Below are 57,671 nucleotides of genomic sequence, written 5' to 3' on the forward strand. Positions count from 1 at the left end.
TTGTGCATATGGAAGATTTTCCACTTCTTTCTCCTTATTTTGGTAGAGTGCTGATGATTTCTAACGCTTCGCATAACCGGCAGCATAAAGTTGCATAGCGAAGCGGTGCAGCGTTATGCTGCCCGAGTCTATGCTATTGTTAGGTTTCAAGTTGTGCGGCGTATGCATTCCAGTCAATAGCCGGAACAGTGCCTAATGATTGAAGCTGTTGAAGAACCCGAAACAGGAAATAAATTAACGCGTTTTGAGATGGACCAAAAGTAAAAGAGTCATCATCATTAAAAGTATCGAACGATGCACCACTTACAGCCAAACCACAATTAATTCGTTGCAACGGCTCTAATCCTTTAAACGCTAAAGTGAAAGCAACGCCAAAGTCGTCTGCCCAACTAATATTAGTGGCTATAATCCCTGCAATAATTTCAAAATGTGGTTTTGCTGGATAAACGCCACCTGCATGAACGATTGGCACGCTCGTTCTATGAAGGGCTCTTACCGATTTCGCTTTTTCTCCTGCATATTCCAAATAGGCTTTGTCAATGTGAGGTTTAACTTCAAAAACAGCGTAGACAGATTCAGCAGGTATAAATCTATGATTCTGTTGATCAAGAAGTGTTGGTGTGTACTGATTATCGAAGACAACAACATCAATTTGGTCGCTAGTTTTTCCTTTGGAGTCAATAACAATTCCTGTATCCACAGCATAACGATCAGGCAAGTATTTCCTAATCATTTCAATAAAGTGTTTTTCGTTTACATCGCCCATGGTTCCGTTGTGCGTAATAGACGCACTTGACATTTCAAGCTGTGTTTTTAGCATGGCTTGTTGCATAGAGAAGGACTGTTGCAAAAATTCCTTGCCATTAATTTTTGATGCATTTTTCGCTTTGCTGCTCATGCTACAACGTACTTCCAGAATTTTTGACTGGCGCTATTTTTTGCGACAGTCGCAATTCTTTTTTTCTCAACTGCACTGATCTGATCAGATATGCAATTATTCGTATTTGACGGGTCGAAATAACTGTTGGACTCTATATTTGATGCGATGAAACTAAGTGCAGCAACGAAATTTGTATCGATTGCGCCAACTGTCTTGTTATAAAGAGCATCCATGATTATCAATTCCAAATAGAAAGATGGAAAATCTAGGTTGTTTGCGTTTCGCCATATTTTTGCGAGCTTTATTTCGTTTAATCTACTTGAATTAGAAACCTGATAAATATGGGTGCTTATATTCGTTTTTGTCCAAGAGTTCTTTTTGCTCACATATAAACTATGATCATTGCCATACTGATTTTGTCGCCTTCCTGGTACAAGATCAATTTTATTCAAGTTATGGTTAATTCCAATTGACACATTCTGACGCCTTGCCGTAAATCCTTTCCCACCCATATAAGAAAAAAGGGACTCATATATTTCATTGAGCGTATTTTTGGTTGTAGAAGTCAAGGAGATAAATAAGTCAACATCTGTACCGCTTGAAACAGCTGTTCCTTTTGCTGACGAACCAGATACTTTTACATCAATCAAATATCCATTCGCCCATTCCATAATATATGGAAGAAAAAGGGTGTGGTACTGAACGGCTTTATTTGGGTCAACAGCATATTTCTTAAGTACGCCATTTACATATTCTAAACCCGTCATACAAACTCCTTGGTGAAACCTAACGCCCGCGATCACCGGTGACAAAACCGGCGCGAAGCATAGGTTTTGGCATCCGGTGCATGGCCTAGTTATGCTATTTCCCCCGGTTTCTGCTGCCAGACTCGTTGATTTGCTGCTTTTTCTTCTCAATTTCCGGAATTTTGTGGTCCAGAACAAAGGTCACCTCAGGCGGCGGAGTATTTCTATCTGGTTCCGCAGAGGTTTCTTGTTGGCTTGGCTGATTTTGGTCATCTTTACCCGACATATTTGACTCCTAATTTTCAAAGAAACTCGTCGAAACGATGAGGATAGCAGAGATGCTGAGAGCCCACATTGCTACTCCAATATCTCGATAGCCCTTGATAAGAAGTTGAGACTTCTCTGCATTTCCTGATCTGGCATACTCCAAGGCTGTTGAACACGTCCGCATCAAGGAAAAATGTATGGTTGGGAGAGACTTAGGTTCGTACTCATTAATAAAGCTTTCGTGGAGCGGCAATCGGGGCATATCAATAAATCGCAGAGCCCGATACAAGAAACTCCACGCAGAGACCAGCGCCAAATAAGTGAAGGCAATAACACTACAAGCTGCCCACTGTAAGATCCCTTCGGGCGGGAAAAAGGCAGAAGAAAAAAAGCGCAGCATCAGCGAGTATGCAACAATGCCAATTGATAGAAAGCTAAGGTATTTTGTTGCTTTATCTTCGATATTCCGGAATCTCTGCAGCTCGTCTTCGAACGCAGCGCGCGCATATTGGTAAAGAAACTCGTGCTTCTCACTCTTCATTAATAGACCTAGTTCGAATGCTAAGTTTTTGAGCATAACGCTTGGCTTTGCGGCGCGCCGGAGCGCAGCGTAAGTGCGTCCGACAACAGCCACTTGTTAGGCTTTGCGGTCAACGAATGTTTTTGCTTCTTGAGCAGAGTCGAAAGACCTTCCTTCTACCCAGTAAGTTATGAAATTATGCTTAGTTACCACGTCATTGTAGGTAAAAGAATGTGGAGGATCGTTCCTCTTATCGCGAGCAACTTGCTTAGCAGCTTCCTCTGCAATCCCCTCAAAGATATCTATTTCATCTTTAATCGATTGGACGCGGTAACGGATATACAGAGATTCAGCTCTTTGCTCTGAACCATCACTGTTAGCTAACGCTTTCGCCCAGAGCCCGCCTCGCTTTTCACCATGAGACAGTTCTTGAATAACTTGCTCATACAACTGTTCTTCTTGCAGCCTGGCCGCAGCAGATTTCCGTCGAAACTTTTCAAACAAGTCAAACTCTCCTCTACGGCCTAACAGTGATTAAATAGAACGCTTCGTTATTGTGAAAACCTGACCTCTGTAAAACACCCATAACACCAAATAGAGAGCTTCATTTTTTCCTATAAAAAACATAACACTACAGCGATAAGACTGAAAGACGCCCTGTAACAGCGTGACCACTTCATTATTGCAATAACGAAGCATGCTCTACCCTTCTCACCTCAAGCCCCCACCTTTGGGCAGGATTTCAGGCAAGCTCACCACGAATCACAAAATAAAAATCAACGGCCAAAAATGTAGTTGCTACAGGATGCGCAAAGCTAAGAGACAACAGGGTCAATATAGAAGAAATCATCGGCCATCATCCTTAACAAGTGGATGCGTACATCGTACTAATACGTACACGCTAAACCCTTTTTGGCCCTATGACTTCCCCCAAATGATCAAAAAGCGCAAAAAAAAGCCCCCGGCTCTCACCGAAGGCTTTTCATCAGAACACCGTCTACTTCAACGCCAAATTACTTAACCTTAGGATCCAGCGCCCTAGTGTCATAAAGCTCATACATGCGTTCAAGGTTCATAGGCTTAATCTTGCTGGCATTACCCGCGCTGCCGAAGGCTTCATAACGCGCAATACAAATATCTGACATGGCCACCATGGTGGCTTTCAGGAATTTGCGTGGGTCGAATTCGGCTGGATTTTCGGCCAGGAAGCGGCGCACGGCGCCGGTGCTTGCCAGGCGCAGGTCGGTGTCTATATTGATTTTACGCACGCCGTGTTTGATGCCTTCCACGATTTCTTCGACGGGTACGCCGTAGGTTTCGGGGATTTGGCCGCCGTATTGGTTGATGATTTTCAACCATTCCTGGGGTACAGAGCTAGAGCCGTGCATTACCAGGTGGGTGTCTGGAATGCGTTTGTGAATGGCTTTGATTCGCCCAATATCCAGGGTGTCGCCGGTGGGCGGACGGGTGAACTTGTAAGCGCCGTGGCTGGTGCCGATGGCAATGGCCAGTGCGTCTACGTGGGTCTTTTGCACGAAGTCGGCGGCTTCTTCGGGGTCGGTCAGCATCTGGCTCATGTCCAGGGTGCCTTCGGCGCCTATTCCGTCTTCTTCGCCGGCTTGGCCGGTTTCCAGGGAGCCCAGGCAACCCAGTTCGCCTTCTACCGATACACCACAGGCGTGGGCCATTTCTACTACGCGACGGGTCACGTCTACGTTGTATTCATAATCGGTTGGGGTTTTGCCGTCTTCACCCAGGGAGCCGTCCATCATTACCGAGCTAAAGCCCAGTTGAATAGAGCGCTGGCACACGGCGGGGCTGGTGCCGTGGTCTTGGTGCATAACCACCGGGATGTGCGGGAACTCTTCAATGGCCGCCAGAATCATACGGCGCAGGAAGGGGGCACCGGCGTATTTGCGGGCGCCGGCCGAAGCCTGAACAATCACCGGTGAGTCGGTTTTGTCCGCCGCTTCCATAATGGCGCGCATTTGTTCGAGGTTGTTCACGTTAAAGGCTGGCACACCGTAACCATGCTCGGCGGCGTGGTCCAGCATTTGCCGCATCGAAATCAGGGCCATTAGGTTGTCTCCTTAAAAATTGTGCGAGTGGTTAAATACGTTTTACGCGCCACGCTCTTCCAGCATGGCGACTGCGGGCAGGGTTTTGCCTTCTACGAATTCAAGAAAAGCACCCCCACCGGTTGAGATATAAGAAATCTTCTCATTTACACCGTACTTGTCAATGGCCGCCACAGTATCACCACCGCCGGCGAGTGAAAATGCGGCGCTGTCGGCAATGGCGTGAGCCAGCACTTTGGTGCCGTTTTCAAACGGGTCGAATTCAAACACACCTACCGGGCCGTTCCATAAAATGGTTTTGGCGTTTTTCAACAGCTCGGCAAACTGGCCCGCGGTTTCGGGGCCTACGTCCAGAATCATGTCATCTTCGGTCACGTCTGAAATGTTGCGAATGGTGGCGGTTGCGGTTTCAGAGAACTCACTGGCAACCACTACGTCAACCGGCAACGGAATTGCAACGCGAAAGGCGATGTCTTTGGCGACGTCTGTCAAGTCGTGCTCGCACAGGGACTTGCCGACAGGATGACCGGCAGCGGCGAGGAAGGTATTGGCGATGCCGCCACCTACAATAATCTGGTCACAGATTTTTTCCAGGGCGTTGAGTACGTCCAGTTTGGTAGAGACTTTGGAACCGCCAACAATGGCAACCACGGGCCGGGCCGGATGATTCAGGGCTTTACCCAAGGCTTCCAGCTCACCCGCCAGCAGCGGGCCGGCACAGGCTTCGGGGGCAAACTTGCCGACGCCGTGGGTAGACGCCTGAGCGCGGTGTGCGGTACCGAAGGCGTCCATCACGTAAATGTCGCAAAGCGCAGCGTATTGTTTGGCCAGGGCTTCGTCGTCTTTCTTTTCGCCTTTGTTGAAGCGCACGTTCTCGAACAGCACTACGTCGCCGTCGGCCAGATGTAGGTCTTCGCCGTTCAGGTAGTCTTTGATCAGGCGTACGTTCTGGCCCAGGGCTTCACTCAGGTGCTCGGCCACGGGCTTAAGGGAAGCGGCTTGGTCATACACGCCTTCTTCCGGACGGCCCAGGTGCGACATCAGCATGACTTTGGCGCCGGCGCTTGCAGCCGCTTTAATGGTAGGCAACGCAGCGCGGATGCGGGCATCGCTGGTAATGCGGCCGTTTTTCAGCGGTACGTTCAGGTCTTCGCGAATCAGTACGCGCTTTCCTGCCAGATTCAGGTTGGTCATTTTTTTGATGGCCATGCTCTTTTTCCCTTGAACGGTTCGTCAGCGTCAAATGTAATCAGATTTTAAACCGGAAGATACGTCAGCTCACCGCCAGCCAGTGTCGGCTGACGTCCAGCATGCGGTTGGCAAAGCCCCATTCGTTATCAAACCAGCACAGCACTTTCACCATGGTTTCCCCGGTAACCCGGGTTTGGCCACCATCGACCACGCCGGAACGGGAGTCGTGATTAAAGTCGGAGCTTGCCAGCAATTCGTTGGTGTAACCCAGTATGCCCATCAACGGTAAGGTGGTCGCCGCCCGTTGCAGGATGCCGTTAACGTCGGCGACGGTCACTGGCGTGCGCACGTTCAGCACCATATCAATGGCAGACACGTTTAGCGTGGGTACGCGCATGGCAACGGAACTGAAGCGGCCTTGCATGTGGGGCAGCAGGCGTTCAATACCAAGGGCCAGCGCGGTGTCTACCGGCACTATGTTATGCAGCGCGCTGCGGGTGCGGCGCAAATCCTGATGGTGGTAAGCGTCAATCACTGGCTGGTCGTTCATTGCCGCGTGAATGGTGGTGGTGGTGCCTTGCTCTATGCCCAGCGCATCGTCCAGCACTTTGATCATCGGCACCAGGCAGTTGGTGGTGCAGGAACCGGCAGCCACAATGCGATCACTGTCTACCATTTCAAGATGATTGATGCCGTACACCACGGTGCGGTCAACATCGGCTTCGGCCGGCTGCGAAAACAGCAAACGCTTGGCGCCAGCGGCCAGGTGCTGTTCCGCCGTCGCGCGGTCAGAAAATGCACCGGAGCATTCCAATACCAGGTCGATGCCCATGTCTTTCCAGGGTAGTTCGGCCGGGTCGGTGCTGTTTAAAACGCGGATGACGTCGCCATTCACCCACAGGCTGTCACCTTCTACCGCCACCGTGCCTTGAAAGCGGCCGTGGGTGGAGTCATAGCGGGTTAAATGCGCGATGGTGTCGATGTCTGACAACTCGTTAATCGCGACCACCTGAAAGTGGTCGCGATAACCGTTTTCATACAGCGCCCGCAGCACGCACTGGCCGATGCGGCCGTAACCATTGATGGCGACGCGATAAAATGCGGGCTCGGTCATCAGGCTTCCAGTAGCTCGGCGGCCACGTCCAGGACGTTATCGACGGTAAAGCCGAATTCCTTGAACAGCTCGCCAGCGGGTGCCGATTCACCAAAGGTGGTCATGCCCACAATGCGACCGTCTAGGCCAACGTACTTGAACCAGTAATCGGCAATGGAGGCTTCCACCGCGATGCGGTTGGTGACGTCTAGCGGCAATACCTGCTGCTTGTAGTCGGCGCTTTGCGCATCAAAGATGTCGGTCGAGGGCATAGACACCACGCGAACGGCTTTGCCCTGCTCGCGCAGCTTGGCGGCTACTTCTTGCGCCAAGCCAACTTCGGAACCTGTTGCAATCAGAATAAGCTCTGGCGTGCCTTCGCTGTCTGACAACACATAGGCACCGCGGGCAACGTCAGCAAGTTGCTGCGCAGAACGGTTTTGGTGGGCCAGGTTCTGGCGGCTGAATACCAACGCAGTGGGGCCATCGGTACGCTCAAGCGCGGCTTTCCAGGCAACGGCAGATTCTACGGCGTCAGCCGGGCGCCAGGTGCTCATGTTGGGCGTAGTACGCAGGCTAGCCAGTTGTTCAACGGGCTGGTGCGTGGGGCCGTCTTCACCCAGGCCGATGGAGTCGTGGGTGAACACATAGATGGCGCGCTGCTTCATCAGTGCGGCCATGCGCAGGGCGTTGCGGCAGTATTCCATGAAGATCAGGAAGGTAGCGCCGTAGGGTACGAATCCGCCGTGCAGGGTCAGGCCGTTCATGATGGCGGCCATGCCGAACTCGCGCACGCCGTAATTAATGTAGTTACCGCTGGCATCTTCTTTGGTGACGGTGTTGCAGCCACTCCAGATAGTCAGGTTGGAACCGGCCAGGTCGGCAGAGCCGCCCAACAGTTCCGGCAGCATCGGGCCGTAGGCGTTCAAGCTGTTTTGGGACGCCTTACGGCTGGCGATGGTTTCGCCTTTGTCCTGAACGCTCTGGATGTAAGCCTGGGCTTTTGCAGAGAAGTCGGCGGGCAAATCACCGGCCATGCGGCGCTTGAACTCGCCGGCCAATTCCGGCTCGGCTTTCTGATACGCAGCGAAGGTGTCGTTCCAGGCGCTTTCGGCATTCTGACCTTTTTCTTTTCCGTTCCACTGGGCGTAAATGTCGTCCGGCACTTCAAAGGCGCCGTGTTTCCAGCCCAGTGCTTCGCGGGTCAGAGCGATTTCGTCGTCGCCCAGCGGTGCGCCGTGGGCCGATTCGCTGCCCTGCTTGTTGGGCGAGCCAAAACCAATCACGGTTTTGCAGCAAATCAGCGTGGGCTGCTCGGTGTTGGCGCGGGCCACCTCAATGGCCGCACTCAGGGCGTCGGCGTTGTGGCCGTCTACGTCGGCAATGACCTGCCAGCCGTAAGCTTCAAAGCGCTGCGGGGTATTGTCGGTAAACCAGCCGTCTACTTTGCCGTCAATGGAAATGCCGTTGTCGTCGTAGAAGCAGATCAGCTTGCCCAGCCCTAGTGTGCCAGCTAAAGACGACACTTCGTGGGAGATGCCTTCCATCAGGCAGCCATCGCCGACAAAGGTATAGGTGTAGTGGTCAACAATGTCGTGGCCCGGGCGGTTGAACTGCGCCGCCAGGGTTTTCTCAGCCAGGGCAAAACCCACGGCGTTTGCCAAACCCTGCCCCAAGGGCCCGGTGGTGGTTTCAACACCCGGGGTGTAGCCGTATTCCGGGTGGCCCGGGGTTTTGGAGTGCAGTTGGCGGAAGTTTTTGATGTCATCAATGGAAACGTCGTAACCGCTCAGGTGCAGTAAGGAGTACTGCAACATGGAACCGTGGCCGTTAGACAGTATAAAACGGTCGCGATTGGCCCACTGCGGGTTGGCAGGATTGTGGCTTAGGTAATCATTCCACAGCACCTCGGCGATATCAGCCATGCCCATGGGCGCACCCGGATGGCCAGATTTGGCTTTCTGAACCGCATCCATGCTCAGCGCGCGAATGGCGTTGGCGAGATCTTTACGAGAGGACATCAAAATTTCTCCAATGTTTTTCAAGGAAGTAGGGACAAATCCCGTTCTACTGGCCGCACTTCGGTACTGCTTCAACAGCACGGCCACAGAGCGCTTAAAAATAAGGCGCACATTTTCGCCGATTACAGTGGGTGGGGGCAAATCGACTTTGCATTATAAAGCTATATCAAAAAACTTTGATATAGCACTTGCCTGGCTTGAAAAAGCTCCTTACACTGCTGCCCTATGATAAACACCAGCACTGCTATTCCCGATACCGCTCCAGCGGACGCCCTGGCCACGATCTATAAAGCCAGCGGTGATCCTTTGCGCCTGGAAATTATGCGGGTATTACGGCGGGACACGTTTGGCGTGCTGGAGTTGAGCCAACTGTTTGATATGCGCCAGTCGGGCATGAGCCATCACCTGAAGGTGATGCACAAGGCCGGCCTGGTAGAGCCACAGCGCGAAGGCAATTCTATTTTTTACCGCCGACCGTTAAACCTGACCGTGAACACCCTGGCCGGACAAACCATTCGCCAGATTTTCTCTACCGTTGATCAGGTGCCGCTACACTTACATTTGCAGGAGAAAATCGACGTGATTCGTGGCCAGCGTGCCAATCAGTCGCAAATGTTTTTCTCCCGCCACGCGGGGCAATTCCGCGAGCAACAGGAGCTGATTGCACCGTTCGAGCTTTACGCCAAGCCCGCGGCAAGGCTGATACGCCAACGTGCGCCTAAAAAGAGCTGGTCAACCGTGCTGGAAATTGGCCCCGGGGATGGCAGCTTTTTGCCGGTGTTGTCGCCACTGTGCCATCACTTGGTGGCTCTGGATAACAGTTGCGACATGCTGGCTAAAGCCCAGCAGACCTGCACGGATGAAAACCTGAATAACGTGGATTTTATTGAAGGCGTGACAGACACCCTACTGGCACGCGGCGATGGTTTTGACCTGATAGTGGCCAACATGGTGCTGCACCACGTACCTAGCCCTGCGGATATTTTTCTGGACGCCGCAGCCCTTATGAACAACGGCGCCTGCCTGATTATCAGCGAGCTGTGCCGCCACGATCAGATCTGGGCGCGGGAAAATTGCGGCGACTTGTGGTTGGGCTTTGAGCCTGAAGAATTAACCGCTTGGGCAACTGCTGCGGGCCTGCAATCCCGCGAATGCATATTTATTGGCCTGCGCAACGGCTTTCAAGTGCAGGTTCGGGAGTTTTGGAAAACCACTGCAAAGCGGTAAACATGGGCCTTGCAGGAGACTGAACATGAATATCAAAAAAGTTTGATATAGGTGTAAGTGGTATTACGTATACCTAGTCAATCGGACCCTTTCGGACTGTTTACATACGTTTAGTCCGCTCATATTTTAGACCGCTCAAAAAGGAGCTACCGCTAATGTCTGACTACAATGTTTTCACCTCCGAATCCGTTTCGGAAGGCCATCCGGACAAGCTGGCAGACCAGATTTCGGATGCTGTGCTAGACGCCATCCTCATTAAAGACCGGCACGCCCGTGTTGCCTGTGAAACCATGGTGAAAACCGGTGTAGCCATTATCGGTGGTGAAGTAACCACCAGCGCCTGGGTAGACCTGGAAGACCTGGTACGCGGCGTAATCAGAGACATCGGCTATACCTCGTCTGAAGTCGGTTTTGACGGCGGCACCTGCGGAATTATCAACATCATCGGCAAACAGTCGGTGGACATTGCCCAGGGTGTAGATCGCCAGAAACCGGAAGACCAGGGCGCCGGCGATCAGGGCCTGATGTTCGGCTACGCCAGCAATGAAACCGAAGTACTGATGCCTGCCCCCATCACCTTCGCTCACCGTTTGGTAGAGCGCCAGGCCGAAGCTCGCAAAAACGGCATATTGCCGTGGTTGCGCCCAGACGCCAAGAGCCAGGTAACCTGCCGCTATGAAAATGGCAAGGTTGTGGGCATCGATGCGGTGGTGCTGTCTACCCAGCACGACCCAGACGTCAGCCAGGCCGATCTGAAAGAAGCCTCGATGGAAATGATTGTGAAGCACGCGTTGCCGGCAGAATTGCTGCACAAAGGCACCCAGTTCCACATCAATCCCACCGGCAAATTCGTGATCGGTGGCCCGGTCGGCGACTGTGGCCTGACCGGCCGTAAAATCATTGTAGACACCTACGGCGGCATGGCTCGCCACGGTGGCGGTGCCTTTTCCGGCAAAGATCCGTCAAAAGTGGACCGTTCCGCCGCTTACGCTGGGCGCTATGTGGCGAAGAATCTGGTGGCTGCCGGTTTGGCCGATAAATGCGAAATTCAAGTTTCTTACGCGATTGGTGTGGCACAACCCACGTCTATCTCCGTAAACACTTTCGGTACTGGCAAAATCAGCGATGACAAGATCGTTGAACTGATACGCCAGAACTTCGACCTGCGTCCTTACGCCATTACCAACATGCTGGACCTGCTGCACCCAATGTACCGGGCCACAGCAGCCTACGGTCATTTCGGCCGCAAGCCTCAACAAGTCACTGTAAATGGCGAAACATTCACCACATTCCCATGGGAAAAAACCGATCGCGCGGCAATCCTGAAAGACGCAGCTGGCATTTAATCGACAATGAACTGGAGAACACCTGAATGAGCATTCCCGCAGAAAAAATGAACGTCGTTGAAGACTTTAAAGTACGTGATATCTCGCTGGCCGCATGGGGCCGCAAGGAAATCAACATCGCCGAAGGCGAAATGCCGGCGCTGATGGCGCTCCGCAAACGGTACAAAGCTGAACAGCCTTTGGCTGGCGCTAACGTGGCTGGTTGCATCCATATGACCATTCAGACAGCTGTGCTGATTGAAACCCTGATTGAACTGGGTGCCAACGTACGCTGGTCGTCGTGCAACATTTTCTCTACCCAGGATCAGGCTGCTGCAGCTGTTGCCGCCGTTGGCGTTCCGGTGTTTGCCTGGAAAGGCGAGACCGACGACGAATTCGAGTGGTGCCTGCATCAAACCGTCGGCGCAGACGTGGAAGGCTGGTCGCCCAACATGATTCTGGACGACGGCGGTGATTTGACCGCATTGCTGCACAAAGAATATCCGGCAATTCTGGCCAACTGCCACGGCGTGACCGAAGAAACCACCACCGGTGTATACCGCCTTCAGGAAATGCTGCGCGACGGCATCCTGAAGATTCCGGCCATCAACGTGAATGATTCTGTCACCAAGGCCAAGAACGACAACAAATACGGTTGCCGTCACAGCCTGAACGACGCCATCAAACGCGCCACCGACCACCTGCTGTCTGGTAAGAAAGCACTGGTTATTGGTTACGGCGATGTGGGTAAGGGTTCTGCTGCTTCCTTGAATCAGGAAGGCATGATTGTGAAAGTTACCGAAGCCGACCCCATTTGTGCCATGCAGGCGTGCATGGACGGTTTTGAAGTGGTTTCACCGTACATCAACGGCGAGAACGACGGCACCGAAGCCTGCATCGACAAAGCTCTGCTGTCTAAAATCGACATTCTGGTGACCAGTACCGGTAACTACAACGTGTGCGATTCCAACATGCTGAAGGCTCTGAGGTCTGGTGCGGTTGTGTGCAACATCGGTCACTTCGATAACGAAATTGACACCGCGTACATGCGTGAGAACTGGGAATGGGACGAAGTTAAGCCGCAGGTTCACATTGTGTACCGCAACAAAGCGGCCAACGACCACTTGCTTCTGCTGTCTGAAGGCCGCCTGGTGAATCTGGGTAACGCAACCGGTCACCCGTCGCGCATTATGGACGGTTCTTTCGCCAACCAGGTGCTGGCTCAGATGTACCTGTTTGAGCGCAAGTTTGCTGAGCTGCCGGAAGAAGCCCGCGTGAAGGGTGTGTATGTGCAGGTTCTACCCAAGCACCTGGATGAAGAAGTGGCTCGTGCCATGGTCGAAGGCTTTGGTGGCGTGATCACCAAGATGACCCAAAAGCAGGCCGACTACCTTGGTGTTCCGGTGGAAGGCCCGTACAAGCCGGAAAGCTACAAGTACTAGGCATAAAGGCTATCTACAAGTACTTGTATTAGCACTAAGCCGCTACGGCGGATGTGATCACGGGCCAGCTTCGGCTGGCCCGGTTCCAACCCTACATTCTGGACATCAACATGGAATCCCAAAAACAATTTAAGCGGCGGTTCAGTTTTGAGTTCTTCCCGCCCAAGACCGAACAGGGCAAAGTAAAGCTGCAAGGCGTTCGCGACGAACTAGCGGCCGTAAACCCGGATTTCTTTTCAGTGACGTTTGGTGCCGGTGGTTCAACCCGTGACCGCACACTGGAAACTGTTTTTAGCCTGCACCAACAGGGCATTTCAGCCGCCCCGCACTTATCTTGCGTAGGTGGCACCCGGGCAGAAATCAAAGAACTGCTCGACACCTATAAAGAAAACGGCATTAACCGAATTGTGGCGCTTCGCGGCGACCTGCCCTCAGGAATGGGCGCAGCCGGTGAATTGCGTTACGCCAGCGAGTTGGTGAGCTTTATTCGCGAGCACAGCGGCGATTATTTCAATCTGGAAGTGGGCGCCTACCCTGAGTTTCACCCTCAGGCCCGCAGCGCCGAGGAAGACCTGAAGAACTTCGCCCGTAAGGTAGAAGCCGGCGCCAACAGCGCTATTACCCAATATTTCTTCAACGCCGACAGCTACTTTTATTTTATTGACCGGCTTGAAAAAGCGGGCGTTACCATCCCGGTGGTTCCCGGCATTATGCCCATTGTTAATTTCTCCAACCTGGTGCGTTTTTCCGACATGTGCGGCGCAGAAATCCCACGCTGGGTACGCAAGCAGTTAGAAGCTTACGGCGACGACAGCGAAAGCATTCGCCAGTTCGGCGAGGAAGTGGTTACCCGCATGTGTGAAAAACTGTTGCAAGCTGGCGCGCCCGGTTTGCACTTTTACACGATGAATCAGGTTGAGCCTAGCCTCGGAATCTGGAAAAACCTTGGTTTGGGTGAGCGCGAAAAAATACCGTTTTAACCGAAAAAAACACCCGTAACAGCTTATAACCTTCTGCTAGTACGGGTATTTTTTTGCTCAGAAAAAGCCTTTCCGAGTGTCACACATTTGATTTTGCACCGCAGTCTGGGTAATAGTCTAGAGTGTCGTTACTGCAGTTCGGAGCAACACTTTCAACACAACTCTCAACGTAGCTCTTAACGCAATTCATAACACAGCCCCCGAAAATTTGCCCCGGCTATTCCCTGCCTCGATCGGCTCGGAAGGCTTTTTACATTGCGGCAGCCGGGGTTTTATAAAAACCAAGGAGAAAACATGAGCACTAAATGGCTGAAAACACTGACTGCTGGCCTGGCTCTGACCGCAGCAGCGGGTACCGTGAGCGCAGAAAAGCTGAAAATTGCGACCGACCCCAGCTTTGTACCTTTCGAAATGCTGGACATAAAAACCGGTGAAATGATCGGTTTCGACATGGAAATCATCGCCGAAGTCGCCAAACGGGCGGGCTTTGAATACGACATGAACACCATGGATTTCAACGGCATAATTCCGGCCCTGCAGACTGGCAGTATCGATATTGCTATTGCGGGCATTACCATCACGGAAGCTCGCGAGAAAATCGTCGACTTCTCTGACCCGTACTACGATTCAGGCCTGCGCCTGCTGGTGCGCGTTGATAACAACAAAATTCTGGAATTCAAAGATCTTGAAGGCAAAAAGATCGGCTCCAAAATCGGCAGCACCAGCTACGATTATTTAACCGGAAATCTGAAAGATAACGATGGCGTAACACCCTACCCGGGCAGCGCAGATATGTATCTGGCGCTGATGTCTCGCTCTGTTGATGCCGTGTTCTACGACGCCCCCAATGTGGCCTATTTCGCCCGTACCAAGGGCGAAGGCAAAGTGAAAACCGTTGGTGCCCTGTATGAAGGTCAGCAGTATGGTATTGCCCTGAAGGCCGGTAGTGAATGGGTAGACGAAGTGAACGCTGCTCTGGCAGAAATCCACGAAGACGGCACTTACAAAACCATTTATGAAACATGGTTTGGCCCTCTGCCCGACGCTAAGTAAGCTCGGGATGTAACAATCTGATCTATTGCACCGGGGCCACGAGCCCCGGTGTTTTATCTCGCTAACTCCTGCGGAGACATTCACTGTGGAATCACAGTTCCAATTTGACTGGCAAGCCGCCATAGATTCCATACCCTTCCTGGCGAAGGGTATTCCTTACACCTTGATGATTTCGTTCGGCGGCCTCGTTATCGGTTTTCTGCTGGGCATTTTGTTTGGCCTGTTGAGCATTAACAAACACTGGTATTTCCGCTGGCCCGCAACGACGTACATTGAAATATTCCGCGGCACGCCCATTCTGGTCCAGGTGCTGTTCATATTTTACGGTTTACCCGACCTTATTGGCGGCCCGATTGATCCGCTTGTCGCCGGTATTGCGGCCATCGCCCTGAACTCGGGTGCCTATATTTCTGAAGTAGTTCGTGGCGGTGTGCAGTCTATTGACCGCGGCCAAACCGAAGCAGGCCTGTCGTTAGGCCTGTCCCGTACCCAGAGTTTCTGGTCGATTGTGTGGCCCCAGGCGTTTCGCCGAATGATCCCACCCCTCGGTAACCAGGCCATCGTCAGCATTAAAGACACCTCGCTGTTTTCTGTTATCGGCGTCGGTGAACTGGTTCGTCAGGGCCAGGTGTACATTGCCAATACCTTCACCGCCTTTGAGGTGTATTTTGTAGTGGCCCTTATGTATCTTGCTATAACCCTGTCACTGTCTATGGTTCTGCGCTATATGGAAAAGCGCGGCCGGGCCTCTGTGTGAAGGAAACTGACTGATGACTCATATTGTGCAGCTCAAACGCATGAACAAGTACTTCGGCAAGCTTCACGTGCTGAAAGACATCGATCTGGCCGTAGAGGCCGGCGAAGTGGTGGTGATTATCGGCGCCAGCGGCTCCGGTAAATCCACCTTGATCCGCTGCGTGAACGGTCTGGAAGAATACGAATCTGGCCACCTGGAAGTCGACGGCCATAAACTGGCGCCCAAAGGCGGCAACCAGGAATCCCTGGCTGAAATCCGCAAAGAAGTGGGCATGGTATTCCAACAGTTCAATCTGTTTCCTCACCTGTCGGTGAAGAAGAACATCATGCTGGCGCCTATGAAGGTTAAAAGTGCCAATAAAACCGTTGCGAATGCCACTGCAGATCGCTTGCTTGAGCGCGTTGGCATCAGTGATCAGGCCGACAAGTTCCCGAGCCAGTTGTCTGGCGGCCAGCAGCAACGGGTAGCCATCGCCCGTGCCCTGGCGATGGAACCGCGGGTAATGCTGTTTGACGAGCCCACCTCGGCACTAGACCCGGAAATGGTGGGCGAAGTGCTAGACGTTATGCGTGAACTGGCCAAAGAAGGCATGACCATGATGGTGGTGACCCACGAAATGGGCTTCGCCCGCGAAGTGGCCGACCGGGTGATTTACATCCACGAAGGCCAGATTGTGGAAGAAGGAAAACCCCAGGACGTGTTCGACAACCCCCAGAACGAACGTACCCAGGCGTTTCTGTCACGGGTGCTGGCGCACTGATGAGTTGTTAAAGTTGAGTTGAAAAGTTGAACAACTGAAAAGCTAAAGAGTAACGACAAAGCCCCCATATTCGGGGGCTTTGTCGTTTTAGGAACTGTCTCGGGAAGCAATAAAAGTGTTTGTAAGAACTCGCGCCGCCAAACGCCTGGCGGCGCTGGGTGGTACCGCACCCGAAATGCAAGACATCCCTCGCCGCCATGAAGACGCTCCGGCGTCATGAATGTACTGGTTGATACATCCGTCTGGGCGGGGCACTTTCGTCATCGCAATACAACGCTTACCAAGCTGTTGCTCTCAGACAGAGTTCTGACACACCCCATGGTGGTTGCCGAACTCGCTTGCGGCACGCCGCCCTCACCGCGCGCGCAAACACTCTCTGATATCGGTCTGCTGGAACCGGCGAACCAGGCAAGTATTGCCGAAGTGCGGATTCTGATTGAACAGGAAAAGCTCTACGTTTTAGGTTGTGGCCTGATGGATATTGCACTTCTGGCGTCTACGTTGATTACACCGGGCGCCGTGCTATGGACCTTTGACAAGCGCCTGGCAAAATTGGCGGAACGTTTTAATATCCATTATTCAGGGCCCAAGCAATAGCACTCAGCTGTGCCAGCAAACAATGACCTAAAACCCGTTTTCTACTCTGAAATCGTTAGACGTACCCCAGAGGCCCTCTACCCATGCGCAATGCTCTTTGACGACAATCATTTCGCCAGGTAATGCGTAACTTCCAGTACCGGGATTAAGGCGTTCGCAGTTATCCGGTTTAGCGGAAGCATCTCCGTATAGCATCGTCAGCAGTTCATTTTTACTCATAGGGCGACGCACTACGTGAAAGCTTGGCTCGCTCAAATCCTTATCAGACTTCTCGTTCAAGCCGGGAGACGGCGTATTTTTTGGTCGCGAACGCCCACCAAAGCCCAGAGCTTCTGGCTAACGCTACCATCGGTGACACTCACGAAAACACTGCCGGCGTATGAGCATCCCCAATCACCACCGAACCCGAGCCAATAGCCACACCACCACAGGAAATCGCGCTGCCGGTTACGGCCGCCGGTATTCCGTTAATAACAACGGTGGAAGAGCCAGCGGCAATGGCCCGCGGATGGGGTGGGTGTTTGGGCTTTGAATGGGGTGCTAAGGGATCGCTTAGGCGGGCAACGGGTTTGCCGTCAATTAAAACATCGGGTGAACCGGCAATCACCGGCGTTGGCGGGAATCCACTGTGATCGGAACCCAGGTCTCCGAGAAGTACCACTGCTTTGCTCATGTCGCATCCTTTGCGTTGAGTTCGTCCTTATTGGGGCTTTCCACGCGCCAAGAGCAATTCTGGCCCAAAACACGCGTGCGCTTATATTCTCGCCTTCGGAGCTCCCTTTCAAAGCAGTAGCCTGAACTCGCTGTTAACTGTAGAATTTAAAAAGGTTAACAGCCGATTCATCGGTACCCAATAATATTGTCTGTCTGGAGCTCTTCAATGCGCAACGCCGACCTCGTCGCCCGTGACCTTAAGTCCGTGTGGCACCCCTGTACGCAGATGAAAGACCACGAAACCTTGCCGCTGATTCCGATTAAAAAAGGCAAAGGAGTGTGGCTGGAAGACTTCGAAAATAACCGCTATATCGACGCGGTCAGCTCTTGGTGGGTGAATCTGTTTGGCCACTCCAATGACCGCATTAACAATGCGATCATCGAACAGATCGGCCAGCTGGAACACGTGATTCTGGCTGGTTTCAGCCACGAGCCGGTGGTGAATCTGTCAGAGCGATTGATTGAGGTAACGCCGGAAGGACTGAACAAGTGCTTTTACGCCGACAACGGTTCATCCGCTATCGAAGCGGCGCTGAAGATGAGTTTTCACTACTGGAAGAACCAGGGCCTGCCGAACAAGAAGCACTTTGTGAATCTCGCCAACAGCTACCACGGTGAAACCCTGGGCGCGCTGGCACTGGGTGATGTGGCGATTTACAAAAACACCTACCAGCCTTTGTTGATGGAAGTGATTACTGCACCCTCGCCGGATGCCTACCTGAAAGAGCCCGGTGAAACCGACGAAGCCTTCGCTCTGCGCCAGTTTGAAGCGATGGAAGCGCTGCTGGCAGAAAGGCACCACGAAATCTCCGCGGTGGTGGTAGAGCCGCTCATTCAATGCGCCGGCGGCATGCGCATGCACCACCCGATTTACCACACCAAACTGCGCGAAGCCTGTGACCGGTACGGCGTACATCTGATTGCCGACGAAATTGCCGTGGGCTTTGGCCGCACCGGTACCCTATTCGCCTGCGAGCAGGCGGGCATTACGCCGGATTTCATGTGCTTGTCAAAAGGCCTGACCGCAGGCTACCTGCCATTGTCTGTGGTGCTGACCACTGATACCGTCTACAACGGGTTTTACGACGATTACGAAACCATGCGGGCGTTTTTGCACAGCCACAGTTACACCGGTAACCCCATTGGCTGCGCCGTAGCACTGGCAACTCTCGACATTTTCCGTGATGATCGAGTTATTGAGAATAACCGGCGCTTGTCGGCCTGTATGGCTGAGTCGGTTGCTCATCTGGCGGATCACCCCAACGTGGGTGATATTCGCCAACACGGCATGACACTGGCCATTGAAATGGTTAAAAACAAAGCCGACAAAACGCCCTTCCACTGGAAAGAAAGGCGCGGCTTGAAAGTGTACCAGCACTCGCTCACCCGCCAGGCCTTGATACGCCCGCTGGGCAATGTGGTGTATTTTATGCCGCCCTATGTGATCACCGAAGACCAGATTCAGCATCTGGCCCGGGTAGCCACGGAGGGCATTAATATCGCTGTGCGCGACTGATTCGCGCCTTTAAGGAAAACTGCGTTGCGAATACCACGAATCTACACTGACACTCCGTTACAGGCCGGCGCAGAAGCGCAGCTGGACGACAACGCCGCACAACATGTCGGCCGGGTATTGCGTATGCAACCTGGCCAGGCACTCAGCCTGTTCAACGGCGATGGCCACGATTACCAGGCGCTGATTGCCAGCGCCAGCAAGAAAAACGTGACGGTTCAGGTGGAACATTTCACTGCAAACAGCCGTGAATCGGCGCTGGAGATCGTGCTCGGGCAAACCCTGTCAAAGGGTGACCGCATGGATTATGCAGTGCAGAAAGCGACGGAAATGGGCGTTACCCGAATCGTGCCTCTTTCCACCGAACGCTGCGATGTGCGTCTGAAAGGCGACCGCGAAGACAAGCGTCTGAACCACTGGCGCTCGGTAGCCATCAGCGCCGCCGAACAATGCGGCCGCGCACGAGTGCCGGAGATTCTACCGGTGATGAACATCACCGAATGGCTGGAATACAGCCAGCGCTGCGACGTGCGCCTGGTGCTCCACCACCGCACCGAACAATCACTGGATTCTCTGGCCAAGCCCAACAGCGTTGCCCTTATGATCGGTCCTGAAGGCGGCCTCAGCGCCGACGAAATTGCCCAAGCTGAAAAATCCGGCTTCCTCCCGGTTGCTCTCGGCCCGAGAGTGCTCCGCACGGAAACCGCGCCGGTTGCCGCCATGGCACTCTGCCAGTGGCTGTGGGGTGATGTTGGTGCCTGATCCCCGTATGTGCTTTCCCAAGCGGGCAAAATCACCCACACACCCAATCGTTAAGACCTACGGGTGACAAGCCTGGCCACTTCCATCGAGCTCTTGCAGTACCTCAGCATCCCGGTCATCGCGGCTTGTATCGGCTGGGCCACCAACTGGCTGGCCATCAAGATGACGTTTTACCCCATTGAATTTTTTGGCTGGCCACCGTACCTGGGCTGGCAAGGCATTATTCCCTCAAAAGCCCGAAAAATGGCGTTCATCAGCGTAGACGCCACCATCGCCAAGATTGGCACCGTGCCGCAAATCTTCCAGCAGCTAGACCCCAACGTACTCGCAACTCAGCTCATCCACACCATAAACCCGCAGGTTGAAGGTTACGTAAACGAGCTGATGATGCGCGAGTCGCCGGCGTTTTGGCAGAGCTTGCCAGGCCCGGCCAAATGGCTGGTGTACGAGCGAGCGCGCAAAGCCTTGCCCGCACTGATGATGCAAGTAATGGACGACATAGCGCAAAACGCGGAACAGCTGTTAGACATAAAAACCATGGTGGTAGACCGGCTCACCACTGATAAAACCCTGCTGAACCGCATATTTCTGACCTGCGGCTACCGTGAATTCCATTTTATTGTGAAATCAGGCCTGTATCTGGGTTTTGGCTTTGGCCTGTTACAGATGCTGCTGTGGTTCGTATTCCCCGTGTGGTGGGTGCTGCCGCTGGGCGGTTTACTGGTGGGTTTTGCCACCAACTGGATTGCCCTAAACGTTATTTTCCGCCCGCTGTACCCATTACGTCTTGGCCGTTGGCGCATTCAGGGGCTGTTTCTGAAACGTCAACCAGAAGTGGCCGAATCCTTCTGCCACATTGTGGCCCACGACATACTCACGGTGGGTAATATTATAGATGCCATACTGGATGGTCCCCGGGGCGGCCAGGCGCTGGATATCATCAAAGCACATTTACGGCCACTGCTTAACGCAGACGCAGGCGTCAATCAAACGCTGGCACACATGGCGCTGGGCCCCGCTGCCGCTGTCAGTTTACGCAATCAGCTGGAAAGCAAAGCCGTTGAGCTGTCCCGCAGGTCTTTAAGCCAACCGGATTTTCAGAAAGATCGGGCGCGAGCCATCGAATCTATTATGGTTGAGCGCATGCTGGCGCTGTCTTCCGGAGAGTTTCAGGAATTGCTGCGGCCGTGCTTTCAGGAAGATGAAATCAAACTGATTCTGGTGGGTGCGGTACTGGGTCTGTTGGCCGGTATTGGCCAGCTGATTCTGGTGTTTGGGCAGGCATTGGCATAAGTCATTTAGCATGCAGTAAACATGTACAAGTGTGATTTTAGATCTATAGTACAACGTGTCGGATTCGCGGCATGGAGATCTGCCAGCACACTCAACCACTTGCCTGCATTTTGCTACGGAGGTTTTAATGCCAGGACTGTTTTCCTGGATTAGCGGTTGCTTCAACCGCGCCGACAAAACACCGCCGGCGCCAGCCCTCGGCAATGGTTTCTTCGGCAAAGGTGGCTCCAGTAGCAAGGCGGAAGGTCATCGTCCGCTTGCTGAGGCACTGCACCAGCACCTTTTTTGCTGGTTGCTGGATACGCGGCCGCAAACGTTGGGAGCTGACCTGGAAAACCCAGAGGCGGCGATCGAAGCGATAGCAAAGCGCTTGCGCGCCGATGAGCTCAGCGAACTACCGCGCCAACCCATGAGCCTGCCCATGCTAATGAGTGCGCTGTCTGACGACACCACCACGCGCCAGGATCTGGGTAATATTATCCTGCGTGATCCAGCGCTAACGGATCAGTTGCTAAAAATCGCCAACAGTCCGTTTTTTCGTCCCGACAAAAATGACATTGAAACCGTAGATCAAGCGATTTTAATGCTAGGTATGAACGGCATCCGCAGTGTTGTATCCGCCGCATTGATGCGGCCAATGATGTCACCACGTAACAATGAAGAAATCACTTTCACCGATCGTGCCTGGCGCTGGGGAATGGCTAGCGCACGCGCAGCAGAAACCGTTGCCCGACTTCAGGGTAAAGACGCCAGCGTTTATTTTATGGCTGGCTTGTTGCCTGCTCTGGCCTATATAACGCTTTACCGTGAGGCTCATCGCCTGGTGCCCGCCGGCGCCGATGGCACTTTAATCAAACTGAAGCCGGCCACTTTGCACCAGATTCTAGTGCGTTATCAATGGCCGGTGGCCCGGCTTATCGCCCGCACCTGGGGGCTTTCTGACAACTATCAGGGCCTCCTGCACCGGCCCGAGAGCCCACGAAGCCATGAAAACTCTGCGTTAATCGACGGCATTGTTATTGCCACTCGCGAAGTGCTACGCCAAGCGCGCCAGCGCAATTTGGCAGAAGAAGACCTTCCAGCATTGGTGCAATTGAGCAAGAATGACGTCACCCGGGTTCAAGCTGCCCTGAAGCCCATGCTCGAAGATCCCGAAAATACGCCGACAGCTCAAGACTAAGGCACTAACGGGCTCGGCCTGTCTTCACCGGCCAGCAGTTCAGCGAAGGTGAGCTCGTCGCCCTTCGTGGATCGGCCAAACAGACTTTTCGGTAGCAACGCTGGCAAACGTGCCACCACGTTATCTTCATCATTACGCACGGCCTTTAGTACGTCACCCACCGAAATTCGCTCCAACGACCGGGCCGGGTGCAAGCAGTCTCCCTGGTTGCCGGCCAGGGTCAGCAGCTTGGCGCGGATGAGTTTGTCACTGACATTACGAGTGACCTCCCCCGGAACTCTGAGCTCGTGCTCAATTGCTTCCTGCCGCGGCGCGGGCCGGCCCTCGTGAAACGGCTTGGCCACCATCCACATCAACGCCAAGGCGACCTGCTCCTGCAACTCCGGCGCCAACTGCACCTGATGGCGCTTGGCCACAGAGCCCGGATTCTGCAAGTAAAAGCTCAAACTGGCACCCAGCAGCAGTATCATCCAGTTCAGATAGATCCAGATCAGCATGATAATGCCAATGGCAAAGCTGGAGTAAATGGCGGCGTATTTGGCAGACCCGGCCACGAACGACGCAAACAGCATCCCAGCCCCCTGCCAAGACACGCCAGCAATAAGGCCTGCCAGAAACGCGTAACGTAACTTCACTCGCGTGTTGGGAATGAACACATACACAAACGTGAAGGCGCCCACGACCAGGAAGAACGGTGTAAAGCGGCTGATCAGCAAAATCACCGAGCCGAAAGGTTCTATCTCTATCAGGGTTTGCACAAACGATGAGGAAAAAATGGTGGCGCTAATACCAATAGCGGACACCATCAGCAGCGGCCCCACCATGATAACGCTTAAATAATTACTGAAGCGCTGTGACAAAGAGCGCATCTCTGCCACTCGCCAAATCATATTAAACGAGCGCTCTATTTTCTGCACCAGGGACACTACCGTGTACACCAGCACTGCAAGGCCCACCGAGCCCAACACGCCCACTTTCATATTGTCCACAAAGCCCAAAATGCGCTCTGCCATGTCAATACCCTGGGGGCCCAGCGGCTGGAAGAACTGGTACAGGAACGGCTCCATTTGCTGATGCACGCCCAGAGCCTTCAACACCGAAAAGCTTAACGCCAGCAACGGCACAATGCTCAATAACGTGGTGTAAACCAGACTCATGGCGTGAAGAGTCAGCTGGCCACTGATAAAATCACGAATCAGCGCGTACAGCGAGCGCCCGGTTTTATAGAGCCAGGTCCAGGGCCAGTGTTGCGGCGGATTAGGATTTGCCAGTATCCATTTTTCAGCGGCGGCAAGACGTTCTTGTATTTGAAGAGAGGCCACTTTTTGTCCCGTTGCCAGACTATGAAAGTGCCCCTGTTTCGAGCAGGGGCAGACAGACTCAAGTATGGCTCAAATAAGTGCCGGGTGGAAAACCGGCCGCTGGTGCACAAAAAATGGCACCCTCACCCTCACCCTCAGCCGTTTACCAGGAAACGGAGTCATTGGGCCCGCGTTTGATAATGGGCGTTTCTACCTCCCAGGTTGCCAAGCCTGTTACCAGGTCGGTCAGTGATAGCTGAATGTAATATTCAACTTGCTGCTCTTTACCTGCTGTGTGATTGCGCTGCAGAATCTTACCGGACAGGCTCAGGTCTGGCGCTTTCAAGGTGCCTTTGCGTTGCACTCCTGATTGGTCAAACTCTTCAGAATCACGCAACTCGCGCGCACGCGCGCTCATTTCATCTTCAGCACCATCAAGGCCTACTGCCGTGGTGGTCACGACTTTGCCGGAGCGCAGCAACCCCACACGAATCTTCTTGGTGAGCTGATCTGTGTCGATACGCTGCATCGTGTCATTGGTCACGCGACTGACCACCATGATATAGCGCTCGCCATTGGGTTTACTAACGGCGCCGCTGGCAAGCATGTCATCCACGGCCTCGGTGGCCGCTTTTTCGAAATCCCGGTAATCCATGGTCATGGTCACAGGGCCATCGTCAGCAGCCGGGTCGATATATCGGGTAGGCGTCGCACAGCCAGCAAGCATGAGCAGGCTGACACAAAGCACAATCGGAAGTTTGAACATACAGAATCCTTATTGCTGGGGCTCACGAAGATGGAGCTGATAATCGGTAACGCGGGTGTGGGGTGCCGTTGCGGTGAAATAACGGGTTTGACCGGTTAGTAGCGAGGCTTTGCGATAGCTCTCGCCAACGCCTTTTACGACGATGCCGTTAGGATCAAACCAGGTCACTTTCCAAGCTAAATCGCCGTTAGAGCGTGCCTTAACAGCGTACTGGATTTGTAACAGGGCCTCTCCGCCAGGCTGAACAATGCGCTGACTTAGCAGCTCTGTTACGGCCACAAAGTAGTTTACTTCCGGGTCGACCTGAAGTTGCTCGCGGTCAATTGCAGCCGCTGTTTCGGCGGGTGGCTGAATGGCGCAACCGACCAATGCCAGTGCACAACTAAAAGCGATGATCTGTTTTTGAAATTTCATGGCTTGGGTTCTCATGGCTTGAACTCTCATGGCTCGGCCCTGATTGAGTTCATTGAGTGGCTGTCAGCAAATCCTTTCCCGACAATTGCACCGTTGATGCCGGGTTACGCCCTTGCAAATCAAGCGCGACGACACTGGCCGGGCCAGCCAAAGTGGGCCGTTTAACGTAGAGCAGAGTAAACGGCTGGTCGGGTATCACAATAGTACCCAAGGAATAGTCATTTGTGCTTGTTAGCGTTAGTTTACCATTCTCGGGGCGATCGATCCGAGCGGCCTGCCAGTGGTTGGGCAGGGCCTGCCAGCTGCGTAAATCAGCCTGGGTTGTGGCAATGGTCAGCGCGGCAGCACCTAGCTGACCCCACACGCCAAAATTTTCTGCGGCTTCGTTCTGGATGACCGCTTTTATCACCGCAGACGACACGGCTCGCGCCAGAACACTGGGAAACCGCTCTTTCATTTCAGTACGAATGACCGACCCCATGTCTGATATACGCTCTGTTTGCACAGCAATGTCAGCATCTGAAATTACACCCAGGCTGCCCGGAACGGCGGCACGATCTCTGTATCTGGGCAGTGCAATGCCAAAGTAAGCGGGTGCCTGCCGGTTACCATGAAATATAAGCAAAGGCACATCAATCCGGGTCTCTTCCAATACCGGACCCAGGCCATTTTCATAAACAATCCACACCTGTGGTGCCAGTTCAGTTATCGACTGCGAGCCAGCGGCCAACGCCTCGGCGAGTTTGGCGTCACGCTGCAGAACACCGCTTGCTCTGTTCATCGCGGCAACACGTGTGAGCGACGTGGCGGCTTTCTCGTAATCGGCACGGCTACTGGCGTTGGCCAGGAAGTAAATGCCATGCAAATAGGTGCTGGCCGGCACCATAAACTCGGGCAGCACCGACCACTCCGACTCTATATCATAGCCCTGCGACACAGCATTGCGCAGGCTTTGGTTGTTCAGGCTGTTGCGAACCATGGCGGCCGTGTTTTGCCCGCTCTGCGCCTGCTGGTTCAACGCCTTCCGCTGTTCGGCGATTTCCTGACTGAAATATTCCACTGCACGCCGTGTGCGGTCATCCGCCCGGTTAAGCTCGACGCGTGCAAATTCGTTATTGCCGGCAGCCAGAAACGCCAGACTCTTATAGGTGTTGACAAGAATTGCCTCCGACATCAGCGCTTGATAATTGCGTTCGGAGTCGTTCACCATCAACGCCACAAAAGCCGTTGATGATTTTTCCAGGATATTGGCCAGGTCCAGGTTCTTCATACCCTCTTCCGCCAAATCATAGGTTTTGGTGGCTTCTTGATAGCGGCCCAACAAACGCTGCAACTCCGCCTGATGCAACAAATCCAGCAAATGCTCATCGGCATCTACAGCCGAACCCTTGGCGGTTTTAAAGCTCACCGCTTGCAACGCAAGGTCATAATCGCCTGCCGCATAAGCATCGTTAAAAGCGCTCATCTGATTTTTTTGCTGGAACGAAGAACATCCCACCATCAGCGTTGCTAGAAAAGTTGCCACCAAAAAACGAAACACAACTTCCACTCAAACACTCCTTGGGTTTAAAAGGTGCGGCCGGGGCCGCCCAATTTTGCCTATACTGATACTATTCTTACAATCATTATACGGCGGAATTATGTTCCACACGTCAAAAACCAATTACAAAAGGCACCCTTATGGACCACGAATTCTGGCACGCCCGTTGGGAACGCAAAGAGACCGGATTCCATCAAAAATCGGTCAATCACTATCTGCATGAGCACTGGCCAGATCTGACAGGCCCAGAAAAAAACCAGGTTCTGGTACCGCTGTGCGGCAAATCTCATGATCTCTGGTGGCTTCACGATCGCGGCCATGCCATTCTGGGGGTAGAACTCAGCAGCATTGCCTGCAAAGATTTTTTTGAAGAAGCCGGCGAAAAAGCAATGGTGACACCCGGTTCACCGTTTACGCGCTTCCGCCATGACGACACCCTGGAGTTGTGGTGCGGTGACTTTTTTCAGCTATCCCCGGCGGACGTAAACAACGTGGGTTGGGTGTATGACCGCGCCGCACTGATCGCTTTGCCACCGTCCATGCGCCGGCGCTATGCCAGCCACCTGAGCGCCATCTTGCCTGAGCGCTGTGGCATGCTACTGATTACCCTAGATTACGATGGCAGTGAAATGACCGGGCCGCCGTTCAACGTTACTGACAACGAGGTGTACGAACTGTTCAGCGATGACTTCACCGTTGAGCGCCTGCGCCAGGAAAACATGGCAAAAGACGACCCTTTCGCCAAACGCAAAGGCTTGGGTGGCGCCAAGGAAAGTGTGTTCCGGCTACACAAACGATGATTGGGCGAATTCATCCTTTTGGCCACGGAACTGCTATCGCTAAGCCACTGTCCAAATCGGAAAAGTTAAACTAGGCTTCCGATAAGTAGGCCAAAAACAAAAAAGAACCCTATAACTAGTCGTATCAAGCGCGCCGAGGTGCGGCCATTACGTCCCGGGCGTGCGACGACAACATACTGATGAGGAATACGCGTTACGAACGGCTAAACCATTGCAAGCGAGGGGCATCCATGAGCATTCTGCAACAGTACAAAAACCGTTATGAAAGGACTCAAGAAGAAGAATTTTCTCTAGAGGAATACTTGGAGATCTGCAAAAACGACCCCGGAGCTTACGCTAGTGCTTCCGAGCGCCTATTGCTGGCTATTGGTGAACCCGAACTGATAGACACCTCACGCGATACCCGATTGTCACGTATCTTTTCCAACAAGGTCATCAAACGCTACCCGGAATTTTCCGAGTTTTACGGTATGGAAGAAGCGGTGGAAAACATCGTGTCTTTCTTCCGCCATGCTGCTCAAGGGCTAGAGGAAAAGAAACAAATTTTATATCTGCTGGGTCCGGTAGGTGGCGGTAAATCGTCACTGGCGGAAAAGCTCAAATCCCTGGTGCAAAAGGTACCATTTTACGCCATCAAGGGCTCCCCGGTTAATGAGTCGCCGTTGGGATTGTTTGATCCCGCCGAAGACACCGAAATTCTGCACGAAGAATACGGCATCCCGCCGCGCTATATAAAAAGCATCATGTCGCCTTGGGCGGTGAAGCGCCTGCATGAATTTGGCGGCGACGTCAGTCAGTTTCGAGTGGTGAAACGCTATCCGTCCATTCTGGACCAGATAGGCGTATCCAAAACCGAACCTGGCGACGACAACAACCAGGATATCTCTGCCCTGGTGGGCAAAGTGAATATCCGCATGTTGGAAGACTATTCTCAGGATGACCCAGACGCATACAGCTTTAGTGGTGGTTTGTGCAAAGCCAATCAAGGCTTGCTTGAATTTGTAGAAATGTTCAAAGCGCCGATAAAAGTGCTGCACCCCCTGCTGACCGCCACCCAAGAAGGCAACTATAACACCACCGAAGGCATGGGTTCCGTGCCCTTTGATGGCGTTATCCTGGCTCACTCTAACGAATCCGAGTGGCAAACCTTTCGTAACAACAAACACAACGAGGCCTTTCTCGACCGTGTGTACATTGTGAAGGTGCCCTACTGCGTGCGGGTAACTGAAGAGGTTGATATCTATCGCAAGCTACTGGAGCACAGTTCTCTGGCGGGTGCGCCCTGCGCACCGGACACCCTGGACATGCTGGCCCAGTTCTCTGTGCTTTCACGGGTAAAAGACCCGGACAATTCCAGTATTTTCTCGAAAATGCGGGTCTATGACGGTCAGAACATCAAAGACACCGACCCCAAGGCCAAATCGATTCAGGAATACCGCGATGCGGCCGGTGTAAATGAAGGCATGGATGGCCTGTCCACCCGTTTCGCCTTCAAGATCCTGTCGAAAGTGTTCAACTTCGACACCAACGAAGTTGCCGCCAACCCGGTGCATCTGCTGTACGTGATTGAAAAACAGATTGAGCAAGAGCAGTTCCAGCCCGAAATTCAGGAGCGCTACCTACGCTACATCAAAGAATTCCTGGCACCCCACTACGTGCAGTTTATTGGTAAAGAAATTCAGACTGCGTATCTGGAAAGCTACAGCGAATACGGCCAGAACCTGTTCGACCGCTACGTCACCTACGCCGACCTGTGGATTCAAGATCAAGAATTCCGCGACCCGGACACTGGGGAAATTCTGGACAGAGTCTCTATTAACGAAGAATTGGAAAAAATCGAGAAGCCGGCGGGCATCAGCAACCCCAAAGATTTCCGCAACGAAGTCGTCAACTTTGTGCTGCGCGCCCGTGCCAATAACCAGGGCGACAACCCTTCCTGGCTGAGCTATGAAAAACTGCGCAGTGTGATCGAGAAGAAGATGTTTTCGAACACCGAAGACTTGCTGCCGGTGATTTCATTCAATCCCAAAGCCAGCAACGAAGACCAGAAAAAGCACAAGCAGTTCGTCGACCGGATGATAGACCGCGGTTACACCGAAAAACAGGTGCGGTTGCTTGCTGAGTGGTACCTGCGGGTTCGCAAATCCCATTAACCGGTAATGGGCGCACTGTATAGCGCACTGCATAGAGGGAAGCGTTATGGGAAGCACCCACATTATTGACCGACGTCTGAACGGTAAAAACAAAAGCGCAGTGAATCGGGAACGGTTCCTGCGCCGTTATCGCCATCACATAAAGAAGGCCGTGGCTGAAGCGGTGAAAAAGCGCTCCATTACCAATGTGGAACACGGGGAAAGCGTGACTATTCCCAACCGCGACATTCAAGAACCGATTTTTCACCACGGCCAGGGCGGGCGCCAGGAAGTGGTGCATCCCGGCAATCAGGAGTTTCTGGCAGGCGACACCCTTCCCAAACCGCCCGACGGTGGCGGACAAGGGCAAGGGAGTGGCCAGGCCAGCCAAGATGGAGAGGGAGTGGACGATTTCGCCTTTCAGATTACTCAGGAAGAATTCCTGAACTTTTTGTTTGACGATTTGGCGCTGCCCAATCTGGTGCGCAAACGCCTGAAAGACACCGAGTCGTTCAAATACGTGCGTTCAGGTTTCAGTACACAGGGGGTGCCCGCCAAGCTGGATGTTATTCGTTCTCTACGCGGGGCCCACGCTCGCCGCCTAGGCTTAGGTGGAGCCCGCCGACATAAAATCCGCGAACTGGAAGAGCAGCTTGCAGCACTGAAAATCGCGCCGGATGATCTCGACGCTGCGTTTAGCCACGCCGACCAGATTCAGGTTCTGGAAGAAGAAATCGCACGGCTAAAAACCAACGTGAAGCGCATTCCGTTTATTGACGAAATCGACTTGCGCTTCCGCCAGCACCTGAAGCAACCGCAACCAGCCACCAGCGCAGTGATGTTCTGTCTGATGGACGTGTCAGGCTCTATGACGCAAACCCACAAAGACATCGCTAAACGCTTCTTTATTTTGCTGTACCTGTTCTTGCAAAAGAACTACAAAAAAATAGACGTGGTGTTCATTCGCCACCACACCAGTGCGAAAGAGGTGGACGAAGAAGAGTTTTTCTACTCGCGTGAAACTGGCGGAACCATTGTGTCCAGCGCTCTGAAGCTGATGCAGAAAATCATCGACAGCCGCTATTCACCGGCCGAGTGGAACATCTACGCCGCCCAGGCATCCGACGGCGACAACTGGAATGACGACTCCCCGGTGTGCAGCAAACTGTTAACAGACCAGCTGCTTCCGCTGGTGCAATATTACGCCTACATAGAGATTACGCCCCAGAACCACCAGATGCTGTGGTACGAATACGAGAAGATTCTGGCGCGTTTTCCGCACGCATTCGCGATGCAGCAAATTGCCGATGCCAGCGACATTTACCCGGTCTTCCGCCGGCTGTTCGAGAGGAAAGCCGCATGAGTGAACACAATGATCGCGCACTGCGCGTTGATAATCCGCCCGAGCCGCCTAAGGCGGTAAAAGCGCGGGAGCCGATTTCGACCGGGTCAGAATGGACCTTTGACCTGATCCAGCGCTACGACGAAGAAATCGCAAAGTGTGCCGCTGAATTCGGTCTGGACACCTACCCCAATCAGGTAGAGGTGATCAGCGCCGAACAGATGATGGACGCATACAGTTCTGTGGGCATGCCGGTAGGCTACAACCACTGGTCATTCGGCAAGCAGTTCCTCAACACATCGAAAGGTTACCAGCGCGGGCAAATGGGGCTGGCTTATGAAATCGTTATCAACTCAGACCCGTGTATCGCTTACTTGATGGAAGAGAACACCTTGCCCATGCAAGCGCTGGTGATTGCCCACGCCTGCTACGGCCACAATTCTTTCTTCAAAGGCAACTACCTGTTTCGCACCTGGACCGACGCCAGCGCGATTATTGATTACCTAGTCTTTGCCCGCCATTACATCGCTGAATGTGAGGAGCGCCACGGTGTAGACGCGGTGGAGGAAGTGTTGGACTCCTGCCACGCGCTGATGAACTACGGGGTAGATCGCTACAAGCGGCCATCGCCTATCTCCGCTGGCGAGGAGAAGCTACGCCAGACCGAACGCGAAGAATATCAGCAACGCCGTATCAACGATTTGTGGCGCACCATTCCTTTGCCCACCGATTACAGCGACTCCGAAAGTAAGAAAAAACGTTTCCCGGAGGAGGCCCAGGAAAACATTCTGTATTTCATTGAAAAAAACGCGCCTTTACTGGAAACCTGGCAGCGGGAAATTATTCGCATCGTGCGCAAACTGGGGCAGTATTTTTATCCACAGCGGCAAACTCAGGTAATGAACGAAGGCTGGGCAACTTTCTGGCACTACACTCTGATTCATGCTCTTTACGACAAAGGGCTAGTAACCGACGGGTTTATGCTGGAACTGCTGGCTAGCCATACCGCGGTGGTTTACCAACCACCGTTCAACAGCCGTTATTATTCCGGCATAAATCCTTACACCCTGGGATTTGCGATCTTCACCGACTTACGCCGACTTTGTGAGCAGCCGACAGACGAAGATCGCGAATGGTTCCCAGACATTGCCGGCTCCGATTGGCGGCAAACCCTTCATTTCGCCATGAAAAACTTCAAAGACGAAAGTTTCATCCAGCAGTTTCTGTCGCCCAAAGTGATGCGCGATTTAAAATTGTTTGCCATTGAAAACGACGATGAAGAAGACGCCTACCTGGTGACTGCCATTCACGATGAAACCGGGTACCGCACACTGCGTGAAAAGTTGGCGCGGCAATACAACCTGAGCAGTCGCGAGCCGGATATTCAGGTGTGGAATGTCGACTTGCGTGGCGACCGCTCGCTAACCCTGCGCCACAGTGTGAATGAACGTCGGCCGTTAGCGGACGATAGCGAAGAAGTGCTGCGCCACATACACCGGCTGTGGGGCTTTGACGTGCACCTGCAAAGCGTTAGTGATGGCAAGGTAGTGACGAAATATCAGTGCCCTTCACCAACGCCAAAGACTTAATGGCGGCGCGGCCGGGCTTGGATTCGTCTAGCCGGCCGCTCTGACTTAAAGCTTGCTCGCGGAATTCCGGTAACAGGTGTGTCCAACGCGTGGCTCAGATTACCGACAGCGGTTCGTTACACCGATGCCTGCGTAAACGAAGGCGTGCCCCAAATTGAAGCTGGATGACCGCAGCTACGCGAAATACCACGGCAATCTGAGCTTCGGGTCTGGTGACAGTCTTACCATTTCTGCAGAATTTTCTTGTGTCAGCATTCGTTTATCGTGACAGTACCCCATATACTGTAAAAATAGGGCACTCTGCCCTTTTTCATGTTCCAGATACAGTAGGGGTGCGCACGGAATGAAACGCCTGGCAACATTGGATGCGTCTTGGCTAGCGGTCGAGTCTGACGATACACCCATGCACGTGGGCAACTTGCAGATTTTCAGCCTGCCCGACAACGCCCCTTCTACATTTACTGGCGACTTGGTCGAAAGTATGAAGCAAGCCGGTAATGTTGAGTTCCCCTGGGGCTGCAAGCTGGTATGGCCAAGTTTTTTGGGCCGCATTCTGGCGCCCGCCTGGAAGCACGACAAACATATTGATCTGGATTATCACGTGCGCCACTCGGCCCTGCCAAAGCCCGGCGGTGAACGCGAGCTGGGGGTACTGGTATCGCGCCTGCACTCCAACCCGCTGGACCTGTCGCGGCCGCTGTGGGAATGCCACATGATCGAAGGGCTGGAACACAACCGTTTTGCCCTGTACACGAAAATGCATCACTGCATGATTGACGGCATCAGTGGTGTACGCCTGTTGCAAAGGGTGCTGAGCAAATCCCCCGACGAGCGCGACATGCTGCCACCCTGGTCAGTTCGCCCGGAAAGCCGGCGCGGCAAGAAGACCGACAGCGAAGCCAGCGTGCCGGGTGCTATATCCCAAGCTATGGAAGCTCTCAAACTGCAGTTGGGCTTAGCACCACGGCTGTGGCAGGCCAGCAATCGCCTGATTCGCTCGGTGCGCCATCCGGAAGACGGCCTGACCGCGCCCTTCACCGGCCCGGTTTCCAAAATCAATCATCGGGTTACCGGCCAGCGCCGCTTCGCCACCCAGCAATATCAGTTAGAAGATATGAAAGCCATGGCTCGCGCTTCGGGCAGCTCGATGAACGACATTGTGCTGTATTTGTGCGGCACTGCGTTGCGGCGTTTTCTGCTCGAACAGGACGATTTGCCTGACATATCATTAACAGCAGGCATACCGGTCAACATTCGCCCGGCGGATGATGAAGGCACCGGAACCCAGATCAGCTTTATGATTGCCGCCCTGGCCACCAACGAACCTGATCCGCTCACGCGGCTGAAACACATCAAAGAATCGTCGAGCAAAGCCAAAGAGCACTTGCAAAAATTACCCAAGAAGGCGTTGACCCAATACACCATGATGCTGATGTCGCCTTACATACTGCAGCTGATGTCTGGCTTGGGTGGGCGCATGCGACCGGTATTTAACGTAACCATCTCCAACGTTCCGGGGCCTACCGACGATCTTTATTACGAGGGCGCAAAACTCGAAGCCATGTATCCAGTGTCGCTGATCACCCACGGCGGAGCACTGAACATTACGTGCCTGAGCTATGCCGGATCATTGAACTTTGGTTTCACTGGTTGCCGCGACACCTTACCCAGCATGCAGAAGCTGGCCGTGTACACCGGGGAAGCATTGGAAGAACTCAGAATCTTGCTGTTACCGCCAAAGAAAAAACCCAGCCCACGCAAACCTAGAACGGCCGCGAAAAAGAAGCCCGCGGTGAAAAGCGACGCTAGCTGATTTGCAGCAGCCGCAGCAACTGCAATTGCTCTGGCTGGCGCGCCACATCAGCGAGGGTGTAAGCATCCAAGGTCGCTAAAAAAGCGTTCAAAGCTTCTTTTAATATCGATTGCAAACCGCAAACCGGGGTAATACAACACTGATTGTTCTCGGAAAAGCACTCAACCAGGTTGAAATCCGGCTCGGTATCGCGAACTAGCGCACCAATATTGATGGAGCTGGGCTGACGCCGCAGCCGCATGCCGCCGTTTTTGCCTCTCACTGTTTCTATGTAGCCCTTAAGGTTGAGCTGATGCACCACCTTCATCAGGTGGTTTTTGGAAATATCATAGGCATCGGCTACGTCCTGAATGGTAACCAGACGGTCACCAGAAACAGCCAGGTAAACCAGTACTCGTAGCGAATAATCGGTGTAACGGGTGATGTGCATAAACAACTCCAGCTAGCGTGCATCTGACACTAATAAGTCGGACGGGTCAGCAAATAGCATGCAACGGCCACCAGCGTAATCCCCACTATCACTAACACCAGCGGCGTCGCGCCGCCCCAAAACAAAAAACCCCAGCTTAGCGTCATCATCGAGCAGGCCATCACTTTAGCGCTGGCCGGTATGGCTTGACGGGCGCGCCACTGCAAAATAATGGGCCCAAATTTAGGGTGATTGTCTAACCAAAACGCAAAAGCCGGTGACCCCTTGCTGGCAAAAAAAGCAGCCAACAAGACAAAAGGGGTGGTCGGTAACACCGGAAGAACCACGCCAACAAACGCAAAAGCCATTGAAATATACGCAAGTATACGGTATCCAGTTTTTCGATAGCGACTACTCATAGTACTGATCTCACAACGATTAAACCATGACTTAAGTATAGCGTTGATCCGTGAACCGGTCTGCCGAGACGGCTCAGACAATTGCGCTATTGGCCCGAAAAAGCTTTTTTTCCTCTTGTTACTCACAGCTACTTTAAAACATTTATTTTACAGATTTCTTTAAGGTGGGCCTAATTTTTTTCTGCCCTGCCACTGATCTAACGGGTGTGCACTCCAAAGTCAGGCAAATCTACCCCGCTGTGGGTATCGGATTTTACGCACCGGTCTGCGATAATCTGTGCTATACCTTTTAGATGACTTAAACTGGCTGCCACGGGAAATGTGCCAATGTCCAACAATAAACTGACGGATCGCTTCGGCCGCACCATTAATTATGTACGTTTATCAGTGACCGACCGTTGCGACTTGCGCTGCGTTTATTGCATGGCGGAAGACATGACCTTCCTGCCCCGCCAACAAGTGCTCACCCTGGAAGAAATCGCAAGGTTGGCCCGTAATTTTGTGCAACTGGGTACAGAAAAAATACGCCTAACCGGCGGTGAACCACTGGTCCGCAGAGGCATTATTGATTTGGTAACAGAAATAGGCAGTTATGGCCTGCGTGATTTCACCATGACCACCAACGGCACCCAGCTGCCCGCTATGGCAGAAACGCTGCGCAAAGCAGGGCTTCATCGTTTGAACATCAGTCTGGATTCGTTAGACGCCGAAAAATTTCGAAGCATTACTCGCACCGGCAAACTATCTCAGGTTCTTGACGGCATAGACGCCGCCTGCGAGGCCGGTTTCCGTGGTATTAAACTAAACACGGTGGTGATGAAAGGCCGTAACGATCAGGATGTGCCCGAACTGGTTGAATACGCCCGCCGCAAGCAGGTAGACATCACCTTTATTGAAGAAATGCCCCTGGGCGAGATTTCAGAACACGATCGCGGCGAAGCGCTTTGCACCAGCGACGAAGTACGCGAGATCATTACCCGCCATCACGACCTGATTCCTGCCACCGCAGACTCCGGTGGCCCTGCGCGCTATTACCGCATGGCAGATAGCCCGACTCAAGTCGGCTTTATTTCACCCCATTCCCACAACTTCTGCTCCACGTGCAACCGGGTGCGAGTCACTGTGGAAGGCCGCCTTCTGCTGTGTTTGGGCAACGAACACTCCGTGGACCTGAGACGAGTACTGCGCGCCAGCCCCGATTCTGACCAACACCTACAAGAAGCCATCATCCAGGCGATGGATCTGAAACCGGAAAAACACCACTTTTCCGTCGACGGTGAGGTGCAGTTGCTGCGTTTTATGAACATGACCGGCGGCTAAGGCGGCCCGAGCCGCACGTCAAACACGCTTCAGTCACGCTGCCTGTAAATCAAAGCACCGTCGGAACCGAGGAACCCTGCAGTCGCGGGGTTTTTTATGGCCTGGCGCCCGCCAACGTCGCTTATTTTTCACACAAATATTTGCAAGGCAGCCATGCTATTTTGATGTGATCTTCAATAAAACCAATCATAAAACGCCATGAAACACTATCAAACCGATGTTGCCGTAATCGGTGCCGGCTTGACCAATACTCCTGGCAAGTAATGAACTACCGAATTGCCGTGCGTGAACTGAAAGCATGCAAACCAGAGCTGCGCAAAGCATTGCAGGAAAAATATGAGGGCAGCGGCCACTGCCACCAATGCCTTTGCTCACATCGACTGCTTACTGGCTACCGGCACCCGTTTCGCAGAAATACCCACCGGCAGCGACGGTATAAAACCACCGAAAAACCTGATTCACCTGGACATAAACCCGCGAGCATTCAGTGCTAACTACCCTGCCAGCATAACCCTGGAAGGCGACGCCAAAAGCCTTGTTCCGGCGTTGCTCTCAGCCGTAAAGGCCCAAAAATCAGGAGCGGCAGACAGCACTGAATTGGCGAAACAAATTGCCGCAGACGAAGCCGCTTTACCCAAGGCGTGGTAAAAACCAATCTAGCCAGAATGGCAACTCGTGACAAAGTACGAATTGTGGGAAGAGCGCTGTGGAGAAGAGTGCGGTCGCGAGCCGGCCAGCGCACCAACGTCGATGGCCGCTCGGTTGCGATGCGATCAGCGCTCCATCGAACCCTGATTCATGGAGCCTTGCTCCACAGAGCCATGATCCATAGCTGCCGGGCTGGCAGCATTCAGGTCAGACATTGTGATGTCAGCGAACGCTTTTACCTGGCCACCAAATTGAGCGGCAAAGCCTTCGGCAGCCTTGCTGTTTGCGAATGACGCCAACGTCGGGCCCATGGCGCCCATCCGTTCGGAGCCAATCACGTAAAATGCCTCGCGGGCATCAATGAGCGCCGTATCCAGCGGGCTGTCCCATTCCGACTGCGCCATATCGTGAACGTATAAGGTGTGATCGCGTTTGATATTTTCCGGCTGTAACACCCACGAAAACATATCCCTGGTTGAACAGAACTTATGTACCTGCTGTCGTTTCTCCGTAATAACTTCGCCCTTCGGGCCGGGGAAGCCGGTGATGGCCATGCCGCAAACGTGGCACTCTTCACCATCTTCGATGTGCACGGCTGCCGGCTTTTCCGTCGCAGCACTTTTCTGAGGATCGGAACAGCCTGCCAACGCCAGCAGGCTTATCAACAAAAGGCTCAGTCCCAGAATCGACTTCCTGGTACACCAACGATTTCTGCTATCAATGCTCATTAACGACCACTCCGTTATAGAAAAAAGCTCGGGCCACACCGAGCGCTCCGGCAAATACGCTCGCGGCTAAATGCGGCGATTGCGAAATAGCGACCAAGCCGCCGTTAGCGGCAGCACACACCAAAGCAGCAACGCCAACCAAAGCCCGCCCTGGCCGATGGGTAAATCACTACCCAGACTCAGCACACCACTGAGCTGACGACCCTCACCAAAGGCCAGAATATTCAACAAACGGTAGATGTCTGTCGGGTTCAGCATCAGCAACCAGGGCAGCAGTTCGGGGTTGAGTTTGCCTTCGCTGGCGACCAGTGAGCCCAGTAGCAGCAAGTCGAACACCAGCACAAAGAAGAACCAGATCGCCAAGGCCAGGCCCGCGGCCACCGGCTTCTCGCTCGCGCGCACGCTCACCACATAAGCCAGGGCAATAAAGCTCCATCCCAACAAAATGGTAGAGCCAATAAATCGCAGCATCGCCAGTGCAAGGTCTGTGATGCCTACGTCTTCTACCAGCACCGCAATGGCAATACCCGCTACGCCAAAACCCAGAATCGTCGCAAACGCCAATGTCAGACCGTGGCCCAGAAATTTGCCGAACAACAACTGACCGCGGCTAAGGGGATAGGTCATCAGGAGCAATAAGGTACCGCCCTCGTCTTCGCCAACGATTGCATCGTAGGCCAGCAGCAAGGCAATCAGCGGAATCAGGAATATGCCCAGGCTGGCCAAACTGGCGATGGTCGCTGGGGTGGAGGCGTAGCCAATCTGACCAGAGGCAGCCGCACCAAACCAGGCGATGCCCACAGCCAGCACAGAAAACACAATAGCAATGGCCAGCAGCCAGCGGTTACGCAAGCTGTCGCTGAGCTCTTTACGAGCGATGGTCCACACGCTGTTCATTGCACACCTCCGCGGTGAGCCAGTCCACCGGAGCCAATAAAGTGCACGTAAATGTCTTCCAGGGTGGGCTGATGGATACCCACATCCGCCACCTCGCCGGAGGCCATCAGTGCTGTCAGCAGTGGCATTTTATCAGCCGGGCGTACGTCTACCTGCAAGCGGTTGCTGATGCTTTTCATCACCGGTCTGGTGACGCCGTTGCACTGGCGAACGGCGTTTTCCAAGGAACTCAAAGAGCCCGTTGGCTCCAACATCAACGTGACCGGCATATTAGCCTGGCGCCGCAGCGCTTCCAGATTGCCGCTGGCCCTTAACGCGCCGTCGGTCAGAATCGCAGCGCGGTCGATGTAAGGCTCCACACCGGGTAACACGTGGGAACAAAGCACAATGCCGGTTCCGCTATCGCGCAAGATGCGCAGCAGCCGGTACAGATCGGCGGTCGCGACGGGGTCAAGCCCCACCGTGGGCTCGTCTAACATCAACAGCTTGGGCTTTCCCAATAACGCCTGAGCCAGGCCCAAGCGTTGGCGCATGCCTTTCGAGTAGGTTTTCACCCGCGCGTCCATGGCATCGTCTAACCCAACCTGAGTCAGCAACTCTGGCACCTGGCGTAAGTCCGCGCTTTTCAGGCGGGCGAAGTGCGCCAGAATTTCCCGGCCAGTCAGCTGTGGGTAGAACATAACGTTTTCAGGCAAATAGCCAATGTGCCGGGTGACCTGTGAGTCGCCCGCGCTGCCATCCAGCACCGACAAAGAGCCCCCTACCGGCTGCATAAGACCAAGAATCAGCTTGATAGTGGTGGTTTTACCGGCGCCGTTATGGCCAAACAGACCTAGGATTTCCCCCGGCTCCAGGCGCAAATCCACACCCTGCAGCACGGTGGCTTTATCGTAACGGTAACTGACATTTTCAAGACAAAAACAGCTCATTGCGGCTCCGCAGAATTCGGGTTAGAAACAGCCGATGGAACGCGTTCAGGCTCAGGTGGGTACATCAACGGATGAGAATCCTGAACCCCGGCGGCCTTGATCACCGGAAACGCATCCTGCACCCAGCGCAAGGTATCCACCGCCGGACTGAACATCAGCACCTTAGCTTCCGGATAGGTCCATAGAAGACGATCGACGTTGTCATTAGGCTCGTAAGGAACGTCACCGGTGCCGTCCTGGTTACGGTCCCAACCCAGGTAGTCACTCCAGTAATTACCCACGCCGTCTTTCGACCACTCCTGGGTGCGGGTCGCCACATACTTCACTTGGCGCTGGTTATTCACGAAGGCATTGTTGAACATTGTGTTGTCCTCCGAGCCGGCGGTTAAGTGAATACCAATATTGCTGTTGGCAAACACGTTATCGGTAAAGGTGTTGTACAGAGAATTGTAAATAAACACGGCCTTACCCTCGGCACCCAACATAGCCGCCCCGGCAAATTGCCCCTTCGACACACCGGTAACCACATTGCCCCGCAGCTCGGACTGGGTAATAAAATTCATCAAAATGCCGTAATTCTCATCGTTCTCGGACCGGTTATTCAGCACCGTCAGGCGCTTGCTCTGCATCAAGGCATAACCCGTGCGCGTGCCACGGGTAACGTTGTTTTCCAGCAGGTTGTCCATCGAATACATGTAGTGAATGCCATAACGCAAATCGGCCATGACATTATTGCGAATGCAGTTGTTGTTAGAGGTTTCAATATAAATCCCATCGCGGGTCTGACGAATGTCATTGCCTTCAATCAACGCGCCCTGAGTGTTGAACAAATGAATCCCGTTGCCCCGGTCATTGGAACGCATACTGGCATCGCCACGAATCACATTGCCAATAACCGTCGCATCCGGTGCAGCATCCAGCCATACCCCAAACGCCGGACCCTGCAAGTTGTTGTCCGCAACCGTGACGCCGCCCGCCTCACGGGCCACAAAAATCCCCGTATTCAGCTCATTTAAATCCGAGCCCCAGTTACGCACCTTGCAGCCACTGAACGTAACGCCAGCAGCCAAAATATGCACCGCATTGCCCTCGCCGCCGCCATTAATCACCGTATCGGCATGGCAGCGAACCGTCACATCCGCCACCCGAATAACGATCGGTGAAACCTGTTCAGGTGGCAGCTCAAAAACCGCCCCCGGTCCCAAGGCATCCAGCTGCTGCTGAATACCCGCCTGTGCGGTCATCGGTAGCAAAGCGACGGTCAGAGTCGCTGCTAAACCTAAAATATGCTGCACCAAATCAGTTCTCAACATGGCTAACACTCGCCAAAGTTGGGTATGACACTGGAAGAACCAGAGCCTTAGAAAAGGACTCCGGCCAAACCACTTAATCAGGCCTTTTCGACCAACATCCGCCCCGTCATCTCCATATGCAGAGCGTGACAGAACCAGTTGCAGTAGTACCAATGCACACCTGGCTTATCAGCCACGAAGGTCACTGACGACGTCTGCTGCGGGCTGATTTCCATGCTCACACCGTGGTTCACCACCGAAAACCCGTGAGTAACGTCTTCAATGGTGTCCAGGTTGGTCACATACACCGTTACCTCGTCACCCTGCTTTACGGTGAACTCGGTTGTACCGTAAATAGGCGCCACCGACGTCATATAAACGCGCACTTTTTTGCCGTCGCGGATGATCTTGTTATCGCCTTCCAGCGTGATACCGTCTTTCTCGGCCTGGGCGCGGGCACTGGCGAAGTACGGATCGTCACGGGTATAGATTTTCTTGGTTTTGATCTGATCACGACGCACCATAATGCAATCGTGTGGTTCGGCGAAGGCCGGGCCATCGTGCACCAGCTTCATTTCATCGCCAGAAATATCGATCAGCTGATCGTTCTCCGGGTGCAAAGGCCCAACCGGCAGGAAACGGTCTTTCGAGAATTTGGACAACACCACCAGCCACTTACCATCGGCATCGCGGGATTCCGTCAACGACGCGTGGTTGTGGCCCGGCTGGTAGTGCACATCCAGCTTCTGGCGTAGGTAGTTTACGTCTTCACCGTTGTAATGCTTTATGGCGTCTGCAATGTTCCACTTCACAATCTGGCTGTCGATGAACAGCGTGGTGTAGGCGTTACCGCGGCCATCATACGTGGTGTGAAGAGGCCCAAGGCCCAGCTCCGGTTCAGCGACAATCACGTCACGCAGCTCGATTTTGTCGTCAAATACATCGTCCAGTTTGTCGATAGCAATTACCGAACAGGTTGGCGACAGCTTGCCGGCAGCAATGAAGTACTTGCCATCCGGTGACGTGTTCACGCCGTGCGGATTCTTCGGCACTGGAATGTAGCGGGTCAACGGGGATTTGCTGCGGCCATCCACCACGGGCACTTTGGAATCGCCCACGGTTTTGAAGTCGCCGTTTTTAACCGCTTGCTCGATGCGCTCAACGTTAAACACCACCACCCAGTCGCGGTCGTTACGCATGGTACCGGCCAGTTCTTTCGCTTTCTCGGAGTTGTAGCAGGTAGAAGCCGCGTATTTACCGGTGTAGTCAGCGTCAGTGTTGTCCAGGTTGCCGTCGACAATCACCTGCCAGGCCACTTCCATGGTTTCCGCATCCAGGGCGTTAAACATGGTGTAGCTGTTCTCCATCGAGAAATCGCTGCCATCGTTCGGGTGCGGAATCACATATTCTGCGTTGCAGAACACGTATTTTGTGTAGGGCACTTTCTGCAAGCGCAAACCGTGAATGGCCTGCACGTTAGGAATGTGGGTAATCTTGTCGCACTTCATGATGTCCAGACGGATACGGGCCACACGGGTATTGGCTTTGTCGTTGATGAACAGATACTTGCCATCATAACGGCCGTCGGTCATGGAGATGTGCGGGTGGTGACAGTCGCCGTTCAAAAACGTGTTGTCGTGACCCAGTACGTCTTTGCTTTCGTTGGTAAGGCCCCAACCGGTTGCTGAATCCACGTTGAACACCGGAATACGCATCAACTCGCGCATAGACGGTATACCCAATACCCGTACTTCGCCCTGGTGACCTCCACTCCAGAAACCGTAGTACTCGTCCAGCTCGCCCGGGCCCACGTGAATATTGTTACGTGCTTCTTTGGCGGCGGCTGCAAACGCTTCGCGGCTCATAACTGCGCCGCCAAGGCCGGCAACACCGGCCACACCAGCTACCGCGGTGGCGCCCAGAAAACGCCGGCGACTCAGGCCGAGGTGTTCCGTTTTTGCCAGTTCTTTATGATCTTGCTCATGGTCTTTGCTCATGATGCTCAACTCCGTTTCAGTTTTGGGGGTTGTACTTTTTTCGTTATGGCACTGCTTTTTTGGCCGTTAAGGCTCTGATTTATTCAATGTCCGTCACTTCACTGCCTTCGACTTCACTTCACTTCACTTCACTTCGACAACTGGAATCTGTTCCGGGCGCCCCGGCGAATTTTGGCCACGGCGCTTGCCGCGATGCTTCACAATCAACGGCGGGCACTTGTTGTCGTCGAAATAGGTCACCTGGCAGTCAAGGCAGTAGTGGCATTCCATGAAATTGATGGTGCCGTCCGGGTGAATGGCCTGTACCTCGCACTCTTTTTCACACAGGCGGCAGGGGGTGCCGCATTCCTTGCGGCGCTTGAGCCAGTCGAATACCCGCAGTTTGGTGGGCAGCGCCAGCGCGGCGCCCAGCGGGCACAGGTAGCGGCAGTACACCTTGCGAGTGAACAGGTTGATCACCAGCAACACCAACGCGTAGAGCACAAACGGCCAGGAGCGAACGAAATGCAGAGTGATAGACGTTTTGAAAGGTTCAATTTCCGCCAGCCTTTCGGCCATTGCCATGGATTCCAGCGACACACCGAAAAGCACCAGCAAAATGATGTATTTGATAGCCCATAGGCGTTCGTGCACGGCAAACGGCACGTTGTACTGGGGTATTTTTAGTTTGCGGGCGATTTCATTCAGCAACTCTTGCAGCGCACCAAACGGGCACAGCCAACCGCAATAGACCGCGCGGCCCCAAAGCAACACAATGCCCGCCACCACCGCCCACAATATGAACAAGATCGGGTCGATCAAGAACGTCTGCCAACTAAAGCCAGACATAAAACTGTGCACAAACGTCAGCACGTTCACGATGGATAACTGACCCAGGGCGTACCAACCAATAAAGAAAAGGGTGTAGGTAAGAAAGCCGTGACGAATCCAGCGAGTCAAATTGGGTCGCTTTACCAGCCAGTCCTGAAAAAACAGGACAAAAAGAAGCACCAATATGCCCGCACCCAGTACCACAATCTGGAACTGTTTCTGGTACCACACCTGTACCCACATGGGCTGGGTTTCCAGCCATTCGTCCTGGCTGACCACAACGTTCGCACGGGTGTAATACTGCTCGGGTAGCTGGTAGTCCAGCGGAAACACCTGAAATTTGCTGTCCAGCGGGCCGGTCTGGCGCTTTACGGTCAGTTCGAGGGTCCAGGGCGAGCCCGGGTCGAAGTTGTACTGTTGGCGGATAATGAAGATCGCCATTTCGGAAAAGTCCGGCATACCTTCGCTGTACACATCGCTTAAACGATAGAAGTCGAGGTCGCGGAAGTTGAAGGTATCACCAAACTGGCGAATCTGAATGCGGTCGAAAATGCCGCCGCGCACGTAGCCGGAGCCCTTGAACGAATAGGAGCCGCTGGCTACCACCGCAATTGCGTGCTCGCCTTCTTTTAGGATTGAATTCAGCCATTGGTACTGGCTTTCACCCAGCAGATTGCGACCAATGGTGGGGGCGTCCAGGTAGGCTGCGTAAAGGTCTATCAATGCGTCTTCACGCTGATCGGGAGCGGCGGCATCTACGCCTTCCGCGTCGCTGCCTTTGAACGAGTCATCCACTTGGCCACAGGTCAGCAGCAGGCGGCGAATGGAGCCATCATCCGTCAGTTGCTGCCAGTCGACTTGCTGAAACGGCTCGTTATTAACCTCCGCAATGGGTGGTCGCTTTACGCCCGAATCTTCCACCAAGCCAAGTTCTACGCCGACTCTATGGGCCGTACGCATGATGACTTCGTTCACCACCATCACCGTAACGGTCGCGCCGGACAGCCCGTCTACTGCCACTTTGCGCTCGTTCGTATTGCCGCCCACAGTAACCCGCTGATCAGCTTTCAGACCGGTGTACTGATCGGTAAAATCGTGCAGTTTGTACTCGGGGATACCAACCAGCAAAATCGGCTCGGAGTGATGAATTACGCGGGTTTTAAGGATTTCGCCGTCGGTATTCATCAATACCTGAATGTTCAGGGGTTTGCCTGAATAGGCGGGCGTTTGCACAAAATCGAGGCTTTGGTAGGTGTAGCCCACCAACTCTTCACCGGCGAAGAGCTCGCCAATGGCACGATTGCTTTCGCGGAAGCGCACTTCGGTTACCTGGGGCAGTGTTTGCGTGATCACTTGGCGACCGGCAACCGGCTGGTATTGGTCAACGGGGTCGGCTTTTACATGGGTGACGCTTGCGAGCAGTGTCAGTACCAACGCCATTACAATCAGATTTACGGTATTGCTGAAACGGATACTCACAACATGTCCCCGCTGACAATAGGTACTGCATAGATTAGATTATTTAAAAGTAATTAAAATACCTCTTATGGCATACGCACAGGAGGCTATTGATACCTCCTCTAGCTCTGATTAGCCGAGGCTGACCGCTTCGCCGTTAACGTCTAAAGGCAGATAATTGCCAACGTGGCCCATGCGAATGCTTTCGACCATCATGGTCATGGGCTGCTGTGCTTCGTCGCTGGACGGGGGCACGCCACCACGGCCAGACATAGCCGCCACGAATACAACGTCCCAGTTCTGACCCGTGTTGCAGGACTCGTCCACCAGCTGACTGAAATCTGCGGCTTCGGCAGGGGTTTTATCCACGCAGATCACCGGCGTAAGTGCGCCGCCCTCGCCCCGTTCAAAAGCGGCGAGCTCCTCTGCAGAAACCGAGTCCGGTAATTCGGCGCGGCAAAACACAAACAAAAGGCGCTGGGGTTCGTCCTCCTGCCCGGTAGCAGCAATTAATTCACGGTAGCAGCTGATCATTTCATAACTCCTAAAATGGCCGTTATTGGCTGATCCGAATCAGCTTGCTCGGGTCGGAAATAAACACCCGGCTGCGATTTACCCGCACCAAGCCATTGGATTTCAGGTCGGCCAGAATGCGCGAGAAAGTTTCCGGCTGCATGGCAAGGCGCGATGCCACCAGGCATTTGGGCAGTGGCAATTCCACTTCACCACCCTGCTCGCTGCCTTCTGGCAACAAATCGACTAAATAGCGAATCAGCCGATCGCGAGCGCTCTGCACGGTCATGATTTCCAGATCGTGAAAACGAGTCACTGCGCGCATGGCGTAATGGCGCAAAGCGGCCTGGGTATAGCGGTGATTGGTGTCCAGCAAGTCTTGATACGCTTTCACCGGAATCATCAGCACTTCGCTGGTTTTCAGGGCTTCGGCGAAACAGGCGTAGCGGGCGGGATCGGCGTATATCATCACTTCGGCAATGCAGTCGCCGGGCGCGATGCTGTCCAGTGTGCGATCGACACCCGATGCATCCAGCCGGTACAAGCGCAAACGGCCAGACAACACAAAGAAGAAATGGTGGGCCGGCATATCCTGACGATACAGCAACTGGTGATGGCCCAACCGCAAGCGGCGGGCATGATGCAGAAGCTCTTGCAGGTCGTCTTCTTCCAGAGCGCTGAACATGGCGTGGCTGCGCAGCAGCGCCAGGCTGTCTTCGTGTTCACGAGGCTTAACCGCCGCCAGAACCGGCTTGGCGTAATCCGTTGAGGTGTTGTACGTGCGAGTATCAGCAGCTTGTATCAGCGCCATGACGGCATCCTTTTTGGCTTTTCATGTATTCATAATCTATGAATTAATACTAGAGGGATCGGCTGCAAAAATCGCTCCCTCTTAGGAGGTAACCCATTAGCCGTGCGGCCTGCACTGTTTCCAGCCAGGCCGCACATATTGCTTTTAAAGTCCGCAACCGCAATTACTGCATCAGCGGCGAATCCGGCAGTTCCAGATCCACGCCTTTAACACCGGCTTCGGCCGCTAATATTTGCAAGTACTGGCGACAGGCACGGCGGGTTACGCTTTCGCTCAGGTACTGGCGAATTTGTGGCTTTACGTGCTCGAAAGGCAATGGCTGGCCATCAATGCGCTGGTCTACACGCACAATGTGGTAGCCGTAACGGGTTTCGATCAGCTCCGAATGCAGGCCTTCCTTCAGATTCAGCACCGGGCGCTCAAACTCGTCTACAGTCTGGCCTTTACTGATCTGCCCCAGGCTGCCGCCCTGATGGCGTGATTCACAGGCTGAATACTGCTTGGCCAGGTCGTCAAACCGTGAACGACCTTCAAACAGTGCTTTCAGCAATTGGTCCCCCACCTCTTCCTGGCGCATAAGCTCGGCAACGTCATCCGGTGCCGCCGCCAGCAATATGTGGCTCACGGCCATCACTACCGGGCTGCAAAACCGCCTGGGGTTGGCGTTGAAGAAACGCTCGCAGTCCTGCTCTGTCGGGTCTGGAACACCCAGCTCTGATTCAAGCACTTTGGCGACACGGTCTTCTTCATCCAGCTCTTCAGGCAGTCTCAAACGCTTGGCCTGATCTAGCAACAATTGACGTATCACTAGGCTTTTAGCGGCATCGTGCCAGGCGGTAGCGGCTTCTTCGGCGGGGTGATACTGCATTTCCCGCGCTATGTCGTCTTCGTTGATCAGCGTGTCGCCAACGGTCACCGGTGGGAACCGGTTTCTGGGTTTTTCGGCTTCGCCGGTGGGTATCAATTGCATGGTGTTTCCCTCTTCACGATGAAACTAAACGCGCTTGCGCACCACTTGGTACTTGCGGCCAAAATACTCTAGCGGCACGCTGAGCATGTGCACCAGACGGGTGAACGGGAAGAGCACAAAGATGGTCAGGCCAAGGAAAATATGGGTTTTATAGATCCAGTGCACACCGGCAATATGCGACGCGGCATCGCCCTGAAAGGTCAAAATGCCCTGCGCCCAAGATGCCAGCAACAACATGGTGCTGCCATCCAAATGGCCCAACGTGGGGTAAATGGTCAGCATCCCCAACGCAACCTGAACCATCAGTATCACAATGATCATATTGTCAGAGAAGGTGCTGCTGGCTTGAACGCGCGGATTGGTCAGGCGGCGAACCGCCAACGCGATGCCGCCAATCAGCGCCATGGCTCCGGCGATGCCGCCCACGACAATCGCCATCACCTGTTTGGCTCCAGCGCTCATAAACGGCTCATAGACAAAGTGCGGCGTCAGCAGGCCCGCCAGGTGGCCAAAGAAGATCACCAATACGCCGACGTGGAACATCACGCTGGCCCACACCATATTTTTCTTGCTCAGAATCTGGGTGGACTGGGCGCGCCAGGTAAACTGGCTGTTATCGTAGCGGGCCCAGGTACCAACCAGCATAATCAGAATGGCAATGTAAGGATAAATCCCGAACACCAGTGTATTTAAATAGGACATTGTTCTCTCCTCCTCCGCGCTCAGGCGTTACTCACCGGTTGTTGGGCCGGGCGAGGTGCGACATCCGCCATCAGCTGATCGCTCAAGTGAATGGTCTGGGTTTGCTCCAGCTCACGGCGACGTTGACCTACCACACCGCCGGTGCTGCAGGAGCTGCCCTGGTCATCCACAAACTTCACCATTTCCTCTTCCCACACTTTGTCCAGCGCTTCGGGGGTGTCGTCACGCTCTTCCAATGCCACAATTTTCGCCAGTTCCTTGCGGTCGGTTTTGCGGCCGGATAGCTCCAGCAGCGAATCCATAATTCCGTGGTACAGGCTTCCACGCTGGTACAAACGCTCACCCAGCAAACCCAGAATGTGGTGAATATCTTCCAGCCAATTTTTGATCTCTTTCCATGGCCGGGTAGACAAATACTCCATGAACAGTGGCAAGTAGTCCGGCAGTTCGCGGGCGTCAATCTCCAGACCGTTGGTTTTGTATTGCTCCATCAGGTCGACCATGGCCTGCCCGCGATCGCGCGATTCGCCGTGCACGTGCTCGAACAACAACAAAGAAGTGGCGCGGCCCCTATCAAAGGTGGCAACGTAGTTTTCCTGTAGGTCCAACAGATTGCCGTTGCAGAGCATGTCAATGCAGCGCAGCAACTGCTCTTTGTTTTTGCGCGGCAAGCGGCTGTCTTCCAGCACCGCAGCCGTCAGCTCATCGCGGCCACGCTGCAAATCGGCGTTCGGGTATTCCAGCAACAGCGCCATCACTTTTAGAACTTTCATAGTCTGCTCCTCAATCCTGCAGCTGTTTCGGGTCAACCTGCTTCACCGTGGTCAGTTTTTGCACCATGGTGGTGGTCTGGCTTTTGCCACCGAACATGTTGAATTCACTGGTGCTGCCACCACAGCCGTCACCAAAGCTGAAACCACAGCCGCCACGTTCGGGAAAGGCTTCTTTCGCCATTTCGCGATGGCCGCTGGGAATCACAAAACGGTCTTCGTAATTGGCAATGGCCAAGTAGCGGTACATTTCATCGGCTTGGGCTTTGGTCAACCCGACTTCTTCCAGTGCCCGCAGGTCTTCCACGCCGTCTACGGTTTCAGCACGCTTGTACAAGCGCATGGCCATGATGCGTTTTAGCGCACGTACGATGGGCTTTTCGTCACCGGCGGTGAGCAGGTTGGCCAAGTACTTCACTGGAATGCGCAGGCTTTCGATTTTCGGCAGTACGCCGTCAAACTCGACCTGGCCGGCTTCGGCGGCTGACTGAATCGGGCTCAGGGGCGGCACATACCACACCATGGGCAGAGTGCGGTATTCCGGGTGCAGCGGCAGGGCCAGTTTCCACTCAACCGCCATTTTGTAGACCGGGCTGCGCTGGGCCGCGTCAATCACGTTCATTGGCACACCGTCGTTGGTCGCCTGGGCAATCACTTCCGGGTCAAACGGGTCGAGGAAGATGTCCAGCTGCTTCTCGTACAGCTCGTGCTCGCCGGGCGTGCTGGCCACTTCTTCAATGCGATCGGCGTCGTACAACAGCACGCCCAGATAGCGAATGCGGCCTACGCAGGTTTCTGAGCACACGGTGGGCATACCAGCTTCAATCCGCGGATAGCAGAAGATGCACTTCTCAGATTTACCGGTTTTCCAGTTGAAGTAGATTTTCTTGTACGGGCAGCCGGATACACACATGCGCCAGCCGCGGCACTTGTCCTGATCGATCAGCACGATGCCGTCTTCTTCCCGCTTGTAGATAGCACCGCTTGGGCAGCTGGCCACACACGTGGGATTCAGACAGTGCTCGCACAGGCGCGGCAGGTACATCATGAACGTGCTTTCGAACTGGCCGTAAATGTCGGCCTGAATCTGGTCGAAGTTTTTGTCTTTGCGGCGTTTGGCAAATTCGGTGCCCAGGATTTCTTCCCAGTTCGGACCCCATTCAATTTTTTGCATGCGTTTTCCGGTGATCAGCGAGCGTGGCCGTGCAACCGGCTGGTGTTTGCTGTCGCCAGCGGTGTGCAAATGCTGGTAATCGAAATCGAACGGCTCGTAGTAGTCGTCAATTTCCGGCAGGTCCGGGTTGGCGAAAATGTTTGCCAACACCCGAAACTTCCCACCGATGCGCGGGCGGATTTTGCCGCTTGGGTCGCGCAGCCAGCCGCCTTTCCACTTGTCCTGGTTTTCCCACTCTTTTGGGTAGCCAATACCGGGTTTGGTTTCGACGTTGTTAAACCAGGCGTACTCCATGCCTTCACGGCTGGTCCAGACGTTTTTACAGGTCACTGAACATGTGTGGCAACCAATGCACTTGTCCAGGTTCAGCACCATGCCTACTTGGGAACGGATCTTCATTTTACACTCTCCTGAACAGTGTCGTTGCCCTCGCCATCAAGCCAATCGACGTTCTTCATTTTGCGCACCACCACAAACTCGTCGCGGTTGGACCCCACGGTGCCGTAGTAGTTGAAGCCGTAAGAGTACTGGGCATAGCCACCAATCATGTGAGTGGGCTTCGGGCAGGCCCGGGTAACCGAGTTGTGAATGCCACCGCGGCTGCCGGTAATTTCCGAACCGGGAATATTCACAATCCGCTCCTGAGCGTGGTACATCATCACCATGCCCGGCATCACCCGCTGGCTGACCACCGCCCGCGCTGACAAAGAACCGTTAGCGTTGAACACTTCTATCCAGTCGTTGTCTTCCACTCCTATGTCGACGGCGTCGTCTTCACTCAGCCACACAATGGGGCCACCACGAGACAGGGTCAGCATCAGCAGGTTGTCGCTGTAGGTGCTGTGTATACCCCACTTCTGGTGCGGCGTCAGGAAGTTCAACGCCTTCTCCGGGTTGCCGTTGGGCTTGGCGTTCAGCAGCGGTGCGGCCGCTTTGGTGTTAATCGGCGGGCGATACACCAGCAGGCTTTCGCCAAAGGCGCGCATCCACTCGTGGTCTTGATAGAACTGCTGGCGGCCGGTCAGCGTGCGCCAGGGAATCAGCTCGTGCACGTTGGTGTAGCCGGCGCTGTAGGACACATGCTCGTCTTCCAGGCCAGACCAGGTTGGGCTAGAGATGATTTTGCGCGGCTGCGCGACTATGTCGCGGAAGCGGATTTTTTCGTCTTCTTTGTTCAGTGCCAGGTGTTTGTGATCCAGCCCGGTGAATTCAGACAGCGCCGCCCAGGCTTTCACGGCGACCTGGCCATTGGTTTCCGGAGCCAGGCTTAGAATCACTTCACACGCATCGATGGCCGTGTCAATTTTCGGCCGGCCCGCATTGGCGCCGTCGAGGTGTTTGTGGTTCAGCTCACCCAGGAACGTCACTTCTTTTTCGGTGTTCCAGCTGATGCCTTTACCACCGTTACCCAGTTTGTCCAACAGCGGACCAAGCGACGTAAAGCGCGCGTAAGTGTTCGGATAATCGCGTTCAACCGTCATAAAATTAGGCGCGGTTTTACCCGGAATCAGATCGCACTCGCCGCGTTTCCAGTCTTTTACATCAAACGGCTGGCCAAGTTCCGCGGGTGCATCGTGCATCAGCGGCACAGTAACCACGTCTTTCTGGACACCCAGATGACCTTCAGACGCCTTGGAGAACGCCTTCGCAATGCCTTTGTAGATGTCCCAGTCACTGCGGGATTCCCACGCCGGATCCGTCGCTGCGGTCAGCGGGTGAATGAACGGGTGCATATCCGAGGTATTCAGGTCGTCTTTTTCATACCAGGTGGCGGTCGGTAGAACGATGTCGGAATACAGGCAGGTGGTGGACATGCGGAAATCCAGAGTCACCAACAGGTCAAGCTTGCCTTCGGGCGCTTCGTCGTGCCATTTCACTTCCTGCGGTTTGAGGCCGCCATCGTGCCCCAGATCTTTGCCCTGCAAACCACTCGTCGTACCCAGCAGGTACTTCAGCATGTATTCGTGGCCCTTGCCGGAAGAACCCAACAAGTTAGAGCGCCAGATGAACATATTGCGCGGGTGGTTTTCCGGGGCTTCAGGGTCTTCCGAGGCAAACGCCAGCGAGCCGTCTTTCAAGGACTGAGTCACGTACCCTGGCACGTCCATACCAGCGTTTTCAGCTTCGGCTGCAATGCCCAGCGGGTTACGGTTGAACTGCGGTGCAGACGGCAACCAGCCCATCCGTTCGGCGCGAACGTTGTAGTCGATCAGGCTGCCACCGAATTTGGTCTTGTCCGCCAGCGGCGACAAGATCTCGCTCACATCCAGTTTCTCGTAACGCCACTGGCCAGAGTGGGCGTAGAAGAAGGATGTACCGTTCATCTGGCGTGGCGGGCGCTGCCAATCCAGGCCAAACGCCAATGGCTGCCAGCCGGTCTGTGGGCGCAGTTTTTCCTGGCCTACATAGTGGGCCCAACCGCCACCGCTTTGACCGACACAGCCACACATGATCAGCATGTTGATCAACGCGCGGTAGTTCATGTCCATGTGGTACCAGTGGTTCATACCGGCACCGACGATAATCATGGAACGGCCGTTGGTTTTGTGCGCAGTCTCGGCGAATTCACGAGCAATGCGGGTCACTTTGTGCGCGGGTACGCCGGTGATCTTTTCCTGCCAGGCGGGTGTGTAAGGCTTGATCTGGTCGTAGTCGGTAGCGCCGTCGTCTTCACCCAGGCCACGGCTGATGCCGTAGTTGGCGATCATCAGGTCATATACGGTGACGACTAGAGCTTCTTTGCCGTCTGCCAGTTCAATTTTTCGGCTGCCCAGCTTGTGGGTCAGGGTGTCGCTGATCTCAACGGATTTGAAATGCTCGTGCTTGATGCCGCCGAAATACGGGAAGGCAACGTCCACAACTTCGTCGTGCTTTTCCACCATCGACAGCTGTAGATTCACGTCTTCTTTTTTCGCCGTTTGCTTTAGGTTCCACTTGCCCTTTTCACCCCAGCGGTAACCGATAGAGCCATTTGGCGCCGTCAGCTGGTTGGTGGTTTCATCTATGGCAATGGTCTTCCATTCGGGGTTATTTTCTTCGCCCAAACCATCCACCAGGTCGCTGGCGCGCAGAAACCTGCCCGGCACATAACGGCCGTCTTCCATTTTGTCGAGCTTCACCAGGTACGGCATGTCGGTGTAACGGCGCACGTAATCCGTGAAGTAAGCACTGGGATTATCAACGTGAAACTCTTTCAGAATCACGTGACCCATGGCCATACCCAGCGCAGCGTCAGTGCCTTGCTTGGGGTTCAGCCACTCATCGGACAGCTTGGCAACTTCGGCGTAATCCGGCGTAATGGCAACGGTTTTGGTGCCTTTGTAGCGCACTTCGGTAAAGAAATGGGCGTCCGGAGTACGGGTTTGTGGAACGTTGGAGCCCCAGGCGATGATGTAGCTGGAGTTGTACCAGTCTGCGGATTCAGGAACGTCGGTTTGCTCGCCCCAGGTTTGCGGGGAAGCCGGCGGCAAGTCGCAATACCAGTCGTAGAAGCTCAGGCACACGCCGCCGATCAATGACAGGTAACGGCTGCCCGCAGCGTAAGACACCATAGACATGGCAGGAATCGGCGAGAAGCCAATGATGCGGTCTGGGCCATGCTTTTTCGCGGTGTAAACGTTAGAAGCGGCAATCAGTTCGTTCACTTCGTTCCAGTCGGAACGGACAAAACCGCCCATACCGCGGCGTGGCTTGTATTCAGCGGTTTTCTTTGGGTCTTCCACAATCGAGGCCCAGGCATCGACCGGGTCGTTAAACTGGATACGGGCGGCGCGCCACAGCCTCATCAGATGCTTACGCATCAGTGGGTACTTCAGGCGGTTGGCGCTGTACATGTACCAGGAATAACTGGCACCACGAGGGCAACCACGAGGCTCGTGGTTCGGCAGATCCGGGCGGGTACGGGGGTAATCTGTTTGCTGGGTTTCCCAGGTCACCAGACCGTTTTTAACGTAGATTTTCCAGCTGCAAGAGCCGGTGCAGTTTACGCCGTGGGTGGAGCGCACAATTTTGTCGTGCTGCCAACGCTGGCGATAGCTGTCTTCCCAGCCACGATTTTCGGTATGGGTTTCACCGTGGTCGCCAGAAAAGGATTCACGCTTTTTGCTGAAGTAGCTCAGCTTGTCGATCAAATGACTCATGGTCTCTCTCCGTTTGCCGGATCGCGTTAACGATTTGAGACCATTGTGTGGCAACTAAACAGCGAAAGCAGCGTGGTTACTACCTCTAAACCAGCCCCTACCACCAGGAGGGTAGACGGCACTTAGACCATCCGGGACTGTCAGAAAAACAGCTCACGGCGCTCACGGCGCCGGGTGTGTCGAGCGAACAATAAAGTACAAGCCACCAGCATCACAAACAGCAGCATGAATACCGCAGAACGCACATTCAGCCAGGCATTGATGGCGGCGAATACAATGGGCAACACGAATGCCACAGCGAACGCACCCAGCAGCAAAAAGCCCGCCATTACCGCCGTCGCATCGCGGCTTTCCAGAATAATCATCCGCTGCAGCGCACCAATAGCCGCGCCCAGGGCCACGCCAAGCATAATCATCACACCGCCCTCCCACACCCGCGGCAGCAAAATCTCTAGATGGTAAAAGCGCCCCACACCTTCTATCGACAGAGTCATCGGTGGGTATGACAGAACGAATAGCGCCGCCAGCGCCAACAGCAAGGCCCATATAACCACACGGCTGCTGCCCAAACGATCGGCCAGCGCACCGCCCGCAATTTGGGCCAGAGCACCCGGCAATATAAACCACAAGGCCTGATGCGCACCCAGGCTTACCGGCAAGCCCGAGCGTGCCGACAGGTAATCTGGCAACCACAAGGCCAATGCGAAAAAACTACCGGCAATAACAGAAAAATAACCACACAAAGGCCAAACCCCTGGCGCACAGCATTTGCGCCAGGCCCCGGCATTACTCACTAAGAATGCGGTTTGGTCGTCGGGCTCGGTGAGCATCAGAAACAGGGCCAATATCAACAGCAGCACAATGACATACGCCAGAGGAACGCCTTGCCAGGAGTAGGCCTGTTGCAGCAGCGGCACCAGGTAATAATTGAAACCGGCGCCGGTAATACCCGCACCAAAAACACCCAACACCAGCCCCAGCCGTTGCGGTCGGCAATGAATGGCTACAAATTGCAGCCCCGCACTGTAGAAACCACCGGCCAGACCCAAACCACCCGCGGCGAGAATATAGCCACCAAAACTGTCGGCAAAGAAAACCAGCGCCATACTGAACGCCAGACCCGCAAGACAGCACAACATGACTTTTCTGGCACCCCACATGCTTGCACATAATCCTGCCGGAACCGCTAACAATGCGCTCACCGCCATGGGCATTGCCAGCAACAAGCCAAACTGAAGTTCGCTCAGCTGAAAATTGCTGCGCAGAGTCACACCAACCACTGCAAATAGAGTCCAGCAGGCGGCGGCAATAATGAATCCAGCCAGTGCAAGTGGTAACACGATCAATAGCGATGCATAACGCTCTTCATCTGACTCGGTGCTGTCGACCGATAGCTGTAAGGCTCGGATTTCGGACGGCCTTGGCTCCATGCTCATGGTATTCTCCCTTTTGACAGACGTGCCTTTGAGTGTCTTACTTTGCCTGTACGTCGGTCAAAGACTATGATTGTTTAATGACCTCGTGGGTAGATGATTATCCGTAAAGAGGTAGTTGGCATTCAGTCAACACCCACTCGCCACCTAAAAAAAGCTATGACCTCCAGAAACTCACTCGTTAACCGGATTGCCACCGCCGTTAGTGCGGTCGTACTCACCGCCATTGTCAGTATGGGAGTGACCTTGGGGGTGTCACAAAGCATTGCCGGCAACGCCACCGCCATCAACCTGGCGGGCACTCTACGTATGGGCGCGTATCAGTTGTTAGCGCAGGTAGCTCGACTGCAAGACCAGAACACCGCCGATGGGCGCCATGTCCTGAACCAGATGATAAGCCGCTACAATCAGCGCCTGGTCCATGCTGACATTATCCAGTCGTTACCACTTACAACCGATCACCCGCTGGCGCAACGCTACCGTGACGTAGTCAGCCAGTGGAACTCCAGCGTTGGCCCCATGCTGGCGCAACACCGGCCCGGAGACTCGCTAACCGGCTCTATGATTAACACCACCCAAAGTTACGTAGACAATGTTGATGTGCTGGTGTCTATGCTTGAAAACCGGACCGAAGCCCGTATCAGTCTACTTCACCTGATGCAGGTGATCAGCTTGGTGTTCGCTATTCTGATTGTGTTGGCGCTGTTTCTGGATTTGAAGAATCGCGTTCTGCGACCGCTACGAAAACTGGTGAGCATTGCCGAATCCGTGAGCAAGCAAGATTTTTCCCGCAAAGCCGAGCTGGGCGGCTCTGATGAGCTGGCGCAGCTCGGGTCGGCGTTTGACCAGATGACCAGCGAGTTGGCGCTTACCTACTACGAACTGGAAAGTAAGGTCCAAGCCAAAACTGAAGAGCTGGAGAAAAGCCACGCTGCGCTCGAATTACTGCATTCGTCCAGCCGCACTCTGTTTGCGAATCACAACTTGTGCGATGGCGCAGTACCCATGCTACAGCAGCTGGAGCAGATGCTCGGCATCGGCCCTATCAACCTGTACCTGCACGACAAAGCCTCTGCAGAGCCGGTTCAAGCCGTCACCACTGCCACCACAGTGCGCCCATTTTACTGTCACGATCACAGTTGCAACGCTTGCCTGGTTACCGAAGAGGAACATGACGAGCTGCCACTGCCCGGCAATGACGGCCGCCGTTTGCTGCTGCCCATTCGCACCCCTGGTCAACTGTTGGGCACGTTGGAAGTCTGGTACCCGGCCTCACAGGATTTGTCTAGAACCGCACGGAGGCTGCTGGAAACGTTAAGCGATCAGCTGGCCACGGCCATATTTCTGGAGCGCCAAATTACCGAAGAACAACAGCGGACCCTGATCGAAGAACGCACCGTTATTGCCCGCGAACTCCACGATTCTCTCGCCCAGTCTTTGTCATACCTCAAAATCCAGGTTACTCGATTGCGCAGAATGAACATGGACGGCCCACAAAAAACCGGGTACAACGCTGTACTGGACGAGCTAAGCACAGGTTTAAGCAGCGCCTATCGTCAGTTGCGGGAACTGTTAGCGACTTTCCGCTTGAAGCTCGACACACCAGACCTTGGCGCCGCACTGCGCCAGACCGTGCACGAATTTTCCGGACGCATGGCCAAGCCCGTCAATCTGGCTTACAAGCTGCCCGCACAAACGCTTTCGCCCAATGAAGAAATCCACACCCTTCAAGTTGTGCGCGAAGCACTGGCCAACGCGGTCAAACACAGCAAGGCCGAAGCAGTGTGGGTAAACGTCAGTTTCGAGTCTCCGCAGGTCAAGGCTAAAATCCGGGACAACGGTCGCGGGCTACCCGATTCAGGTCAGCCAGAGAGACACTACGGTATGATCATTATGCAAGAACGCGCCCGCTCACTGGGTGGCCAGTTAACGGTCGCTAATCATCCGCTAGGAGGAGTGGAAGTGAGTTTGCGTTTTATTCCCCACGCCCGGAACCAGATCTCGGTTAAACCGGCCAATATCCCGAGAATCGCGGATTCCAACTGACGGTTTACCCACATAAAGAGAGAGCCATGGCCGATACACCTGCAAGCATATTATTGATCGATGATCACCCACTATTACGCAAGGGCATCAAGCAACTGATCGAAATGGAA

Annotated in this window: 52 protein-coding genes (2 of these 52 running past the window's edge); 21 read left to right on the forward strand and 31 right to left on the reverse strand. The window is 53.9% G+C overall.

The features are described from left to right. The 10 genes from ABA45_RS14645 to tkt form a co-directional block, all read right to left on the reverse strand. Positions 1-24: the 5' end (the start) of a DUF5343 domain-containing protein gene (locus tag ABA45_RS14645; RefSeq protein WP_227506046.1), read on the reverse strand. It extends 615 nt beyond the left edge of the window; the window shows 24 of its 639 coding nt (coding positions 1-24); the start codon lies at positions 22-24; its stop codon lies off the left edge, out of view. A 115-nt stretch (positions 25-139) separates the two neighbouring features. After that, positions 140-898, reverse strand: a complete 759-nt coding sequence (locus ABA45_RS14650; protein ID WP_048387300.1) for a DUF6602 domain-containing protein — start codon at positions 896-898, stop codon at positions 140-142. Further along, the gene (locus ABA45_RS14655) at positions 895-1,647 is read right to left on the reverse strand and encodes a nucleotidyltransferase family protein (protein WP_048387302.1); all 753 of its coding nucleotides are present in this window, start codon (positions 1,645-1,647) and stop codon (positions 895-897) included. Before ABA45_RS14655 ends, ABA45_RS14650 begins: the two co-directional genes overlap by 4 nt. 94 nt (positions 1,648-1,741) lie before the next feature. Further along, complete coding sequence (locus ABA45_RS18975) at positions 1,742-1,912, reverse strand: hypothetical protein (RefSeq protein ID WP_157035560.1); 171 nt, start codon at positions 1,910-1,912, stop codon at positions 1,742-1,744. 9 nt (positions 1,913-1,921) lie between these two features. After that, entirely contained in the window at positions 1,922-2,470 is a 549-nt protein-coding gene (locus ABA45_RS14660) for a hypothetical protein (RefSeq protein WP_048387304.1), read from the reverse strand. 60 nt (positions 2,471-2,530) lie between these two features. Continuing rightward, positions 2,531-2,917 carry a hypothetical protein gene (locus ABA45_RS14665; protein WP_048387307.1) on the reverse strand — a complete coding sequence of 129 codons (387 nt, stop codon included), beginning with the start codon at positions 2,915-2,917 and terminating at the stop codon, positions 2,531-2,533. A gap of 509 nt (positions 2,918-3,426) precedes the next feature. Continuing rightward, on the reverse strand, positions 3,427-4,491 hold the full coding sequence (gene fba / locus ABA45_RS14670) for a class II fructose-bisphosphate aldolase (RefSeq protein ID WP_048387310.1): 1,065 nt from the start codon (positions 4,489-4,491) through the stop codon (positions 3,427-3,429). Positions 4,492-4,533: 42 nt separating this feature from the next. Further along, complete coding sequence (locus ABA45_RS14675) at positions 4,534-5,700, reverse strand: phosphoglycerate kinase (protein WP_048387312.1); 1,167 nt, start codon at positions 5,698-5,700, stop codon at positions 4,534-4,536. A gap of 64 nt (positions 5,701-5,764) precedes the next feature. Beyond that, on the reverse strand, positions 5,765-6,796 hold the full coding sequence (locus ABA45_RS14680) for a type I glyceraldehyde-3-phosphate dehydrogenase (RefSeq protein ID WP_048387315.1): 1,032 nt from the start codon (positions 6,794-6,796) through the stop codon (positions 5,765-5,767). Further along, positions 6,796-8,796 carry a transketolase gene (gene tkt, locus ABA45_RS14685; RefSeq protein ID WP_048389135.1) on the reverse strand — a complete coding sequence of 667 codons (2,001 nt, stop codon included), beginning with the start codon at positions 8,794-8,796 and terminating at the stop codon, positions 6,796-6,798. The genes ABA45_RS14680 and tkt overlap by 1 nt, the downstream gene beginning before the upstream one ends. A 225-nt stretch (positions 8,797-9,021) precedes the next feature. Between tkt and ABA45_RS14690 the strand changes: the two genes are divergently transcribed. From ABA45_RS14690 to ABA45_RS14725, 8 genes are all read left to right on the forward strand, one after another. Next, the gene (locus tag ABA45_RS14690; RefSeq protein WP_048387317.1) at positions 9,022-10,023 is read left to right on the forward strand and encodes a metalloregulator ArsR/SmtB family transcription factor; all 1,002 of its coding nucleotides are present in this window, start codon (positions 9,022-9,024) and stop codon (positions 10,021-10,023) included. A gap of 155 nt (positions 10,024-10,178) precedes the next feature. Beyond that, complete coding sequence (metK, locus tag ABA45_RS14695; RefSeq protein ID WP_048387319.1) at positions 10,179-11,369, forward strand: methionine adenosyltransferase; 1,191 nt, start codon at positions 10,179-10,181, stop codon at positions 11,367-11,369. Between the two features lie 26 nt (positions 11,370-11,395). Next, complete coding sequence (gene ahcY / locus ABA45_RS14700) at positions 11,396-12,790, forward strand: adenosylhomocysteinase (RefSeq protein ID WP_048387320.1); 1,395 nt, start codon at positions 11,396-11,398, stop codon at positions 12,788-12,790. A 110-nt stretch (positions 12,791-12,900) separates the two neighbouring features. Beyond that, positions 12,901-13,770, forward strand: coding sequence for a methylenetetrahydrofolate reductase [NAD(P)H] (metF, locus tag ABA45_RS14705; protein ID WP_048389137.1), 870 nt, complete (start codon positions 12,901-12,903; stop codon positions 13,768-13,770). A gap of 294 nt (positions 13,771-14,064) precedes the next feature. Beyond that, positions 14,065-14,823, forward strand: coding sequence for a transporter substrate-binding domain-containing protein (locus tag ABA45_RS14710; RefSeq protein ID WP_048387322.1), 759 nt, complete (start codon positions 14,065-14,067; stop codon positions 14,821-14,823). A gap of 85 nt (positions 14,824-14,908) precedes the next feature. Beyond that, positions 14,909-15,580: an amino acid ABC transporter permease gene (locus ABA45_RS14715; protein WP_048387323.1), complete on the forward strand. Its 672-nt coding sequence runs from the start codon at positions 14,909-14,911 to the stop codon at positions 15,578-15,580. A 13-nt stretch (positions 15,581-15,593) separates the two neighbouring features. After that, the gene (locus tag ABA45_RS14720; RefSeq protein ID WP_048387325.1) at positions 15,594-16,340 is read left to right on the forward strand and encodes an amino acid ABC transporter ATP-binding protein; all 747 of its coding nucleotides are present in this window, start codon (positions 15,594-15,596) and stop codon (positions 16,338-16,340) included. A gap of 216 nt (positions 16,341-16,556) precedes the next feature. After that, positions 16,557-16,937, forward strand: coding sequence for a type II toxin-antitoxin system VapC family toxin (locus tag ABA45_RS14725; RefSeq protein WP_048387327.1), 381 nt, complete (start codon positions 16,557-16,559; stop codon positions 16,935-16,937). Positions 16,938-17,295: 358 nt separating this feature from the next. On the opposite strand, the gene ABA45_RS14730 is transcribed toward ABA45_RS14725, so the two are convergent. Then, entirely contained in the window at positions 17,296-17,610 is a 315-nt protein-coding gene (locus ABA45_RS14730; RefSeq protein ID WP_048387329.1) for a type VI secretion system PAAR protein, read from the reverse strand. Positions 17,611-17,817: 207 nt separating this feature from the next. On the opposite strand from ABA45_RS14730, the gene ABA45_RS14735 reads away from it, so the two are divergent. From ABA45_RS14735 to ABA45_RS14750, 4 genes are all read left to right on the forward strand, one after another. Beyond that, positions 17,818-19,167 carry an adenosylmethionine--8-amino-7-oxononanoate transaminase gene (locus ABA45_RS14735; protein ID WP_048387331.1) on the forward strand — a complete coding sequence of 450 codons (1,350 nt, stop codon included), beginning with the start codon at positions 17,818-17,820 and terminating at the stop codon, positions 19,165-19,167. 24 nt (positions 19,168-19,191) lie between these two features. After that, positions 19,192-19,926: a 16S rRNA (uracil(1498)-N(3))-methyltransferase gene (locus ABA45_RS14740; protein ID WP_048387334.1), complete on the forward strand. Its 735-nt coding sequence runs from the start codon at positions 19,192-19,194 to the stop codon at positions 19,924-19,926. A 63-nt stretch (positions 19,927-19,989) separates the two neighbouring features. Continuing rightward, positions 19,990-21,219, forward strand: a complete 1,230-nt coding sequence (locus tag ABA45_RS14745; protein WP_048387336.1) for a DUF445 domain-containing protein — start codon at positions 19,990-19,992, stop codon at positions 21,217-21,219. Positions 21,220-21,346: 127 nt separating this feature from the next. Next, positions 21,347-22,399 (forward strand): HDOD domain-containing protein, encoded by a 1,053-nt coding sequence (locus ABA45_RS14750; RefSeq protein WP_048387337.1) that lies wholly within the window; start codon positions 21,347-21,349, stop codon positions 22,397-22,399. Here the strand turns inward: ABA45_RS14750 and ABA45_RS14755 are convergent. The 4 genes from ABA45_RS14755 to ABA45_RS14770 all read right to left on the reverse strand — a co-directional run bounded on the left by ABA45_RS14755 (position 22,396) and on the right by ABA45_RS14770 (position 26,429). Next, positions 22,396-23,721: a YihY/virulence factor BrkB family protein gene (locus ABA45_RS14755; RefSeq protein ID WP_048387340.1), complete on the reverse strand. Its 1,326-nt coding sequence runs from the start codon at positions 23,719-23,721 to the stop codon at positions 22,396-22,398. The genes ABA45_RS14750 and ABA45_RS14755 overlap by 4 nt on opposite strands. 142 nt (positions 23,722-23,863) lie before the next feature. Then, positions 23,864-24,466, reverse strand: coding sequence for a penicillin-binding protein activator LpoB (lpoB, locus tag ABA45_RS14760; protein ID WP_048387342.1), 603 nt, complete (start codon positions 24,464-24,466; stop codon positions 23,864-23,866). 9 nt (positions 24,467-24,475) lie between these two features. Next, positions 24,476-24,880 carry a YcfL family protein gene (locus ABA45_RS14765; protein WP_227506047.1) on the reverse strand — a complete coding sequence of 135 codons (405 nt, stop codon included), beginning with the start codon at positions 24,878-24,880 and terminating at the stop codon, positions 24,476-24,478. A 49-nt stretch (positions 24,881-24,929) separates the two neighbouring features. Next, the gene (locus ABA45_RS14770; RefSeq protein ID WP_048387346.1) at positions 24,930-26,429 is read right to left on the reverse strand and encodes a COG3014 family protein; all 1,500 of its coding nucleotides are present in this window, start codon (positions 26,427-26,429) and stop codon (positions 24,930-24,932) included. 131 nt (positions 26,430-26,560) lie between these two features. Here ABA45_RS14770 and tmpT point away from each other — a divergent pair, with 131 nt between their 5' ends. The 5 genes from tmpT (at position 26,561) to ABA45_RS14795 (ending at position 34,096) form a co-directional block, all read left to right on the forward strand. Further along, positions 26,561-27,220, forward strand: a complete 660-nt coding sequence (tmpT, locus tag ABA45_RS14775; protein WP_048387348.1) for a thiopurine S-methyltransferase — start codon at positions 26,561-26,563, stop codon at positions 27,218-27,220. A gap of 230 nt (positions 27,221-27,450) precedes the next feature. Then, the gene (locus ABA45_RS14780) at positions 27,451-29,373 is read left to right on the forward strand and encodes a PrkA family serine protein kinase (RefSeq protein WP_048387350.1); all 1,923 of its coding nucleotides are present in this window, start codon (positions 27,451-27,453) and stop codon (positions 29,371-29,373) included. A 46-nt stretch (positions 29,374-29,419) separates the two neighbouring features. Then, positions 29,420-30,715: a YeaH/YhbH family protein gene (locus tag ABA45_RS14785; RefSeq protein WP_048387352.1), complete on the forward strand. Its 1,296-nt coding sequence runs from the start codon at positions 29,420-29,422 to the stop codon at positions 30,713-30,715. Then, entirely contained in the window at positions 30,712-32,283 is a 1,572-nt protein-coding gene (locus ABA45_RS14790) for a SpoVR family protein (protein ID WP_048387354.1), read from the forward strand. The genes ABA45_RS14785 and ABA45_RS14790 overlap by 4 nt, the downstream gene beginning before the upstream one ends. A gap of 343 nt (positions 32,284-32,626) precedes the next feature. Further along, positions 32,627-34,096, forward strand: coding sequence for a WS/DGAT/MGAT family O-acyltransferase (locus ABA45_RS14795; RefSeq protein WP_048387356.1), 1,470 nt, complete (start codon positions 32,627-32,629; stop codon positions 34,094-34,096). On the opposite strand, the gene ABA45_RS14800 is transcribed toward ABA45_RS14795, so the two are convergent. Beyond that, positions 34,089-34,526 (reverse strand): RrF2 family transcriptional regulator, encoded by a 438-nt coding sequence (locus tag ABA45_RS14800; RefSeq protein ID WP_048387358.1) that lies wholly within the window; start codon positions 34,524-34,526, stop codon positions 34,089-34,091. The two genes, ABA45_RS14795 and ABA45_RS14800, sit on opposite strands and share 8 nt — an antisense overlap. Positions 34,527-34,555: 29 nt before the next feature. Beyond that, positions 34,556-35,005 carry a YbaN family protein gene (locus ABA45_RS14805; protein WP_227506048.1) on the reverse strand — a complete coding sequence of 150 codons (450 nt, stop codon included), beginning with the start codon at positions 35,003-35,005 and terminating at the stop codon, positions 34,556-34,558. 246 nt (positions 35,006-35,251) lie between these two features. Between ABA45_RS14805 and moaA the strand changes: the two genes are divergently transcribed. Both moaA and ABA45_RS14815 read left to right on the forward strand, forming a co-directional pair. Beyond that, on the forward strand, positions 35,252-36,244 hold the full coding sequence (gene moaA, locus ABA45_RS14810; protein WP_048387363.1) for a GTP 3',8-cyclase MoaA: 993 nt from the start codon (positions 35,252-35,254) through the stop codon (positions 36,242-36,244). Positions 36,245-36,580: 336 nt separating this feature from the next. Further along, positions 36,581-36,892, forward strand: a complete 312-nt coding sequence (locus ABA45_RS14815; protein WP_048387365.1) for a hypothetical protein — start codon at positions 36,581-36,583, stop codon at positions 36,890-36,892. A 125-nt stretch (positions 36,893-37,017) separates the two neighbouring features. On the opposite strand, the gene ABA45_RS14820 is transcribed toward ABA45_RS14815, so the two are convergent. The 14 genes from ABA45_RS14820 to ABA45_RS14885 all read right to left on the reverse strand — a co-directional run bounded on the left by ABA45_RS14820 (position 37,018) and on the right by ABA45_RS14885 (position 55,518). After that, complete coding sequence (locus tag ABA45_RS14820; protein WP_053076203.1) at positions 37,018-37,620, reverse strand: nitrous oxide reductase accessory protein NosL; 603 nt, start codon at positions 37,618-37,620, stop codon at positions 37,018-37,020. 66 nt (positions 37,621-37,686) lie between these two features. After that, a complete protein-coding gene (locus ABA45_RS14825; RefSeq protein ID WP_048387366.1) occupies positions 37,687-38,517 on the reverse strand; it encodes an ABC transporter permease in 831 nt (276 codons plus the stop codon). Beyond that, positions 38,514-39,446: an ABC transporter ATP-binding protein gene (locus ABA45_RS14830; protein WP_048387368.1), complete on the reverse strand. Its 933-nt coding sequence runs from the start codon at positions 39,444-39,446 to the stop codon at positions 38,514-38,516. The genes ABA45_RS14825 and ABA45_RS14830 overlap by 4 nt, the downstream gene beginning before the upstream one ends. Beyond that, on the reverse strand, positions 39,443-40,759 hold the full coding sequence (locus ABA45_RS14835; RefSeq protein ID WP_048387370.1) for a nitrous oxide reductase family maturation protein NosD: 1,317 nt from the start codon (positions 40,757-40,759) through the stop codon (positions 39,443-39,445). Before ABA45_RS14835 ends, ABA45_RS14830 begins: the two co-directional genes overlap by 4 nt. A gap of 77 nt (positions 40,760-40,836) precedes the next feature. Then, complete coding sequence (nosZ, locus tag ABA45_RS14840) at positions 40,837-42,735, reverse strand: TAT-dependent nitrous-oxide reductase (protein WP_048387372.1); 1,899 nt, start codon at positions 42,733-42,735, stop codon at positions 40,837-40,839. 123 nt (positions 42,736-42,858) lie between these two features. Continuing rightward, on the reverse strand, positions 42,859-45,024 hold the full coding sequence (nosR, locus tag ABA45_RS14845) for a transcriptional regulator NosR (protein ID WP_048387374.1): 2,166 nt from the start codon (positions 45,022-45,024) through the stop codon (positions 42,859-42,861). Between the two features lie 111 nt (positions 45,025-45,135). Further along, positions 45,136-45,537, reverse strand: a complete 402-nt coding sequence (locus ABA45_RS14850; RefSeq protein ID WP_048387375.1) for a hypothetical protein — start codon at positions 45,535-45,537, stop codon at positions 45,136-45,138. A 22-nt stretch (positions 45,538-45,559) separates the two neighbouring features. Continuing rightward, a complete protein-coding gene (locus ABA45_RS14855) occupies positions 45,560-46,327 on the reverse strand; it encodes a Crp/Fnr family transcriptional regulator (protein ID WP_048387378.1) in 768 nt (255 codons plus the stop codon). A gap of 163 nt (positions 46,328-46,490) precedes the next feature. Next, the gene (locus ABA45_RS14860; RefSeq protein WP_048387380.1) at positions 46,491-47,297 is read right to left on the reverse strand and encodes a peptidylprolyl isomerase; all 807 of its coding nucleotides are present in this window, start codon (positions 47,295-47,297) and stop codon (positions 46,491-46,493) included. A gap of 24 nt (positions 47,298-47,321) precedes the next feature. Beyond that, the gene (gene narI / locus ABA45_RS14865; RefSeq protein ID WP_048387382.1) at positions 47,322-47,999 is read right to left on the reverse strand and encodes a respiratory nitrate reductase subunit gamma; all 678 of its coding nucleotides are present in this window, start codon (positions 47,997-47,999) and stop codon (positions 47,322-47,324) included. A 20-nt stretch (positions 48,000-48,019) separates the two neighbouring features. After that, the gene (gene narJ, locus ABA45_RS14870; protein WP_048387384.1) at positions 48,020-48,772 is read right to left on the reverse strand and encodes a nitrate reductase molybdenum cofactor assembly chaperone; all 753 of its coding nucleotides are present in this window, start codon (positions 48,770-48,772) and stop codon (positions 48,020-48,022) included. A gap of 10 nt (positions 48,773-48,782) precedes the next feature. Next, on the reverse strand, positions 48,783-50,342 hold the full coding sequence (gene narH, locus ABA45_RS14875; protein WP_048387386.1) for a nitrate reductase subunit beta: 1,560 nt from the start codon (positions 50,340-50,342) through the stop codon (positions 48,783-48,785). After that, on the reverse strand, positions 50,339-54,082 hold the full coding sequence (locus tag ABA45_RS14880) for a nitrate reductase subunit alpha (protein WP_048387388.1): 3,744 nt from the start codon (positions 54,080-54,082) through the stop codon (positions 50,339-50,341). Before ABA45_RS14880 ends, narH begins: the two co-directional genes overlap by 4 nt. A gap of 140 nt (positions 54,083-54,222) precedes the next feature. Beyond that, a complete protein-coding gene (locus ABA45_RS14885; protein ID WP_048387390.1) occupies positions 54,223-55,518 on the reverse strand; it encodes an MFS transporter in 1,296 nt (431 codons plus the stop codon). A 156-nt stretch (positions 55,519-55,674) separates the two neighbouring features. Here ABA45_RS14885 and ABA45_RS14890 point away from each other — a divergent pair, with 156 nt between their 5' ends. Continuing rightward, positions 55,675-57,561, forward strand: a complete 1,887-nt coding sequence (locus ABA45_RS14890) for a histidine kinase (RefSeq protein WP_048389141.1) — start codon at positions 55,675-55,677, stop codon at positions 57,559-57,561. A 26-nt stretch (positions 57,562-57,587) separates the two neighbouring features. Further along, a protein-coding gene (gene narL / locus ABA45_RS14895; RefSeq protein WP_048387392.1) for a two-component system response regulator NarL crosses the window boundary here: on the forward strand, positions 57,588-57,671 show its start. The gene runs 576 nt beyond the window's last position; 84 of the gene's 660 nt are visible here — the first part of the coding sequence; it begins with the start codon at positions 57,588-57,590; its stop codon lies beyond the right edge, outside the window.

It is taken from the genome of Marinobacter psychrophilus (assembly GCF_001043175.1).
In the GTDB taxonomy this organism is placed as follows: Bacteria; Pseudomonadota; Gammaproteobacteria; order Pseudomonadales; family Oleiphilaceae; genus Marinobacter; species Marinobacter psychrophilus.

What these genes read in the sequence shown, in the direction of transcription:
- ABA45_RS14650 (WP_048387300.1), bottom strand. Translation starts at nt 898, where the DNA reads ATGAGCAGCAAAGCGAAAAATGCATCAAAAATTAATGGCAAGGAATTT.
- ABA45_RS14655 (WP_048387302.1), bottom strand. Translation starts at nt 1,647, where the DNA reads ATGACGGGTTTAGAATATGTAAATGGCGTACTTAAGAAATATGCTGTT.
- ABA45_RS18975 (WP_157035560.1), bottom strand. Translation starts at nt 1,912, where the DNA reads ATGTCGGGTAAAGATGACCAAAATCAGCCAAGCCAACAAGAAACCTCT.
- ABA45_RS14660 (WP_048387304.1), bottom strand. Translation starts at nt 2,470, where the DNA reads ATGCTCAAAAACTTAGCATTCGAACTAGGTCTATTAATGAAGAGTGAG.
- fba (WP_048387310.1), bottom strand. Translation starts at nt 4,491, where the DNA reads ATGGCCCTGATTTCGATGCGGCAAATGCTGGACCACGCCGCCGAGCAT.
- ABA45_RS14675 (WP_048387312.1), bottom strand. Translation starts at nt 5,700, where the DNA reads ATGGCCATCAAAAAAATGACCAACCTGAATCTGGCAGGAAAGCGCGTA.
- ABA45_RS14680 (WP_048387315.1), bottom strand. Translation starts at nt 6,796, where the DNA reads ATGACCGAGCCCGCATTTTATCGCGTCGCCATCAATGGTTACGGCCGC.
- tkt (WP_048389135.1), bottom strand. Translation starts at nt 8,796, where the DNA reads ATGTCCTCTCGTAAAGATCTCGCCAACGCCATTCGCGCGCTGAGCATG.
- ABA45_RS14690 (WP_048387317.1), top strand. Translation starts at nt 9,022, where the DNA reads ATGATAAACACCAGCACTGCTATTCCCGATACCGCTCCAGCGGACGCC.
- metK (WP_048387319.1), top strand. Translation starts at nt 10,179, where the DNA reads ATGTCTGACTACAATGTTTTCACCTCCGAATCCGTTTCGGAAGGCCAT.
- ahcY (WP_048387320.1), top strand. Translation starts at nt 11,396, where the DNA reads ATGAGCATTCCCGCAGAAAAAATGAACGTCGTTGAAGACTTTAAAGTA.
- metF (WP_048389137.1), top strand. Translation starts at nt 12,901, where the DNA reads ATGGAATCCCAAAAACAATTTAAGCGGCGGTTCAGTTTTGAGTTCTTC.
- ABA45_RS14710 (WP_048387322.1), top strand. Translation starts at nt 14,065, where the DNA reads ATGAGCACTAAATGGCTGAAAACACTGACTGCTGGCCTGGCTCTGACC.
- ABA45_RS14720 (WP_048387325.1), top strand. Translation starts at nt 15,594, where the DNA reads ATGACTCATATTGTGCAGCTCAAACGCATGAACAAGTACTTCGGCAAG.
- ABA45_RS14725 (WP_048387327.1), top strand. Translation starts at nt 16,557, where the DNA reads ATGAATGTACTGGTTGATACATCCGTCTGGGCGGGGCACTTTCGTCAT.
- ABA45_RS14730 (WP_048387329.1), bottom strand. Translation starts at nt 17,610, where the DNA reads ATGAGCAAAGCAGTGGTACTTCTCGGAGACCTGGGTTCCGATCACAGT.
- ABA45_RS14735 (WP_048387331.1), top strand. Translation starts at nt 17,818, where the DNA reads ATGCGCAACGCCGACCTCGTCGCCCGTGACCTTAAGTCCGTGTGGCAC.
- ABA45_RS14750 (WP_048387337.1), top strand. Translation starts at nt 21,347, where the DNA reads ATGCCAGGACTGTTTTCCTGGATTAGCGGTTGCTTCAACCGCGCCGAC.
- lpoB (WP_048387342.1), bottom strand. Translation starts at nt 24,466, where the DNA reads ATGTTCAAACTTCCGATTGTGCTTTGTGTCAGCCTGCTCATGCTTGCT.
- ABA45_RS14765 (WP_227506047.1), bottom strand. Translation starts at nt 24,880, where the DNA reads ATGAAATTTCAAAAACAGATCATCGCTTTTAGTTGTGCACTGGCATTG.
- tmpT (WP_048387348.1), top strand. Translation starts at nt 26,561, where the DNA reads ATGGACCACGAATTCTGGCACGCCCGTTGGGAACGCAAAGAGACCGGA.
- ABA45_RS14780 (WP_048387350.1), top strand. Translation starts at nt 27,451, where the DNA reads ATGAGCATTCTGCAACAGTACAAAAACCGTTATGAAAGGACTCAAGAA.
- ABA45_RS14785 (WP_048387352.1), top strand. Translation starts at nt 29,420, where the DNA reads ATGGGAAGCACCCACATTATTGACCGACGTCTGAACGGTAAAAACAAA.
- ABA45_RS14790 (WP_048387354.1), top strand. Translation starts at nt 30,712, where the DNA reads ATGAGTGAACACAATGATCGCGCACTGCGCGTTGATAATCCGCCCGAG.
- ABA45_RS14795 (WP_048387356.1), top strand. Translation starts at nt 32,627, where the DNA reads ATGAAACGCCTGGCAACATTGGATGCGTCTTGGCTAGCGGTCGAGTCT.
- ABA45_RS14800 (WP_048387358.1), bottom strand. Translation starts at nt 34,526, where the DNA reads ATGCACATCACCCGTTACACCGATTATTCGCTACGAGTACTGGTTTAC.
- moaA (WP_048387363.1), top strand. Translation starts at nt 35,252, where the DNA reads ATGTCCAACAATAAACTGACGGATCGCTTCGGCCGCACCATTAATTAT.
- ABA45_RS14815 (WP_048387365.1), top strand. Translation starts at nt 36,581, where the DNA reads ATGAGGGCAGCGGCCACTGCCACCAATGCCTTTGCTCACATCGACTGC.
- ABA45_RS14820 (WP_053076203.1), bottom strand. Translation starts at nt 37,620, where the DNA reads ATGAGCATTGATAGCAGAAATCGTTGGTGTACCAGGAAGTCGATTCTG.
- ABA45_RS14825 (WP_048387366.1), bottom strand. Translation starts at nt 38,517, where the DNA reads ATGAACAGCGTGTGGACCATCGCTCGTAAAGAGCTCAGCGACAGCTTG.
- ABA45_RS14830 (WP_048387368.1), bottom strand. Translation starts at nt 39,446, where the DNA reads ATGAGCTGTTTTTGTCTTGAAAATGTCAGTTACCGTTACGATAAAGCC.
- ABA45_RS14835 (WP_048387370.1), bottom strand. Translation starts at nt 40,759, where the DNA reads ATGTTGAGAACTGATTTGGTGCAGCATATTTTAGGTTTAGCAGCGACT.
- nosZ (WP_048387372.1), bottom strand. Translation starts at nt 42,735, where the DNA reads ATGAGCAAAGACCATGAGCAAGATCATAAAGAACTGGCAAAAACGGAA.
- ABA45_RS14850 (WP_048387375.1), bottom strand. Translation starts at nt 45,537, where the DNA reads ATGATCAGCTGCTACCGTGAATTAATTGCTGCTACCGGGCAGGAGGAC.
- ABA45_RS14855 (WP_048387378.1), bottom strand. Translation starts at nt 46,327, where the DNA reads ATGGCGCTGATACAAGCTGCTGATACTCGCACGTACAACACCTCAACG.
- ABA45_RS14860 (WP_048387380.1), bottom strand. Translation starts at nt 47,297, where the DNA reads ATGCAATTGATACCCACCGGCGAAGCCGAAAAACCCAGAAACCGGTTC.
- narI (WP_048387382.1), bottom strand. Translation starts at nt 47,999, where the DNA reads ATGTCCTATTTAAATACACTGGTGTTCGGGATTTATCCTTACATTGCC.
- narJ (WP_048387384.1), bottom strand. Translation starts at nt 48,772, where the DNA reads ATGAAAGTTCTAAAAGTGATGGCGCTGTTGCTGGAATACCCGAACGCC.
- narH (WP_048387386.1), bottom strand. Translation starts at nt 50,342, where the DNA reads ATGAAGATCCGTTCCCAAGTAGGCATGGTGCTGAACCTGGACAAGTGC.
- ABA45_RS14880 (WP_048387388.1), bottom strand. Translation starts at nt 54,082, where the DNA reads ATGAGTCATTTGATCGACAAGCTGAGCTACTTCAGCAAAAAGCGTGAA.
- ABA45_RS14885 (WP_048387390.1), bottom strand. Translation starts at nt 55,518, where the DNA reads ATGAGCATGGAGCCAAGGCCGTCCGAAATCCGAGCCTTACAGCTATCG.
- ABA45_RS14890 (WP_048389141.1), top strand. Translation starts at nt 55,675, where the DNA reads ATGACCTCCAGAAACTCACTCGTTAACCGGATTGCCACCGCCGTTAGT.